This window comes from Mitsuaria sp. CC2 (genome assembly GCF_048957715.1).
In the GTDB taxonomy this organism is placed as follows: domain Bacteria; phylum Pseudomonadota; class Gammaproteobacteria; order Burkholderiales; family Burkholderiaceae_C; genus Roseateles.
The window spans coordinates 112,965-168,889 of the sequence record NZ_JARVXN010000041.1; the positions used below are offsets into that span (position 1 = coordinate 112,965).

General features: G+C 68.5%; 51 protein-coding genes (1 of these 51 only partly in view). 17 read left to right on the plus strand and 34 right to left on the minus strand.

The features are described from left to right. The 3 genes from dnaJ to PV762_RS26105 all read left to right on the plus strand — a co-directional run. Positions 1–843: the 3' portion of a molecular chaperone DnaJ gene (gene dnaJ / locus PV762_RS26095; protein ID WP_421037917.1), read on the plus strand. Its footprint begins 303 nt before the window's first position; only the last 843 of its 1,146 coding nucleotides appear in the window; the start codon falls outside the window, past its left edge; the stop codon is at positions 841–843. A 206-nt stretch (positions 844–1,049) separates the two neighbouring features. Further along, positions 1,050–2,663 carry a response regulator gene (locus PV762_RS26100; protein WP_421037918.1) on the plus strand — a complete coding sequence of 538 codons (1,614 nt, stop codon included), beginning with the start codon at positions 1,050–1,052 and terminating at the stop codon, positions 2,661–2,663. A 107-nt stretch (positions 2,664–2,770) separates the two neighbouring features. After that, the gene (locus PV762_RS26105; protein WP_421037919.1) at positions 2,771–4,471 is read left to right on the plus strand and encodes a phosphoethanolamine transferase; all 1,701 of its coding nucleotides are present in this window, start codon (positions 2,771–2,773) and stop codon (positions 4,469–4,471) included. A 403-nt stretch (positions 4,472–4,874) separates the two neighbouring features. Here PV762_RS26105 and PV762_RS26110 read toward each other — a convergent pair whose 3' ends face one another. The 5 genes from PV762_RS26110 to PV762_RS26130 all read right to left on the minus strand — a co-directional run bounded on the left by PV762_RS26110 (position 4,875) and on the right by PV762_RS26130 (position 10,156). Continuing rightward, on the minus strand, positions 4,875–5,441 hold the full coding sequence (locus PV762_RS26110) for a hypothetical protein (protein ID WP_421037920.1): 567 nt from the start codon (positions 5,439–5,441) through the stop codon (positions 4,875–4,877). Between the two features lie 221 nt (positions 5,442–5,662). Next, positions 5,663–6,781, minus strand: coding sequence for a PA0069 family radical SAM protein (locus PV762_RS26115; RefSeq protein WP_421037921.1), 1,119 nt, complete (start codon positions 6,779–6,781; stop codon positions 5,663–5,665). Between the two features lie 64 nt (positions 6,782–6,845). After that, the gene (locus PV762_RS26120; RefSeq protein WP_421037922.1) at positions 6,846–7,652 is read right to left on the minus strand and encodes an SDR family NAD(P)-dependent oxidoreductase; all 807 of its coding nucleotides are present in this window, start codon (positions 7,650–7,652) and stop codon (positions 6,846–6,848) included. A gap of 12 nt (positions 7,653–7,664) precedes the next feature. After that, positions 7,665–8,834 (minus strand): arabinose transporter, encoded by a 1,170-nt coding sequence (locus PV762_RS26125; protein WP_421037923.1) that lies wholly within the window; start codon positions 8,832–8,834, stop codon positions 7,665–7,667. After that, positions 8,831–10,156 (minus strand): amidohydrolase family protein, encoded by a 1,326-nt coding sequence (locus PV762_RS26130; RefSeq protein ID WP_421037924.1) that lies wholly within the window; start codon positions 10,154–10,156, stop codon positions 8,831–8,833. The genes PV762_RS26125 and PV762_RS26130 overlap by 4 nt, the downstream gene beginning before the upstream one ends. Before the next feature lie 245 nt (positions 10,157–10,401). Between PV762_RS26130 and PV762_RS26135 the strand changes: the two genes are divergently transcribed. After that, a complete protein-coding gene (locus PV762_RS26135; protein ID WP_421037925.1) occupies positions 10,402–11,331 on the plus strand; it encodes a LysR family transcriptional regulator in 930 nt (309 codons plus the stop codon). Positions 11,332–11,350: 19 nt separating this feature from the next. Further along, positions 11,351–12,988 carry a hypothetical protein gene (locus PV762_RS26140; protein ID WP_421037926.1) on the plus strand — a complete coding sequence of 546 codons (1,638 nt, stop codon included), beginning with the start codon at positions 11,351–11,353 and terminating at the stop codon, positions 12,986–12,988. A gap of 16 nt (positions 12,989–13,004) precedes the next feature. On the opposite strand, the gene PV762_RS26145 is transcribed toward PV762_RS26140, so the two are convergent. From PV762_RS26145 to PV762_RS26160, 4 genes are read right to left on the minus strand one after another with little or no spacing between them, the layout of a single operon-like run. Next, positions 13,005–13,805: an anti-sigma factor family protein gene (locus PV762_RS26145; protein WP_421037927.1), complete on the minus strand. Its 801-nt coding sequence runs from the start codon at positions 13,803–13,805 to the stop codon at positions 13,005–13,007. Between the two features lie 30 nt (positions 13,806–13,835). Next, on the minus strand, positions 13,836–14,399 hold the full coding sequence (locus tag PV762_RS26150) for an RNA polymerase sigma factor (RefSeq protein WP_421037928.1): 564 nt from the start codon (positions 14,397–14,399) through the stop codon (positions 13,836–13,838). Beyond that, positions 14,396–15,877, minus strand: a complete 1,482-nt coding sequence (locus tag PV762_RS26155; RefSeq protein WP_421037929.1) for a YncE family protein — start codon at positions 15,875–15,877, stop codon at positions 14,396–14,398. The genes PV762_RS26150 and PV762_RS26155 overlap by 4 nt, the downstream gene beginning before the upstream one ends. Positions 15,878–15,885: 8 nt before the next feature. Continuing rightward, complete coding sequence (locus PV762_RS26160; RefSeq protein WP_421037930.1) at positions 15,886–16,368, minus strand: DUF305 domain-containing protein; 483 nt, start codon at positions 16,366–16,368, stop codon at positions 15,886–15,888. Positions 16,369–16,554: 186 nt separating this feature from the next. Between PV762_RS26160 and PV762_RS26165 the strand changes: the two genes are divergently transcribed. Together PV762_RS26165 and PV762_RS26170 are read left to right on the plus strand one after the other, a co-directional pair. Further along, positions 16,555–17,463 (plus strand): class II glutamine amidotransferase, encoded by a 909-nt coding sequence (locus tag PV762_RS26165; protein ID WP_421037931.1) that lies wholly within the window; start codon positions 16,555–16,557, stop codon positions 17,461–17,463. Positions 17,464–17,582: 119 nt separating this feature from the next. Next, entirely contained in the window at positions 17,583–21,149 is a 3,567-nt protein-coding gene (locus tag PV762_RS26170; protein WP_421037932.1) for a hypothetical protein, read from the plus strand. Positions 21,150–21,194: 45 nt separating this feature from the next. On the opposite strand, the gene PV762_RS26175 is transcribed toward PV762_RS26170, so the two are convergent. Both PV762_RS26175 and PV762_RS26180 read right to left on the minus strand, forming a co-directional pair. Then, the gene (locus PV762_RS26175; RefSeq protein ID WP_421037933.1) at positions 21,195–21,782 is read right to left on the minus strand and encodes a DUF308 domain-containing protein; all 588 of its coding nucleotides are present in this window, start codon (positions 21,780–21,782) and stop codon (positions 21,195–21,197) included. Positions 21,783–21,921: 139 nt separating this feature from the next. After that, positions 21,922–22,332, minus strand: a complete 411-nt coding sequence (locus PV762_RS26180; RefSeq protein WP_421037934.1) for a Fur family transcriptional regulator — start codon at positions 22,330–22,332, stop codon at positions 21,922–21,924. A gap of 141 nt (positions 22,333–22,473) precedes the next feature. Here PV762_RS26180 and PV762_RS26185 point away from each other — a divergent pair, with 141 nt between their 5' ends. The 6 genes from PV762_RS26185 to PV762_RS26210 are packed head-to-tail and all read left to right on the plus strand — an operon-like array spanning position 22,474 to position 27,629. After that, positions 22,474–23,733, plus strand: a complete 1,260-nt coding sequence (locus tag PV762_RS26185; protein ID WP_421037935.1) for a GTP-binding protein — start codon at positions 22,474–22,476, stop codon at positions 23,731–23,733. Between the two features lies 1 nt (position 23,734). Then, positions 23,735–24,286: a DUF2796 domain-containing protein gene (locus PV762_RS26190; protein WP_421037936.1), complete on the plus strand. Its 552-nt coding sequence runs from the start codon at positions 23,735–23,737 to the stop codon at positions 24,284–24,286. A gap of 2 nt (positions 24,287–24,288) precedes the next feature. Next, entirely contained in the window at positions 24,289–25,026 is a 738-nt protein-coding gene (locus tag PV762_RS26195; RefSeq protein ID WP_421037937.1) for an ABC transporter ATP-binding protein, read from the plus strand. Further along, positions 25,023–26,363, plus strand: coding sequence for an ABC transporter permease (locus PV762_RS26200; RefSeq protein WP_421037938.1), 1,341 nt, complete (start codon positions 25,023–25,025; stop codon positions 26,361–26,363). The genes PV762_RS26195 and PV762_RS26200 overlap by 4 nt, the downstream gene beginning before the upstream one ends. 1 nt (position 26,364) lies before the next feature. Continuing rightward, on the plus strand, positions 26,365–26,964 hold the full coding sequence (locus PV762_RS26205) for a DUF3299 domain-containing protein (RefSeq protein WP_421037939.1): 600 nt from the start codon (positions 26,365–26,367) through the stop codon (positions 26,962–26,964). Next, entirely contained in the window at positions 26,964–27,629 is a 666-nt protein-coding gene (locus PV762_RS26210; protein WP_421037940.1) for a DUF3299 domain-containing protein, read from the plus strand. Before PV762_RS26205 ends, PV762_RS26210 begins: the two co-directional genes overlap by 1 nt. Before the next feature lie 46 nt (positions 27,630–27,675). Here the strand turns inward: PV762_RS26210 and dnaB are convergent, their stop codons facing one another. The 7 genes from dnaB to ppsA form a co-directional block, all read right to left on the minus strand. Next, positions 27,676–29,094, minus strand: coding sequence for a replicative DNA helicase (dnaB, locus tag PV762_RS26215; RefSeq protein ID WP_421037941.1), 1,419 nt, complete (start codon positions 29,092–29,094; stop codon positions 27,676–27,678). Between the two features lie 198 nt (positions 29,095–29,292). Beyond that, a complete protein-coding gene (rplI, locus tag PV762_RS26220) occupies positions 29,293–29,745 on the minus strand; it encodes a 50S ribosomal protein L9 (protein WP_421037942.1) in 453 nt (150 codons plus the stop codon). An 11-nt stretch (positions 29,746–29,756) separates the two neighbouring features. Then, the gene (gene rpsR, locus PV762_RS26225) at positions 29,757–30,047 is read right to left on the minus strand and encodes a 30S ribosomal protein S18 (protein WP_088403615.1); all 291 of its coding nucleotides are present in this window, start codon (positions 30,045–30,047) and stop codon (positions 29,757–29,759) included. Between the two features lie 66 nt (positions 30,048–30,113). Then, on the minus strand, positions 30,114–30,398 hold the full coding sequence (priB, locus tag PV762_RS26230) for a primosomal replication protein N (protein ID WP_088403614.1): 285 nt from the start codon (positions 30,396–30,398) through the stop codon (positions 30,114–30,116). 69 nt (positions 30,399–30,467) lie between these two features. Next, positions 30,468–30,830 carry a 30S ribosomal protein S6 gene (gene rpsF, locus PV762_RS26235; protein ID WP_421037943.1) on the minus strand — a complete coding sequence of 121 codons (363 nt, stop codon included), beginning with the start codon at positions 30,828–30,830 and terminating at the stop codon, positions 30,468–30,470. 184 nt (positions 30,831–31,014) lie between these two features. Then, a complete protein-coding gene (locus PV762_RS26240; RefSeq protein ID WP_421037944.1) occupies positions 31,015–33,093 on the minus strand; it encodes a sodium:solute symporter family protein in 2,079 nt (692 codons plus the stop codon). Between the two features lie 238 nt (positions 33,094–33,331). Beyond that, positions 33,332–35,743 carry a phosphoenolpyruvate synthase gene (ppsA, locus tag PV762_RS26245; protein ID WP_421037945.1) on the minus strand — a complete coding sequence of 804 codons (2,412 nt, stop codon included), beginning with the start codon at positions 35,741–35,743 and terminating at the stop codon, positions 33,332–33,334. Between the two features lie 351 nt (positions 35,744–36,094). Between ppsA and ppsR the strand changes: the two genes are divergently transcribed. After that, the gene (gene ppsR, locus PV762_RS26250) at positions 36,095–36,916 is read left to right on the plus strand and encodes a posphoenolpyruvate synthetase regulatory kinase/phosphorylase PpsR (protein WP_088403610.1); all 822 of its coding nucleotides are present in this window, start codon (positions 36,095–36,097) and stop codon (positions 36,914–36,916) included. A gap of 15 nt (positions 36,917–36,931) precedes the next feature. After that, entirely contained in the window at positions 36,932–37,822 is an 891-nt protein-coding gene (locus PV762_RS26255) for an EamA family transporter (protein ID WP_421037946.1), read from the plus strand. A gap of 45 nt (positions 37,823–37,867) precedes the next feature. On the opposite strand, the gene PV762_RS26260 is transcribed toward PV762_RS26255, so the two are convergent. The 16 genes from PV762_RS26260 to rpsB form a co-directional block, all read right to left on the minus strand. Then, a complete protein-coding gene (locus PV762_RS26260; protein ID WP_421037947.1) occupies positions 37,868–38,641 on the minus strand; it encodes a TrmH family RNA methyltransferase in 774 nt (257 codons plus the stop codon). After that, positions 38,638–39,282: a ribonuclease HII gene (gene rnhB / locus PV762_RS26265; protein ID WP_421037948.1), complete on the minus strand. Its 645-nt coding sequence runs from the start codon at positions 39,280–39,282 to the stop codon at positions 38,638–38,640. Before rnhB ends, PV762_RS26260 begins: the two co-directional genes overlap by 4 nt. After that, entirely contained in the window at positions 39,254–40,399 is a 1,146-nt protein-coding gene (gene lpxB, locus PV762_RS26270; protein WP_421037949.1) for a lipid-A-disaccharide synthase, read from the minus strand. Before lpxB ends, rnhB begins: the two co-directional genes overlap by 29 nt. A gap of 18 nt (positions 40,400–40,417) precedes the next feature. Further along, positions 40,418–41,209: an acyl-ACP--UDP-N-acetylglucosamine O-acyltransferase gene (lpxA, locus tag PV762_RS26275; protein WP_421037950.1), complete on the minus strand. Its 792-nt coding sequence runs from the start codon at positions 41,207–41,209 to the stop codon at positions 40,418–40,420. Positions 41,210–41,251: 42 nt separating this feature from the next. Continuing rightward, on the minus strand, positions 41,252–41,707 hold the full coding sequence (fabZ, locus tag PV762_RS26280; RefSeq protein ID WP_421037951.1) for a 3-hydroxyacyl-ACP dehydratase FabZ: 456 nt from the start codon (positions 41,705–41,707) through the stop codon (positions 41,252–41,254). Continuing rightward, complete coding sequence (lpxD, locus tag PV762_RS26285) at positions 41,704–42,774, minus strand: UDP-3-O-(3-hydroxymyristoyl)glucosamine N-acyltransferase (protein WP_421037952.1); 1,071 nt, start codon at positions 42,772–42,774, stop codon at positions 41,704–41,706. Before lpxD ends, fabZ begins: the two co-directional genes overlap by 4 nt. Before the next feature lie 16 nt (positions 42,775–42,790). Then, complete coding sequence (locus PV762_RS26290) at positions 42,791–43,300, minus strand: OmpH family outer membrane protein (RefSeq protein WP_421037953.1); 510 nt, start codon at positions 43,298–43,300, stop codon at positions 42,791–42,793. Further along, the gene (gene bamA, locus PV762_RS26295; RefSeq protein ID WP_421037987.1) at positions 43,300–45,579 is read right to left on the minus strand and encodes an outer membrane protein assembly factor BamA; all 2,280 of its coding nucleotides are present in this window, start codon (positions 45,577–45,579) and stop codon (positions 43,300–43,302) included. Before bamA ends, PV762_RS26290 begins: the two co-directional genes overlap by 1 nt. Positions 45,580–45,612: 33 nt before the next feature. After that, the gene (gene rseP / locus PV762_RS26300) at positions 45,613–46,983 is read right to left on the minus strand and encodes an RIP metalloprotease RseP (RefSeq protein WP_421037954.1); all 1,371 of its coding nucleotides are present in this window, start codon (positions 46,981–46,983) and stop codon (positions 45,613–45,615) included. Between the two features lie 60 nt (positions 46,984–47,043). Continuing rightward, positions 47,044–48,252 (minus strand): 1-deoxy-D-xylulose-5-phosphate reductoisomerase, encoded by a 1,209-nt coding sequence (gene ispC / locus PV762_RS26305; protein ID WP_421037955.1) that lies wholly within the window; start codon positions 48,250–48,252, stop codon positions 47,044–47,046. A gap of 53 nt (positions 48,253–48,305) precedes the next feature. Next, positions 48,306–49,139, minus strand: a complete 834-nt coding sequence (locus PV762_RS26310; RefSeq protein WP_421037956.1) for a phosphatidate cytidylyltransferase — start codon at positions 49,137–49,139, stop codon at positions 48,306–48,308. Position 49,140: 1 nt separating this feature from the next. After that, the gene (gene uppS / locus PV762_RS26315; RefSeq protein ID WP_421037957.1) at positions 49,141–49,872 is read right to left on the minus strand and encodes a polyprenyl diphosphate synthase; all 732 of its coding nucleotides are present in this window, start codon (positions 49,870–49,872) and stop codon (positions 49,141–49,143) included. Between the two features lie 13 nt (positions 49,873–49,885). After that, positions 49,886–50,446 carry a ribosome recycling factor gene (gene frr, locus PV762_RS26320; RefSeq protein WP_421037958.1) on the minus strand — a complete coding sequence of 187 codons (561 nt, stop codon included), beginning with the start codon at positions 50,444–50,446 and terminating at the stop codon, positions 49,886–49,888. A 48-nt stretch (positions 50,447–50,494) separates the two neighbouring features. Then, positions 50,495–51,205, minus strand: a complete 711-nt coding sequence (gene pyrH / locus PV762_RS26325; RefSeq protein WP_088403597.1) for a UMP kinase — start codon at positions 51,203–51,205, stop codon at positions 50,495–50,497. Between the two features lie 107 nt (positions 51,206–51,312). Next, positions 51,313–52,209, minus strand: a complete 897-nt coding sequence (gene tsf, locus PV762_RS26330) for a translation elongation factor Ts (protein ID WP_331614127.1) — start codon at positions 52,207–52,209, stop codon at positions 51,313–51,315. A 119-nt stretch (positions 52,210–52,328) separates the two neighbouring features. Further along, positions 52,329–53,075, minus strand: a complete 747-nt coding sequence (gene rpsB / locus PV762_RS26335) for a 30S ribosomal protein S2 (protein ID WP_421037959.1) — start codon at positions 53,073–53,075, stop codon at positions 52,329–52,331. A 212-nt stretch (positions 53,076–53,287) separates the two neighbouring features. Here rpsB and PV762_RS26340 point away from each other — a divergent pair, with 212 nt between their 5' ends. Continuing rightward, positions 53,288–54,679, plus strand: coding sequence for an amidase (locus tag PV762_RS26340; protein ID WP_421037960.1), 1,392 nt, complete (start codon positions 53,288–53,290; stop codon positions 54,677–54,679). A 1-nt stretch (position 54,680) separates the two neighbouring features. Further along, complete coding sequence (locus PV762_RS26345) at positions 54,681–55,886, plus strand: FAD-dependent oxidoreductase (protein WP_421037961.1); 1,206 nt, start codon at positions 54,681–54,683, stop codon at positions 55,884–55,886. The last annotated feature ends 39 nt before the right edge of the window (positions 55,887–55,925 follow it).

Sequence of the window (55,925 nt, forward strand, 5' to 3'; positions counted from 1 at the left end):
TTCGGCGACCTGTTCGGCCAGCAGGGCGGCGGCCGGCGCCAGGGCGGCGGCCAGCAGGTCTACCGCGGCAGCGACCTGAGCTACGCGATGGAGATCACGCTGGAGGAAGCCGCGCGCGGCAAGGAGACGCAGATCCGCATCCCGTCGTGGGAAGGCTGCGAGACCTGTCACGGCAGCGGCGCAAAACCCGGCACCAGCGCCAAGACCTGCGGCTCCTGCGGCGGCAGCGGCACGGTCCACATGCGCCAGGGCTTCTTCAGCATCCAGCAGACCTGCCCGCACTGCCACGGCACCGGCAAGATCATTCCTGAGCCCTGCACCACCTGCAACGGCGCCGGCAAGATCAAGAAGACCAAGACGCTGGAAGTCAAGATCCCGGCCGGCATCAACGAAGGCATGCGCATCCGCTCGGCCGGCAACGGCGAGCCGGGCGTGAACGGCGGCCCGTCGGGCGATCTCTACATCGAGATCCGCATCAAGCAGCACGACATCTTCGAGCGCGACGGCGACGACCTGCACTGCACGATGCCGGTGTCTATCACGACCTCGGCGCTGGGCGGCACGATCGAGGTGCCGACGCTGGGCGGCAAGGCCGAGATCGAGCTCCCCGAGGGCACGCAGCATGGCAAGACCTTCCGCCTGCGCGGCAAGGGCATCAAGGGCGTGCGATCGAGTTATCCGGGCGACCTGTACTGCCACATCAGCATCGAGACGCCGGTCAAGCTGACCGAACATCAGCGCAAGCTGCTGAAGGAACTCGACAAGAGCCTGAAAGACGGCGGCGAGCGCCACTCGCCCAACGCGAAGAGCTGGACCGACCGGGTCAAGGACCTCTTCAAGTAAATCGCCAACAGCGACACGCAAGCGCCCGCCACGACTCGTCACTCCGGTCGGCCACCCACGCAAACCCGGGGGATCGGCCGTCGTCGCCGGGCGGACAATCGGTCGGTGGTTGACGACATTCGCACGATTCGTTGGGGTGCTGCCGGCCCGCTCTCTTCGGAGGCGGGCCTTTTCATTGGCGCGCGCGCCGTGACGGGGCGGCGGCCATGACGCTCGCCGGCACCCTCGGCAAGACGCAGGCGCTGGTCATCGACAGCAACGCCAACTCGCGCAGCCTGATGACGGCGCAGCTGCGAGAACTCGGCGTCGGCCATGTGCGGCAGACCACGCGCGTGCGCGACGCCCGCGTCATCCTCGAGACGCAGCCCTACGACATCGTCATCTGCGACTACTACTTCGACGGCTCCGAGATGTCGGGGCAGGACCTGCTCGACGAGCTGCGGCGCGAGCAGTTGCTCCCCTACTCCACCGTCTTCGTGATGGTCACCGGCGAGGCCTCGTACGCGAAGGTCGCCGAGGCAGCCGAGGCGGCGTTGGACGCCTACCTCGTCAAACCCTACACGACCACGGCGCTGGCCGACCGGCTGGCCAATGCGCGGCATCGCAAGGTCGAGCTCAAAGGCATCTTCGACGCGATCGACGCGAAGGACTTCGGCCGCGCGGCGGACCTGTGCCTGGAACGTTTCCAGCGCAAGGCGACCTACTGGCTGTACGCCGCGCGCATCGGCGCGGAGCTGTTGTTGCGCCTGGAGCGCCATACGGAGGCGCGCGAGCTGTACGAAGCCATCATCGCCGCGCGGACCGTGCCGTGGGCGCGGCTGGGCGTGGCGCGGACCGAGGTCGCCGGCGGCAACCTGAGCGCCGCGCGGCGCACGCTGGAGACGCTGATCGGCGACATGCCCGACCAGGCCGACAGCTATGACCTCATGGGTCGCGTGCAGATGGAGCAAGGCGAGATCGATGCCGCGCTTGCGACCTATCGCACCGCCGCGACGCTGACGCCCGGTTGTCTGCTGCGACAGCAGCATTGCGGCACGCTGGCCTTCTACGCAGGTCAGCGCGACGAGGCGCTCAAGATGCTGGAGCGCAGCGTGGCGCAGGGCCTGCGCTCCAAGCTGTTCGATGCGCACAGCCTGGCCCTGATGGCGCTGATGCGCTTCGACGCCAAGGACAGCAAAGGCCTCAAGTACACGATGGACGCGCTGATGCAGGCCATGGAGCGCGCGCCGCGCGACCAGCGCCTGCAGGGTTTCGAGGTGCTGATGCAAGGCTTGCGGCTGCTGCTGGACCGCAAGCTGGCGGACGCGCTGATGCTGGCGCGCCAGTTCGCGCGACGCGCCGGCGACCCGGACTTCGACCTCGAGGCCGCCAGCCTGCTGGTCGCGTTGTGGGTGCGCATGGCGCGGCAGGATATCGAGCTCAGCGAGATGGAGACGCTGATGAATCAGCTCGGGTTGCGCTTCTGCAGTTCCAAGTCGGCGACCGAAGTGCTGATCAGCATGGCGGAGGCCCACGAGCCCAGCACGCAGCTGCTGCGCGACGCGAATGCGCGGGTGTTCGCGATCTCCGAGACGGCGATGCGCCACGCGATGCGCGGCGACGCGCAGACCGGCGTCCAGCTGCTGGTGGAGCAAGGCACGCAGACGCTGAACGCCAAGCTGATCGACATGGCGGCGCTGGTGCTCAAGCGCTACCGGGAACGGATGAGCGACCCGGCGGCGCTGGAGCCCAAGATCGAGGAACTGCAGCGCCGCTACGTGCAGGCCAGCGGCCAGGGGCTGAAGGCCGCCCGAGGGGGCGGCATGGCCTTGCGAGGATGAATGCGCATCCGGGGCCACGCGGCGGCGAGGCTCAGGAAGGCTTCAGGGGAGCTTCAGGTACGACAACTACAAGGGCAGGCTTTCTCTTGCCGGCCTGACACAACAAGATGCCGTTTTCCGATCCCTCGACCTCGCCGACCCGACAGGCCGCCACGGTGCGCCCCGCGCGCGCCCGTTCACCGCTGGCATTGACGTGGCTGACCGCACTGTGGGTCGGTGTGCTCGGCAACTGGCCGCTGTGGCAGCGGATGTGGGGCATGCCGGACTACGCCGGCACCTCGGGCAAGCTCTTCGTCGTCGTCTTCGCCGGCATCGTGATCATGGTGCTGGCCGCCGCCTTCAGCCTGCTGGCCTGGCGCGCGGCGGTGAAGCCGCTGCTGACGCTGATGCTGCTGATGACGGCGCCGCTGGCCTACTTCATCGGCAGCTATGGCGTGATCATCGACAGCACGATGATCACCAACGCGCTGCAGACCGACGTGCGCGAGACGCGCGATCTGATCGGCTGGGGACTGGCGGCGCATGTCGCGGTGATCGCGCTGATCCCGCTGGTCTGGATCTGGCGCCAGCGGCTGAGCGACACGCGTTGGTTCAAGCGGCTCGGATGGAACGTCGCGAGCGTCGCGCTGGCGCTGGCCCTGGGCGTCGGACTCGCGGCGACGCGGACGGCGGACCTGGCCTCCACGCTGCGCAACAACAAGGCGCTGACCAAGATGGTCAGCCCGATCAACGCGATCTGGGCGAGCGCCGCGCTGGCCGTGCAGAAGCAGAAGAAGCCCAAGGGGCCGCTGGAGGTCGTCGCCGCCGACGCGACGCTCACGCCGCGCGCCGCGGGCGCACGCCCGCCGCTCGTGCTGCTGGTGGTCGGCGAGACGGCGCGCTCCGAGAACTTCCAGCTCAACGGCTACGGCCAGCCGACCAATCCGGAGCTGTCGACGAAGCCGGTGCTCAGCTATCGCGAGGTCGCCTCCTGCGGCACGTCGACAGCGGCCTCGCTGCCCTGCATGTTCTCCCAGCTTGGCCGCGAGGTGTACGTCGACCATCCCGGCAACCAGCAGACGCTGATGGACGTGTTGCAGCGCGCCGGGCTCGCGGTGCTGTGGCTGGACAACCAGTCGGGCTGCAAGGGGATCTGCGACCGCGTGCCGAATGCGCAGGCGATCAATCCTGCCCGGCCGGATCACCCGATCCCCGCGGGCCTGTGCCGCGCGGATGGCGAATGCCTCGACGAGGTGATGCTGCACGATCTGGACGCACGCATCGCGGCGCTGGATCCGCAACGCGTCGCGCGCGGCGTCGTGCTGGTGCTGCACCAGATGGGCAGCCATGGTCCCGCCTATTACCTGCGCACGCCCGACGACCGCAAGCCCTTCCAGCCCGAGTGCCGCAGCAACGCGCTGCAGCAGTGCGAGCTGGAGCAGGTCCGCCATGCCTACGACAACACGATCACCTACACCGACCACGTGCTGGCGAAGGCGATCGACTGGCTGGGGACGCAGGAGCAACGCTTCGATCCCAGCCTGCTCTACGTGTCGGACCACGGCGAGTCGCTGGGCGAGAACAACCTCTTCCTGCACGGCATGCCTTACGCGCTGGCGCCCAAGCAGCAGAAGCATGTGCCGCTGATCCTGTGGCTGCCAGAACAGACGCGGCAGTCGCAGAAGCTCGACAGCGCCTGCCTGACGCAGCGGCGCGATACGCCGATGTCGCACGACGGGCTGTATCACACGGTGCTGAGCCTCAGCGGCGTGGAGACGTCGGTCTATCGCAAGGATTGGGATTGGGTGGGTGCTTGCCGGCGTGGGTGATCACAGTCGCTTTCCCCTGAAGGGCGTCGCAGGCAACGGTTCGTCGCAACGAGCCAGGACCTCCCGCACTTGATCCAACTGATTCCTGACAGCGTCGTCCGCGATCACGTCGTCCAAGGCATAGTCAGCTTGAACACGTCGTTGGCGTTGGACCTCCAACTGAGCGCCGCTCGCCCGTGATCGATCGCGAATGACGTCGCCACACTCCCAGGCTGGGTGTTTGAGCCGATTGATCAGTTCCTGATGCCGACCGCCCTCAGGCCCCTTGTTTGATCCCAAGAGAGGAATCGTCCTCTCCCAGCATCGACAACGATGATAGGCCGCGTAGCAGGCGCGACTGATTGCAGACCGTCGCCACACTTCGGCACGCTCCCGCCCAAGCACCTGCGCAAAGGCAAACAGATCATTCGTCGTGATCGGCATGGTCCTGCTCGGATTCTCCGTTTTGCCGGGCCACTGCACGCGGAGCGGGGATCTCGCCGATCTCGTCAGTGAACTGAATCAGGAAGTTCGGCTGCAGCAGATCCACGTAGTTCAGCTCATCCCAGAACGCCTTGGTCCAGGCAGAGGCCACATCCCGCGGCGCGCGCAAAGGGATGTCGTATCGCAGGCTGGTGTTGCCATCGCCCTCGAAGAGCGCCATCACCGCAGATCCTGCCCGGCGCAGCGAATGCCGATGCGCGAAATGCGCCGCCAGGTGAAGCAGATGCCGCACGTAAGTGACCGTGATGCCTCCGCGGTGGAGAATCTGCAAGGGGCGAAGGAGATCGTCCCAGGCGGTATATGCGCACCGAGCATCCGGCAGGTGTTGATCATGCGCGGACCCGAACAAGGTCGCGGGGCGCCTCAGCAGATCAATCACTGCATCGGTTTCCGTCATCCCTTCCGGGACCGGCATCGGCTGCACCATCACCGTGACCAGTCGGCCCGATGCATGGAAGACAGGGCCTTCGTTCATTTGAACAGTCATCACCACTCCTGCATTGCGAGTCCTCGACTCAATGGCAACCAGTCTCTGCGTGATGCGCTCGGAACACATTCCCTCCGAAGGGCGTTTCGACGGGGGATGTTGATCTCGGTAGGTCACTCCCCCTGCGCATACTGAGGAAGTTCATTGCGAGATCGGCTGGCGGCGGACCGGCTGGCGCGGGGTCAGGTCTTGCCGACGTTGAGCCGACGTTGCGCCTGCCTTCAGAACAACGACTGCTGCCCCACCACCTTGGACGGCGGCCGGAACTCGCTGAAGTCGAACTGGTGCCGCTCGCGACCCAAGCCCAAGCGCTTCGACGCCTTGCGCAAGCGCTGCTGGAGCAGCTCCGCCCAGATGCCCTCGCCGGTGAAGCGCGTGCCAAAGCGCGGATCGTTGTCCTTGCCGCCGCGCATGTCGCGCAGCCGCGCCATGATGCGCGCGGCCTTGTCCGGCTGATGCAGCCGCAGCCAATCGTGGAACAGCGGCGCCACTTCCCAGGGCAGCCGCAGCGGGATGCTGAATGCCTTGGTCGCCCCGGCCTCCGCCGCAGCTTCGAGGATGCGCTCCAGCTCCGGCTCGTTGAGGAAGGGAATCACCGGCGACACGCTCACCCCCACCGGCACGCCCGCCTCCGCCAGCGTCCTGATCGTCTGCAGCCGCCGCTGCGGCGACGCCGCCCGCGGCTCCAGGATGCGCGACAGCGCCGGATCCAGCGAGGTCACCGACAGGTAGACCGACACCTGCCGCTTCAGCGCCATCGGCACGATCAGGTCGAGGTCGCGTTCGATGCCGCTGGACTTGGTCACGACCGAGAACGGATGCCGCGCCTCCGTCAGCACCTCCACGACGGCGCGCGTGATGCCGAGCTTGCGCTCGATCGGCTGGTACGCATCAGTGGCCGTGCCCAGCACCAGCGGCGCGGGCTTGTACGCGGACGAGGCCAGCGTCTCCCGCAGCCGCTCCGCGGCGTTGACCTTCGCGATGATCTTGGTCTCGAAATCCAGGCCCGGCGACAGGTTCAGGTAGCTGTGCGTCGGCCGCGCGAAGCAGTAGATGCAGCCGTGCTCGCAACCGCGGTACGGATTGATCGACAGGTCGAAGCCGATGTCGGGCGACTGGTTGCCGCTGACGATCTTCTTCGCGTGTTCCTCGATGATCTCGGTCTTCGGGGCGATGTGCTCCTCCAGCGCCTCCTGGTCCAGCGTGCCCCAGCCGTCGTCGTACTGCTCGCGCTCGCGCGATTCGAAACGGTGCGGCATCGCCCACGCGCTGCCACGCCCCTTCAGCGCATCGGCCTGGAGGTACAGCGGCGGGGCAGCGATCTTGGTGTCTTGCGGCATACTGTCAATTTATACAGTATTGCCAGTTTTCGCCAGTGTCCATGGGCATGACCCGCTCGCCGCATCACGTCGGCATGACCACGCCCGAGATCTCCGCGCAGCGCGCCAGCAGCCGGTCCTGCAGCGCCGCCACCAGGGCCTGCGGGTTCGGCGCGAGCCGGCGCTGGTGGAACCAGTAGGCGCCGGAGCGTCGCGCCTGCGCGTCCTCGCTCACCGCCAGCCAGGCCTGCGTCCGGTGCGCGAGGTCCATGTCGTCGGGAGCACCGCGACCGCCCATGCGCGTGGACACCCAGCCGGGTTCCAGCGCGCTGCTGACGGTGTCCGGCCAGCGCCTCGCCATCGCGAAGGCCAGCATCGCGTCGTGCAGCTTGCTCTCGGCGTACGCGGTCGAGCCGTCCCAGCGGCGCGACGTCCACAGCAGGTCGTCGAGATTCGCGTCAACGTGGTGATGCATGCCGGAACTCAGATAGATCAGGCGCTTCGGCCGGCGCATCAGCGCGGTCAGCAGGTACGGCGCCAGCGTGTTGATCGCGAAGAGATGCGCAAGCCCGTCCGCCGTCGTGATCCGGCGCGGTTCGCGATAACCGACGGCGACGTTATGGATGACGGCGTCGAAGCCGGCGACATCCGGCTGCGCATCGGCGTGCGCGCCGATGTACGCGTCCGCCTGTGCGGCGACCTCACGCATGCCGGCGATCGTCGACACGTCGCCGACGACGACCTCGGCGACCTGCGGCAGTGCGTGCCGCGCGTCAGCCGCGCGCTTCGCATTGCGCGCGTGCAGCACGACCTCGTGGCCCTGCGACGCCAGCAGCTGACCGGCCATCAGGCCGAGGCCTTCCGAAGAGCCGGTGATGAAGATGCGGGACATGGTTCTTCTCCTTCAAGCGTCCTGCCGCCCGGTGGCGACCAGCGCCACGCCAAGCAATGCTGCCATCGCGCCGAGCGCATACACCGCCGCGTAGCCGAAACGCCCCGCGACCAGCCCCGCTGTCGGCCCGGCGAGGCCGTAGGCGATGTCGAGAAAGGCCGCGAACGCGCCGATCGCGCTGCCGCGGTTGGCCGGCGGCACGCGCTTGAGCGCCTCGACGCCGAGCGCCGGATAGATGAGCGCGCAACCCAGGCCGCTCACGAAGGCACCGGCCAACGCGACGACCTCGAGCGGCGCGCCCCAGACCAGTGCCTGCCCGATCGCTTCGACGACCAGCGACCCCAGCGCCACGCGCCGTCCGCCGATCTTGTCGGGCAGATGCCCGAGCAGCAGCCGCACCGCGATGAAGCCCACGCCGAAGCAGGTCATCACCACGCCGGCATGCGACCACCCGCGCGCCGCGAAGTACAGCGAGGCGAAGGCCGTGAGGCCGGCCAGCCCGACACCCTGCAGCGTCAGCCCGAGCCCCTGGCGCCAGATCTGGCCCACGACGCGCCGGAACGCCAGGCGCGGGCCGCCGACCATCCGATACGTCGCCGTCGCCCGCGCGACTGCCCAGGCGGCGAGGGGCGCGGCGATGCACGCGACCATCACGGCAGGTAGGCCGTGCCCGCGATACAGCCACATGCCCATCGGCGCGCCGATCGAGAGCGCCCCGAACATCGCGATGCCCGTCCACGACATCGACAGCCCCGCGCGCTGCGGCCCCACCGACGCGATGGACCACGACACGCAGCCCGTGACGAACTGGCTTTCGCCGAAGCCGGCCACCAGCCGTCCGGCAACGACGATGGCCAACGCGGCCGTCGGCGACCACTCGGGCAGCGCCGCGACGAGGTACAGCAGGCCCGCCAAGGCGCAGCCAATCGCGCCCTGCAGCGCCGAGCGCCGCCCGCCCTGCCCGTCGACGAGCCGACCCGCGTAGCCGCGCGTCAGCACCGTGGCGAGGAACTGCAGGCCGATGACGAGCCCAACCGTCAGCGCGTCGAAACCGAGGCGCTCGTGGATGAACAGTGGCAGCACCGGCAGCGGCAGGCCGACCGCCAGATAGCCGCAGAACAGCGCCGCAATGACGCCGGGCGCGGGTCGGCTCAGCGTCGCGGTGGAGGTCGGCGTGCTCATGCCGCGGTCTTGAACAGATCGACGCGGTGCCCGCTGGCGTCGAGCAGGAAGTCGCGCGACGACGCCGCGTCGTCGGCGAGCTTCGCCAGGTCGACGTCGATCAGCCGGCCGCCGCGCTTGCGCAGGCGCCCGCCGACCATGACCGTGTCGACGTCGGCGCGCTCCACCGCCTGCACGATGGTGGCGATCGCGTGGGTCACCGGGAACACCGCCGCGCCGTGGGTGCCGACCATGATCAGGTCTGCGGCCTTGCCCGGCGTCAGCGTGCCGACACGGTGCTCGATGCCGGCGGCGCGCGCCCCGTTAATGGTGGCGGCGCGCAGCACCTCCTCGACACCGATCGGCGCGGGCACGCCGGACTCGCCGCGGAAGCGGCGATAACGCATCGCCGCGCGCTGCTGATGGAACAGCGCGTGCATCTCGCCGAACAGGTCGCTGCCGAAGGCGGTGTCGAGGTCGATGCCCAGCGCCGGCGCCAGGCCGTGGTCGACGGCGACCTGGTAGGCGAAGGTCTCGTCGTCGAAACCGAACAGCGCGTCCGAGCGCGGATTCACCGTGATGTTCACGCCGGCGTCGGCGAACAGTTTCCACGTCGCTGCGGGCACCCGCGTGCAGTGGTTGAAGAGGTTGTGCGGGCCGAGCACGCCGGGCTTGGCGAACTCCGGGCCGAGCTGCGCGAGATCGCCGATGAACTCGGTCAGGATGCGCATGTCCAGGCCGCGCGCGACCTCCCACCAGTCCAGCTTCAACTGGCCGAACAGGCCGACCTGGACGCGGCTGTCGGAGCCGTTCCAGCGCGCGGCCAGCCGTGCCAGATCGCCCGGCAGATGCGCCGAGGAGGCGCCCTTGTCCATCGCCGGACCGACCATGTGCAGCGCGCGGATGCCGGAGGCATATAGCGCCTCCAGCGCGGCGTCGGTGTGCTCGGGACTGCGCGAGCTGTGGCAGGCGTCAACGAGGGTCGTGATGCCGGCGTCCAGCGACGCGGCCGCCGTCAGCATCGTGCTGGTGTACATGTCCCGCGGACGGAAGTGAGCGCCGAGCTTGCTGGCGACCACGTCGATGTAAGCGAAGAGGTCGTCGACGTCGGGCATCAGCCGGCGCATCACGCCGAGCCAGGCGTGGTGGTGGGCGTCGATCAGGCCGGGCATCAAGATGCTGCCGGCGGCGTCGATCACCTCGGCGTCGCCGGCGGACAGGTCCGCGCCGACGGCGGCGATGCGGCCGTCGCGCACCAGCACGTCGCCGACGGCAAGGTTGGGCAGCGCGGGATCCATCGTGACGACGGTGCCGGCCTTGAAGAGGGTGTCGCGATCGGTCATGGGGAACTCCGTTGGAGAGATCGTTGAAAGAATCGTTGGACGATTCGCTGGACGATTCGTTGGACGATGCGTTGAGGGAAATCGACTCGGGATTGAGGCAACGGACCGCATGATGCGAAGCGGACGATCTTTGATAAAGGTAGAGTCGCTCAAATGATCTTTGCTGAAATTCAAAGATAAGCACGAACGCCAATGGGCAGCATTCGAAAAGCGGCTTTCGAGGAGCAGCAGATGAGGAGCGGACGATGAGCATCGATGGACGCCTGCTGGCCGGCATGAGCGTGCTGGCGGCGGTGGTGGAAGCGGGCAGCTTCAGCAAGGCCGGCGAGGTGCTGGGCCTGTCGGCCTCAGGCGTCAGCCGCGCGGTGTCGCGGCTGGAGGAGCGCCTGGGCGTTCGGCTGCTCGACCGCACGACGCGCTCACTGCATCTCACGGGCGAGGGCGCGCGGCTGTACGAGCATGCGGTGCCGCATCTGGAGGGCATCGAGGAGGCGGCCAACCTCGTCTCCGGCGCGGCGGTCAGCGTGCGCGGCGCCCTGCGCGTGAGCCTGAACCCGCTGTTCGCGCGTTACGTGCTCGCGCCCGCCCTGCCCCGTCTGCAGGCGCTCTATCCGGACCTCACGCTGACGATGGTGCAGTTCCCGGGCAGCGGCGACCTGGTCGCGGAGGGCGTGGACGTGGCCGTGCGTTTCGGTCCGCAGCCGGCGTCGACGATGACCTCGCGCAAGCTGCTGGAGAACCGCGTGCTGACGGTCGCGGCGCCGTCCTACCTCGATCGTCGCGGACGCCCGCGCAAGCCGCCGGAGCTGGCGAGGCACGACTGCCTGCAGTACATCGATCCGCAGCGCGGCAAGCCCTTCGAATGGATCTTCCTGCGCGGCAAGGGCCGCGCGAAGGAGCAGTTGACGGTCGCCACCGCGGGCACGCTGACGATGACCGACGCCGACGCGATGGTGCAGGCCTGCGTCGCGGGCGCCGGCGTGGCGCAGGTGCTGGCGCTCAGCGTCGAGCACCTGATCGCCGACGGCACGCTGGTGGAGCTGTTCCCGGACTGGCCGGGCGAGACCTTCCCGCTGTACATCGTGCGGCCGTCGCGGCGCCTGCCGCCGGCTTCGGTGGAGGCCTTCATGGCGTTCTGCGTCGAGCTCTGCGCGCCGTCGGCCACGAGCGCCTGAGCTTCCATAATCGTCCCCCATGGATGCCCTGAAAGACCTGCTGCGCAACGCCCTCCACGAGATGGGCCGCGGCCGCTACGCCGAAGCCGTCGCGCTGCTGGAGCCGCACGCGCAGGTCGCCTCGAACGAGCTGCAGCGCTACCTCGGCGAATCGCTGCGGCGTTGCGGCCGGGCGCAGGACGCGATCGGTCCGCTGATGCAGGCGCTCGCGCTGAAGATCGACGATGTCGACGCGTATCTGCAGTTGGCCTTCGCGCTGCAGACGCTGCAGATGAAGGCCGAGGCGGCCGAGTGCTTCCGCACCGTCGCCGCGCTGCGGCCCGACAGCGTGATGGCGCTGGCCTACCAGGCCCATGGCGACCAGCAGTGCGCGCGCTGGTCGGACTTCGACGAGAACCTGCGGGCGCTGCACGCCGTCATCCGGGCCAAGCCCGACGACGCCGACGATGAATTCGGCGTGCCCTTCGCGCTGGCGACGCTGCCGCATGAAGCCTCGGATCTGCTGAAGGTCGCGCGACTGAGCACGCGTTTCCTGAGCCGCGGCATCGTGCCCCTGCCGGCGGTGAAGGCCGTCGCCAAGCCCAAGCTGCGCATCGGTTACCTGTCTTCCGATTTCCACGCTCATGCGACCGCCGCGTTGATGGTCGAGGTCCTGGAGCACCGCGATCGCGGGCGCTTCGAGGTGCTGCTGTTCTCGCACGGACCGGACGACGGCTCCGCGCTGCAGCAGCGCATCCGCGCGGCCTGCGAGCGCTTCGTTGACGTCGGCGATCTCGATCCCGCCGCCATCGCCGCGCGCATGCGCGCGGAGGGCGTCGACATCGCCGTCGACCTGAAGGGTCACACCGCCGGCAGCCGCTTCACCGCGCTCGCCGCGCAGCCGGCACCGGTGCAGGTCGCGTGGCTCGGCTTCCCCGGCACCTGCGGGGCGGATTTCATCGATTACGTCATCGGCGATGCGATCGTCACGCCGTTGCCCGATGCGCCGTTCTATTCAGAACGCATCGCGCAGCTACCGCGCTGCTACCAGCCCGGCGATGCGACGCGCTGCATCGAACCCACGCCGCGCGCCGAGCTCGGCCTGCCGGACGACGCGATCGTGCTGCTCTCGGCGAACACGGTGCTGAAGATCACGCCCGCCGTCTTCGACACGTGGATGGCCATCCTGCGCCGCCTGCCGCACGCGCTGTTATGGCAGCTCAGCGGCGGCGAGCAGGCTGATGCGCAGCTGCGCGCCGAGGCCGCGTCACGCGGCATCGCGCCGGAGCGGCTCGTCTTCATGCCGCCGGTGGACATGGCGGCACACTGGAACCGCCTCGCCGCCGCGGACGTCGCGCTCGACACATGGCCGTGCAACGGACACACGACGACCAGCGATGCGCTCGCCGCCGGCGTGCCGGTCGTGACGCTGCGGGGCGACGGCTTCGCGTCGCGCGTGGCGGAAAGCCTGCTCGTCCAGGCCGGGCTGCACGCGCTGGTCTGCGACACGCCCGAGGCGTATGTCGAACAGGTCTGCGCACGCGCCACGGCGTCGAAACCGGCGATCCCGACGTGGATCGATTCACGGGCGTTCGCGCGCGACCTGGAGGCGCTCTACGAGCGGATGTGGGCGCGTGCGGAGGCGGGTCTGTCGCCCGATGCGCTGCCCGCCGCATGACGGGGAGGACCGCGGGTCAGGTGGACGATGTCTCGCGCGCCTGCCGGCGCACCTCGTCGGCGACCGGATGCAGCGTCGTCGGGCTCTCGGTGCCCACGACGCTGTAGCCCAGCCCGCGCATGGCCCAGCTGTAGCCGCCGATGGCCCCCGAGGCCTGCACCAGCATCGGCGCCTCCTTCTCGATGGTCATCGGCCGCAGCATCACGGCCATCCGCGTGCCGTCCGCCCGGTCGTAGAAGAACATGCCCGCGGGACCATGGGCCGTGGCGACCAGACGGCCGCCTGCAAACCGATAACCGGCCGCGCTGAGGTCCGGGATCTCCACCGGCCGACGGAGCTTGTCCGAGACCACGCGCAGCAGCCGCTCGCGGTCCAGGTCCTCCGGCGTTTCGGACGCATAGGCGAGGTAGCTGCTGCGCGCTTCGCCGGCGAGCGCCGCGACACCGTTCGCGGCACCACCTGCCGCACCGTTCGCCGCCACATCCACCGGCTCCCACCGGTCGCGGACCTGCCACCCGCCGACGCTGCCGGCGCCGAGCGCGACGAGCACCGCCGCGGCCCAGCGCCAATGACGCGTCGGCGGCTCCTGCCGTTGCGCGAGCAGTGTCCCGAGCTGCAGCCGCTGCGGTACCGGTTCATCGGCGATCGGCGCGAGCGTGGACCTCAACAACTGCCGCTGGGCCATCAGCCGGCTCACGGCCTCCGCCGCGTCCGGATTCCTGTCCAGGTGGTCCTGCACCTCCTTGCGACGGGCAGCATCGAGCGCACCGTCGACGAAAGCGTGGAGATCGTGTTCAACGACAGGTGACGATTTCATGGGGCCGGTAGGCCCGGCGGGTCTGTCCATTCACTTCATCCTTCGCAGATGCGAGCCCGCGCCGTGCGCCGGCGACGCTCCGCGCAACTCACCGTCGAGCGCGCGCTGCAATCGCTCACGTCCTCGCGCCAGTCGCGACATCACCGTCCCGATCGGGATGCCGAGCGCCTTCGCCGCCTCGGCATACGACAGATCTTCGACGGACACCAGCAGCACGACGCTGCGCTGTTCCTCCGGCAAGGCGTCCAGGGCCGTCATCAGCTCGCCGAGCTGCACCCGATGCTCCTGCGGCGCCGGTACCGTCAGAGCGGATTCGGTGGCCGGCGCGAGGTCCGCGATGTCCACATGCTCGCCGCGCCGGTCCTGCTGCCGGAAGCGGTTGACCATCAGGTTGTGCGCGATCGCGAAGAGCCATTGCCGGGTGTTCTCCTTCTGCCGGAGCGTCCCCCACTGGCTGATCGCGCGTTCCAGGCAATCCTGGACCAGATCATCCGCCAGATCGCGATCGCGCAGCATGGCGCTGGCATAGCGGCGCAGGGCCGGGATCAGTGACTCGATCGCCTCGATCATCGCCATGCCGGCGCCGCGGGTCATCGCGCAGGGGCCTTCACGGGAGCTGTCATCGCGGCCTGCACCTGCACAGGCGAGCCGGGCCTGCCGTCGGCCACTGGCGCGATGACCAGGTAGCGCCGGGTCGCCGCCACCTCGGCCTGCACGATCTGGCGGATCGGTCCGATGGCGTTGACGATCGCCGAGCCGGCCGGATTCGTCATGAAGTTGGCCAACGGCTGCAGCGGGCCGGAGCCGTCCGCCTGCTCGGCCAGCGCCACGACATACGGCTGCTTCGGCTTCAGCCCGGTCACGGACGCCTGGAACACCTGCAGCAGGCCCTGATCGAAGAGCGCTACGCTGGTGGGCGCGGTGTCCGGAGGTCCTGCGACCGCGCGCAGCGTCAGCGAGGCCACCTGCCCCGCGATCCCGAGCGGCTGCAACCCCTGCAGGCCATCGCCGTCGGGCACGGCGTCGGGCACATACGCGATGGCCTGCGGCGCCTGTCCGATGGGGACGTGGCCGACGACGGTGTTCGACGCCGTGTCGATCACCGCGAGCGCGTCGGCGTTCTCCAGTCCCACGTAGATCCGGCTGCCGTCACCCGACGGCCAGACGCCGTGCGGCAGCGGGCCCACCGCGATGGTGGTCACAGCGGAGAAGTCGTCGGTGCGGAACACCTTCACCTGGTTCAGCCCGCCCACGGTCACGTAGGCGAAGGTGCCCTTGGCGGTCTTGGCGAAGTTCACGTGGTTGGTGATCGGGCCGGTGTCGAAGGAGGTGACGACCCCGAACGGCGGACGCGCGTCGAAGACGGTGGTACGTCCGATGTCCTTCAGCGTGAACCACACCTGCCGGCCGTCTGGCGACGCGGCGATGTTCGGACAGAACGGGCTGTCCTGCTTCACCGTCGCGACGATCTTGTGGCTCGCGACCTCGACGACCGCCGTCTCCGGATTGAAGGACGAGCAGACGTAGCCGTACTTGCCGTCCGGCGAGAAGATCTGCATGCCCGGTCCGGCCGCGGTGACGATGCGGGTCTTCTCCTGGAAGGTCGCGGCGTCGATCACCGACACGTAGTTCTCGCCGCGGACGGTGACCCAGACTTCCTTGCCGTCCGGCGTGAAGAAGGCTTCATGCGGGGAGCGGCCGACGTAGGTCGTGTGCTTGATCGCGTTGGTGCGCGTGTCGATGAAGGTGACCGAGTTCGAGCCGATCGACACCACCGCCAGCGTGCGGTGGTCCGGCGAGAAGCCGAGGCCGTGCACCAGCACCTGGCCGCGGTAGAGCGGGCTGAAATTGCCCGGCGACGGGTCGCCCAGGCGGATGACGCCGAGCAGGCGGTTGTCCACGGGGTCGGTGACGGAGAGCGTGTTGGAGAACTGCTCGGCGGCGTAGATGCGGTCGCGGTGGCTGACGGGGATGTCGGCATCCGTCGCGCGGCCCGGCGCCTGGCCTGCCGTGGCGGCGCCGCCGCAGACGGCGAGGAACAGCAGCGAGGAGCGCAAGAGAGGCTTCAGCATGGGAGCTCCTACTTCGAATGATGATGGGTGGAGGCCGGCGCCGATGCCGCCGGTGCCGATGTCGCGCGCCCGACCTGCGTCGGTGCGGGCGCAGGGCGCGGCAACGCGTCGCCGACCGCGAGCCGCATCGCCGCGATCTCCTGCTGCTGCTCGACGATGATCTCCTGCGCGATGCGTCGCAGCTGCTCATTGGAGCCGTGGCGCAACTCCGCCAGCGCCATGTCGATGGCGCCCTGATGGTGGGGGATCATCATGGCCGCGAAGTCACGGTCGATGTCGCCCGAAGGGGTGATCTCCATCGCGGCCATCATGCGGTCCATCGCCGCGGCGTTCTCCGCATGAAAGGCGTCCGCCGACGTGGCGGCGCCGGCCCAAGCGGCGGCCGCAATGGCCGCGGTCGCCGCAGTCGCCGCGGTGGCCGCGATCCACCGCGACACCCGCGGGCGTCTGCGCGAACGCGGCCGGGAAGGCTGCGTGCTGTTTGAGGTCATGTCCGGCTCCAGGTTGAAAGGCAACGGCCTTCCCTGCTGTAGACACCCGGCGACGGCGCTTATTCCCAATGCGTGGGCGACGTCCGCCCATCGACATCCTCGGCACGCGCATCGCCCCCGAAACCGCATGAGCGCATGCGGGTTCCGCATTTGTCCGCCCTGCCCCCGCGCGGGATAGTCGCCGCCATGTGCCAACTGCTGGGAATGAACTGCAACAGCGATGCAGCGATCACCTTCTCCTTCACCGGGTTCGCTGCCCGCGGCGGTCGCACGGCGGAGCACATCGACGGCTGGGGCATGGCGTTCTACGAGCGCTCCGGCTGCCGCGTCTTCCACGACGACCAGCCGGCCAGCGCATCGCCGCTCGCGGAGTTCCTGAGCCGCTACCCCATCAAGTCGCGCATCGTGATCGCGCATCTGCGACGCGCGACGCAAGGCAGCGTCTCCTTGTCCAACTGTCATCCGTTCCAGCGCGAATGGCTGGGCCAGACCTGGGTGTTCGCCAACAACGGCGACCTGAAGGATTTCCAGCCCATGCTCGACGGCCCGTACCGGCCCGTCGGCAGCACCGACAGCGAGCGCGCCTTCTGCTGGCTGCTGCAGGAGCTGCGCAAGCGCTTCGCGGACCGGGACCTCGAGCGGGATCAGCCGCCGAGCTGGCGCGAGCTCGCGCCCCACGTCGCGCAGCTCAGCGAAGTCATCGCCCGCCACGGCAACTTCAACTTCCTGCTCACCAACGGCGCGGCGCTGTACACCCACTGCTCCAGCCGGCTGCAGGTGCTGCAGCGGCGCCATCCGTTCCCGATGGCGCGGCTGGTCGACTGCGACATGTCGCTGGACCTGAGCGCGATGAACGGCGCGGACGATCGCATCGTCCTCGTCGCCACCGATCCGCTCACCGCCGACGAGGCGTGGCAGCCGCTGACCACCGGCGAGTGCCGCGTGTTCGTCGACGGCGAGGAGGTCTGGCGCGACGTGAATCCGGTCACGCGCGCGTTCCCGATCGCCACGGCCACCGTAGGCCGCCCCTGGCAGAAGCCACGATGGGCAGGCAGCTCGGCCTGGCCGATGCTGCTGCGCGACATCGCGGTATGAGCCGCATGTCGTCGAGGCTCATGTCGTTGAGTCGCATGACCTAACGCGTTTCGGTTCGTTGGGCGCCGGGAGGCGCGCTTCTAGAGTGACTCGATCGCACTCAGGAGTCCGCGCCGACGATGGTTTCTTCCAAGCTCACGACGACCGGTGGACCGGTCGTGCCCACGGATTCAAGCAGTGCCGGCGCATCGACCAACACATCGACCGGCGCACCGACCGGTGCAACGACATCGACGCCATCGACGCTGACGCCCACCGCTGGCGTCACGACGCCCTCGCCCTCCGGCGCTTTGCAGGGCCTGCCGGCACGCGCGAAGCGCGCGGTGTTCGGTCGCGAAGTGGCCTTCAACGCCATCGTGCCCGGCGTCGGCGGCACCGTGGAGCGTCCGGTGCGCGCGTCGCTGCCCACGCCGCAGTCCGCAGCGCCGACCGACGCGACCAGCCAGCTCGCGGCCCTGTCCGCCCAGGCGCAAGGCCTGAACGCGCGCCTGCCGCCGCACACGCCGTCTCCGTGGAATGCGCCGACGCGCTCGACGGGGAACCGGCTCGCGACCATCGTGGTGCCTTGGCTCAAGCCGCGCCCGCTGACCGAGGAGGCCAGCACACACGCGGACAAGCCGCAACCCGGAAACGCCACGCCCGTGCTGGAGGCCCGCAGCCCGATCACGCAGGCTGTCGCCGGCGGCCTGCAGCCGCTGGCCGCCGAGGTCCAGACCCGGCAGCAGGTGGTCGACAAGGATCGCTTCGTCCGGCAGCGGCTGGACGACACCAAGGACGCGCTCTACGGCGCGCGATCGGAAGCGATCGCACAGTTGCGCCAACCCGGCGGCGCAAACGACGCAGCGGCGCGCGCCACGCTGCATGCGACCGACGCGGGCGTGTCGGCGGTACTGCAGGCGTCGATGACCTTGGCGTCGAGGGTCGACACACCGCCCGACCCGGCCGTCGCCAAGGCGGCGTTCGACGCGCGGGAGGCGCAGGCCTTGCAGGCCCAGGCGACACGACCGCGCGGTTTCGCTCCGGCCGTCGAGAACGCACGCTTCGGCGCGCTGCTGCTCAAGGCGGTGAACGGCCGCCCCGCCAATCCATCTGCGGATGCGCTGCCCTCGATCGGGGTCATGGAGATCGCCTCCGAGCTGCTGTCGGTGGTCTGCAAAGGCGACGCCACGCGTGCGCGGGAGGCCCTGGCGGCGCTGCAATCGCGTCCGACACGCCACTGGATGCAGGGCGTGCCCGATCTGCCCGATCATGGTCCCGATCACGTCTCCGAGAGCGGCGCCGGCCACACGCCCACGCAGGCGGAATCGGACGTCCGCAACCTGCTGCGCCAGGCGAGCGTGCTGCCGCGCGGCGCGGAGGTCGTGCATCTGCTCGGCGATCCGCAAGGCAGCATGCCGGACAGCGAGACGCTGCAGGCGATGCGCAGCTTCTGGTCGGCCGACGCGGCGCAGCGCGTGGAGACGGACGCCGCCGTCCGCCAATGGCTGGCGGGCGCGAAGCGCGTCGCGCGACAGCTGCCGGCGGAGGTCGGCACGGACATCACCGGCGCCGGGCGCGCGGCGTATCACGCCGTGCGCAACGGCTGCCTCTCCAATTCCGCCGGCTCGCCCTACGCCCGTCACGATGCCCGCATGAACAAGGCCATCGGCGAGTGGCTGTCGCGGGAAGATCCGTCGGCATCGTGGTTGCAGCGCGTGGTGACGCCGCACCGGCACAAGACGCCGTTCACGCCCGCGGGCCTCCAGCGCGCCACGGCGATCGCCGAGAGCTTCGGCATGACAACCCACCGCAGTCAGGCCGACAGCGGCGTGCGCAAGACGGCCGGGGAGCTCGGCGACTGGGCGCGATCGGACCTCGCGCGCGACCTGACTGCGGCCGGTGTTCCCGCGCCTGAAGCGCGGGCGTTCGCCGCCGCAACGCAGGCGCTGGCCGAGCGGGCCACGCGTCAGGGCCAAGGGCATCCGGCGCAATGGCAGTTCAAGGGCAGCGAGGCCAGCGAGCTGCGCGCGGCGGTCTACGCGCTGGAGAACCCGGTGAGCGCGAACAAGCCCGCTCGCCTGCACAAGCCCAATCGCGAGCACCCGCTGCCGACGCTGTTCGAGGAACTCGCCAAGGACGGCGCGTCGGCGCCGGACGCGCTGCGTGCCGTCATCGATCATGTGAAGCTGACGCTCGCGGAGTCCGCGCCCGCGGAGCGCCAGGGCGCGCTCACGCACGACGTGGCCATGCACGAAGCAGCCGACGCCGCGCGCCAGAAGCGCTTCCAGAGCAAGGAGGCCGTGGTCCGCTACTTCGAGCCCATCCTGCTGTCGATGCAGCTGCGCGACAAGGTGAAGCTCTCCGGCGGCGGCGTGGTCGGCGGCGGTCTGCCCTCGCTGCCCTACAGCGTGCCGTTGCCGGTCGTGTCGCCGATCGTCTCGGCCGGCTGGTCGCGCAAGGAGGAGGCCTTCTTCCAGGCCTTCATGCCGATCCTGGGCATGGAGATCTCGCTCGGCAGCACGCGCGCGAGCGGCCCGGAAGCGACCGTCGGCGTGGCCGTCGGACCGGACCTGCCCGGCGTGGTGAAGGCGCAGGTCAGCGCCACCGAGAAGATGAGCCGCACACACCAGGAGACCGAGGGAACGATCCTGCGGCTGTTCCGTCAGCGCGGCAAGGACGACGAGCTGCGCAAGGAGATGCTGGGCGTGCTCGACAGCTGGGTGCGCTGGGACCAGGTGCATGCGAAGGGCGCGCCGCCCTACGCCGGTCCGCTGGAAGCGGTGCTGGACCGCCACCCCAAGGTCAGCCTGGGCAAAATCCACGGCCAGAGCCTGACGCGCAGCTTCGTCACCAAGGTCAGCGCCGGCGCCAATGTGAAGATGACGGGCGGCGACGGCAACACCTACCGCGTCGGCGTCAGCGCGGGTGCGGCGCTCAAGGCCGAGCGCATCGCCGAATCACGCACCGAGCGCGGCGGCCACATCCAGGTGACGGCGGACAAGGGCGACACCGCGCAGCAGAAGCTGTCGGTCGGCGTCCAGGTCAACACGCTGACGCCCGCCAACCCGTCGGAGGTGAAGCTCGGCCCGGACGGAAAGGACGGCTCGATCAGCGGCGGCGGCCTGCCGAGCCTGCTCGACGTCAACCGCGACCTGTTCTGGAACCTGGAGAAGAACGCGGTCTCGCCGTTCACCATCGGCGGGAAGCAGGATGCCGACCTCGATCGTCACTTCAGCACGCCCAAGCAGATGCTGGAGAAGATCGGCGAACAGCGGGACGACTGGATTGCGCGCTGCGTGGAGACGCTGGAACCCGATGCGAGCGGCGAGAAGAACACGCGCGCCAACCGCGACAAGGCGGAGTCGCTGCTGAGCGATTTCGAGGCCAAGCTGAAGGGGCTGCCGAAGGACAGCCTCTGCCAGTACAACATCAACTTCTCGATGCGCCCGCAGGCGTCGGCGTGGATCGACACCTTCCGCGCGCTGGAGGGACTGGCGCAACTGCGCGGCGACGCGTCAGGCGCCGCCGAGGCGCGCGCGAATGCGGACCGCACGATGGCGCAGGACTCGACATGGCGTCCGCTGATGCTGATCGTGCGCGAGAAGGGCAAGGACCAGCGCACGCTGGGATGGAACTTCGGCGTGCGGCTGCAGCGCAGCGTCGGCGTGGAGGGACAGCGCACGGCGGCACAGTATCCGCCGCCGTGACCGGCCGTGACCGACCGTGATCGGCCATGAACAGCCGTGATCGGGTCAGGCAGTGGCCTGCTTCCCGCGGCGCGACAGGCTCACACTCAGCCAGATGCCGGAGATGAGGAAGTACAGCGCGCCGACGCCGGCATAACCCGCGACGTTCACGATCGAGGGAACGTCGGGCTTCTGCGCCTGCGCGATGAAGAAGCCGCCGGCCAGCGCGGACTGGGCGCCGCTCAGCACCATGACCCACTGCCCGCCCTGCGACTTCCAGCGGCGCAGCGCCGTGCCGAGCTGCATGAGTCCCGACGCGATGGCCCAGACGCCGAAGACCCCGAGCACGGCGTTCATGCCGACGGTCAGCGCCAGGCACACGGCGAGCGTCGTCAGGCCGCTTGCCCACACGTTGATGCGCTGCGTGCGGTTGGCCTGCAGGCCGCCGCTGGCGTTCGCGTCCACCCAGTTGGCGGCGGCGTCCCAGGCCGGATAGAGCACCAGCAGCACCGCGGCAATCGCGGACGACTTGCCGCCGATCACGATCGCAGCGGCGACCCAGACGATGGAGAACAGCGCGCGCACCAGGGTGTAGCGCCTGAGCCAGAGGTCTTGCTGGAGGCTGGTGGCGACGGATGTGGAGGAGGAGGCCATGATGAATTCGGTTCCGCTCAGTTCGATGTCGTTCAGTCTACCAACTAGTTGATTGAATTCAATCCCGAAACTTAGGCCGGCCTGAAACGGCCATGCTTTCTGGACGTCGGGAACGTGGAGAGGCGCTTGAGGACGCGCTTCAGGACGCACTGACGGCGCGCCTGCGCCCCGCCCGCTTCGGCGTCGCGCAATCGGCGCAGCGCCCGTACAGCGTCAGCTCATGCCGCGCCACGGTGAAGCCTTCGGGCACCAGTTGCGCCATGTCGCCGGGACACGCGTGCACGTCGAAGACGCGGCCGCAGTCCGTGCACTGGAAGTGGTGGTGGTGGTCGTGATGCGCCGATTCGTAGCGGGGGCTGTCCCCGGGCAGCGACACCGACTGAATCTCGCCCGCCTCCAGCAGCTGCTTCAGGTTGCGGTAGACCGTCGCCAGCGACAACCCCGGCACCTCGCCCTGAGCGGCGTCCAGCACTTCCTGCGGCGACAGCGGACGTCCCGCGTCGTCGATGACCGTACGGATGGCACTGCGCTGTCGGGTCGAACGTTCCATAAGTGTCAAGGCGCGGGCGATCAGGGCACCGCAAAAGCAGATCGGGTGGGCTCGCGCATTCTGTCACGCTGCTATATTGCGAATGAGTTCGCATTAGCATCAAAGCCAGGCGAACGGACCTGCTTCGCCCCGGAGACGCTCATGTCCAATGCCGCCGCCCTCGACACGACCACCACGATCGACGCCCCCGACGTCGATGACGCCTTTGCGGAGACGGCCTTCGCCGATACCGCTTTCTCCGATACCGCCACCCCGCCCCATCGCCTGCCCGCCACGGTGCTGTCCGGCTTCCTCGGCGCCGGCAAGACGACGCTGCTCAACCAGGTGCTGCGCCACCGCGGTCCGCTGCGTGTCGCGGTGATCGTCAACGACATGAGCGAGCTCAACATCGATGCCGAACTCGTCCGCGAAGGCGCCGAGCGCGCCGGCGTGGGCCTGTCGCGCACCGACGAGGCGATGGTCGAGATGAGCAACGGCTGCATCTGCTGCACGCTGCGCGACGATCTGCTGAAGGAGGTCGGCCGCCTCGCCCGAGAAGGGCGCTTCGACTACCTGCTGATCGAATCCACCGGCATCTCGGAGCCGATGCCGATCGCGGCGACCTTCGATTTCGTCGACGAACACGGCCAGGGACTGCGCGACCTGGCGTGCATCGACACGATGGTGACCGTCGTCGATGCGCTCAATCTGCTGAACGACTACGCGAGCGAGGACTTTCTCGCGCAGCGCGACAGCGGCGTCGATGCGCAGGACAGCCGCCGGCTTGTCGAACTGCTGGTGGAGCAGATCGAATTCGCCAACGTCGTCGTCGTGAGCAAGACCGATCTGGTCGACGCGGCGCGGCTCGCGCAGGTCCACGCCGTGATCCGGGCGCTCAACCCTGCCGCGCGCATCATCGACGCCCGCCGCGGCGACGTGCCGATCGGCGAGCTGCTCGGCACCGGCCTCTTCAAGATGGAGCAGGCCGAATCACAACCCCGATGGATCCGGGCCCTGGAAGGGCACGACCATTCCGAGGCCGATGAATACGGCCTCTCCAGCTTCGTCTATCGCGCCGACCGCCCGTTCGATGCCGCCCGACTGCATGCGCTGATCGCGCAGCCCTGGCCCGGGCTGCTGCGCTTCAAGGGGTATGTGTGGCTCGCGAGCCGGCTGGACTGGCTCGCCTGTCTGTCCGGCGCGGGGCGCGGCCATCAGCTCGATCCGGTCGGCCGATGGAGCGTGCCGCTGGGGGAACGCGGCCAGGAGTTCGTGCTCATCGGCCAGGACCTCGACCTCCCCGCCCTCACCCGCGCGCTCGACGCCTGCCTCATCTCACCCGTCGCGCCGCTCGCCACCTCGCCCGTCGCCGATCCCTGGCCGAGGTGGGACCTCGACTCTCCGCAAGAAGGAATCCACTGAGATGATCCCGAAGAAGAACTCCCGCCGCTCCCACGCCGTCGCGCTCGTGGCCGGCCTGATGATGCTGGGCGCCGCGCAGGCGCACGGCGACAAGCACGAGCACGGCGTCGTGCACCTGGACGTCGCGATCGAGGGCGACACCCTGGCGATCCAGCTGGAATCGCCGCTGGACAGCGTGCTCGGCTTCGAGCGCCAGCCGCGCACGCCGGCGGAACGCCAGTCCGTCGAACGGATGCTCGCCACGCTGCGGGGCGGCGCGGTGCTCTTCACGCCGGATGCGCGCGGACAGTGCCGATTCGAAGCGGCCCAGCTCGAATCCGGCCTGATCGCCAAGCCGTCCACCGACAGCGCCGCGAACAAGTTGGAACACCTCGACGTCGACGTCAGCTATCGCTTCCGCTGCGCCGCGGCGACCGATCTGAAGACGCTGTCGCATCAGCTGTTCGCGCTTTTCCCGCGCATCCAGCGCATCGACGCGCAGGTCGCGACGCCGAAGGGACAGTCCCGCCAGGTGCTGCAACGCCCGGCCGCGACGCTGACGCTCGGCGGCTGACGATGACCGTGCCTGCGATGACCGTGCCCGCGATGACCGTGCCCGTTCTGGAAGCCCGGGACCTGACCTTCCGCTGGCCGCGCTCCACGCGGGACTGCCTGGATATCACCGCGCTGCGCGTCGAACCCGGCGAGGCCGTCTTCCTGCGCGGGCCCAGCGGCTCGGGCAAAAGCACGCTGCTGGCGCTGATCGCGGGCGTCCTCACGCCGCGCGCGGGGCGGCTGAAGCTGCTCGGCCATGAGTTGTCGGAATGCGCCGGCCGCCAGCGCGACCGGCTGCGCGCCGACCATGTCGGCTTCATCTTCCAGCAGTTCAACCTGCTGCCCTACCGCTCGGCGCTGGACAACGTGCTGCTGAGCTGCGAGTTCTCGCGCCGCCGCGCCGCGCGGGCCGGAGAGCCGCGGGAACGCGCGCGGGAGCTGCTCCAGCGCATGGGCCTGGGCGCCGAGCTGATCGCACGGCGGGCCAGCGAGCTGTCCGTCGGCCAGCAGCAGCGCGTGGCCGCGGCGCGCGCGCTCATCGGGCATCCGGACCTGGTGATCGCCGACGAGCCGACCTCCGCGCTCGACGACGCGCATCGCGACGCCTTCATGGCCATCCTGCGCGAGGTCTGCGCCGAGTCCGGCAGCGCGCTCCTCTTCGTCAGCCACGACACGCGGCTCGCCGCGCGCTTTCCGCGTTGCCTGGACCTGCCGGCGCTGCAGCGCGGCTCCGCACGCGTCGAGGGAGTCCTCGCATGAGAGCGCTCATCCGACTCGCCGCACAGAGCGCGTGGAACCGCCGCTTCGTGCTATCGCTCGTGGCGCTGTCGATCACGCTGTCGACGCTGCTGCTGCTCGGCATCGCGCGGCTGCGCGACGACGTCCGAAAGAACTTCGCGCAGTCGGTCTCCGGCACCGACCTGATCGTCGGCGCCCGCACGGGCTCGGTCCAGTTGCTGCTGTATTCGGTCTTCCGCATCGGCGGCGCGACCAACAACATCCAATGGTCCAGCGTGCAGTCGCTGGCCAAACTCCCCGGCGTGGACTGGGTCGTGCCGATCTCGCTCGGCGACTCGCACCGGGGCTTCCCGGTCGTCGCGACGACGGACGACTACTTCCGCCGCTTCCGGTACGGGGATGCCCAACCCCTGGCGCTGGCAGAGGGCCGCGCGTTCGACGACGCGCCCGCCGATTCGAAGGGATCGAATGGATCGAGCAGACCGGATGGATCGAAAGAAGCGAAGGGATTGCCGCCCGATCTCTTCGGCGTCGTGCTCGGCGCCGACGTCGCGGCGTCCCTGGGCTATCGGATCGGCGACAAGGTCGTCCTCAGTCATGGCGACGGCGCACTCGCCGCCAATGACCATGCCGACAAGCCCTTCCACGTCATCGGCGTGATGCAGCGTACCGGCACGCCGGTGGACCGTTCGCTGCACATCAGCCTCGCGGCGATGGAAGCCATCCACCTCGACTGGGTCGCCGGCGCGCCCATCCCCGGCCAGGCGGTCAGTCTCGACGCCTTGGCCGGGCAGGACCTGACACCGCATCAGGTGACGGCCGCGCTGGTCGGGTTGAAGCGGCGCACGGCGGTGTTCTCGACGCAGCGGCGCATCAACGACTTTCCCGGCGAGCCGCTGATGGCCATCCTGCCCGGCGTCGCGCTGGACGAGCTGTGGGACGTGGTCGCGCTCGGCGAGCGCAGCCTGACGCTGATGAGCGCGATGGTCGCCGCGGTGAGTCTGTGCGGGCTGGTCGCGGTCATCCTCGCCGGCCTCAACGAGCGCCGCCGCGAGCTCGCCATCCTGCGCGCCGTCGGCGCCAACCCGGCGCGCATCTTCAGCCTGCTGGCAGTCGAGGGCATGCTGGTCACCGTCTGCGGCGTCGCGCTCGGCGCCGCGCTGTGCCTGCTGCTGATCGCGGCGCTGGGGCCTTGGGTGCAATTGCGCTTCGGCATCGGCCTCAGCGCCGGTCTGCCGTCGGCGGCCGAGTGGCAACTGCTGGGCCTCGTCACCGCGCTCGGCTGGGCCGCCAGCCTGCTGCCCGGCTTGCGCGCCTACGCGCTGTCGCTCAGCGACGGTCTCTCTCCGAAGGTCTGACATGACATCCCTTCCCCTTCGTGCTGCCGCTCTCGCCGTCGCGCTCCCGGCTTCGCTCGCGATCGTGCTGGCAACCTCCTCAGCCCGCGCTGCGCCGACCGCACCGCCTGCCGCCCAGGCTGCCAGTGCGCCGACATCCGCTTACCGCGACCTCACCTGGATCCAGCTCGTTCCGCCGGGCTGGGATCCGATGAAGCGCTTCCGCGACGTCGGCATCGGGCGTCTGAGCGACAACAGCCCGCGCACCGCCGCGCTGATGGCGGATCTGCGCGACGAGCTGGACAACGCGCCGCTCGTCGAGTCGCTGCAGGACGCGCCGGTGCGTCTGCCTGGCTATGTGGTGCCGCTGCAGACCGATCGCGACGGCGTGCGGGAGTTCCTGCTCGTGCCCTACTTCGGCGCCTGCATCCACATGCCGCCTCCGCCGGCGAACCAGATCATCCTGGTGAAGCTCGCCCAGCCTTCGAAGCAGCTGCGGTCCATGGACACGGTCTGGGCCAGCGGCGTGATGCGTCTGGACCGGCAGCCCAGCGACATGGGCGTCAGCGGATATCGCCTGGACGCGGCGAACGTCGAGCCCTACCGGAACAAGCCGCGTTGATGGCGCGACACATGCGGTCCTGGCCGTCCTGGCGTTCCTGGGATCATCTGCGGATCCTGTTCGCGGTGATCGCGGTCCTCGCCGTCGGCGTTCCCGCGGGCATCCTGCTGAATCGGACCGATCCGTCGCAGGCCATCGCCTCCGCGCCACTCGCGAGCGATCCACCCGCCGACGTGACGGCGATCGAATGGTCGGAGCTCATGCCGCCGGGCTGGGATCCGCGGGCCAAGGTGGGAAACGCTCGAAGGGCTGGAAAGGCTGGAGAGGCGGGAGAGGCGGGAGGACCCGACATCGCCCAGCTCTCGGACGACGATCCCATCGCGCGCCAGATGCTGAAGGACCTGCGGGACGCCTTCGACAACGCCCCCGTGCGTCCGGAGCTCGACGGCCGCCGCGTGCGGCTGCGCGGCTACGCGGTGCCCATCGGCGTCGGCTGGGGCGGCACCGACGAGTTCCTGCTGGTGCCCACCTTCGGTGCGTGCATCCACAGCCCGCCGCCGCCGCCCAACCAGATCGTCCATGTGAAAACGCCCTCGAAGATCGAGGGCGTTCGCGCCATGTCCATCGTGACGGTCACCGGCAAGCTCCAGGTCCATGCGCTCAACTCGGCGCTCGCGACCAGCGGCTATCGGCTCTTGCCGGAGACGGTGCGGGTGGAGCGTTGAGGGCGCAGTACCGAGCGCCGCACGGAACGACCGATCCGACCGTCGGTCAATACTCGTCGCCCGGGCCGACGTAGCCTGGCGCGAGGTTCTCGAACTTGGTGTTCTGTCTCGCGAAGGCCAGCTTCACCGTGCCCACCGGGCCGTTACGCTGCTTGGCGATGATGATTTCCGCCACGCCCGGCTCCTTGCACTCGTCCTTGGTGTAGTACTCGTCGCGGTAGATGAACATGATGATGTCCGCATCCTGCTCGATGGCACCCGACTCGCGCAGGTCGGACATCATCGGTCGCTTGTCCGGCCTCGTTTCCACCGACCGGTTCAGCTGCGACAGCGCGATCACCGGGCAGCGCAGCTCCTTGGCCAGCGCCTTCAGGCCCCGCGAGATCTCGCCGACGACGGTCGCGCGGTTCTCCTCGCTGCCGCCGCCGTTGCCGCTCATCAGCTGCAGGTAGTCGATGATGATCAGGCCGATCTGGCCCGAGATGCGCGCCTGGCGTCGCGCTCTGGAGCGCACCTCGCTGGGCGACAGGCCCGGGCTTTCGTCGATGTAGATCGGCGCGTTGCCGAGCTTGTCGACGGCCTCGGCCAGCCGGCCCCATTCATCGTCCTTCAGGCGTCCGGTGCGCAGCCCGCTCTGGTCGATGCGGCCGATCGAGCCGACCATCCGCAAGGCCAGCTGCGCGGCGCCCATTTCCATCGAGTAGATGATGACCGGCAGGCCCTCGTTGATCGCCACGGCCTCGCCGATGTTGATCGCGAACGCGGTCTTGCCCATCGACGGCCGTGCCGCCAGGATGATCAGGTCGCCGCGCTGCAGGCCGGCCGTCATGCGGTCCAGGTCGTAGAAGCCGGTGCGAACGCCGGTGACGTCCTCGGCGCCCTGCTCCGCGAGCTCGTTGACGCGGTCCATCAGCTCGACCATCAGCCGGTCCATGCTCTGGAAACCGGTGCCGCCGCGCGAGCCTTCCTCGTTGATGCGGAAGATCTTGCCTTCGGCCTCGTCCAGGATCTCATTGACCGCTCGGCCGGCGGGATTCAGCGCGGCGGTCGCGATCTCGTCCGAGGTCGCCACCAGCTTGCGCAGGATGGCGCGCTCACGGACGATTTCGGCGTAGCGCCGCAGGTTGGCCGCGCTGGGCACGCCCTGCGCCAGCGCGTTCAGATAGGCCAGCCCACCGCACTCCTCGGCCTTGCCGAGCGAGGTCAATTCCTCGAACACCGTCACCACGTCCGCCGGCTTGCCGCCGTTGATGAGCTTGCCGATCGCGGCGTAGACCTGCTTGTGCTCGTAGCGGTAGAAGTCGGTGTCGCTGAGCGTGTCCGCCGCCTTGTCCCAGGCGGTGTTGTCGATCAGCAGGCCGCCGAGCACGCTCTGCTCGGCTTCCACCGAGTTGGGCGGCACGCGCAGTCGCGCGATGTCGCTGTCGCTGGCACTGGATCCTGGCGGGGTGAAGATCGCGGACATTGTGGACAAGCCTGTGGATGGACGTTTGATAGCTTGTGGAGCGAGCGGGATAACTCAAGCCCCTGAAAAGCAGAAAGCCGACCGCTTTGCAGCTGTCGGCTTTCTTGATGTTGCCCCGTTCTTGGCCGGCCGTGTGACCCGCGAATCCCGTGACAACCCCGATGGACGCGCAGAGCGCCCAACGGGTGTTTCGAGCAATTACTCGACCTCGGCGACGACCTTCACGGTCACTTCCACCACCACGTCGGTGTGCGGAGCGACGTTGATCGGGAACTCGCCGACGGTCTTCAGCGGACCGTTGGGCAGACGCACTTGCGACTTGACGATGGCCGTGCCGGCCTTCGTCAGCGCTTCAGCGATGTCGGCGTTGGTCACGGAACCGAACAGACGACCGTCGACACCGGCCTTCTGCGAGATGGTCACGGTGATACCGCTGATCTTCTCGCCCAGGGCCTGCGCAGCGGCAAACTTCTCGGCGGCGACCTTTTCCAGTTCGGCGCGCTTGGCTTCGAATTCCTTGATCGCGGCTTCCGTGGCGCGGCGCGCCTGGCGGGTCGGGATCAGGAAGTTGCGGGCATAGCCGTCCTTGACCTTGACGACGTCGCCGAGGTTACCCAGGTTGGCCACTTTTTCCAGCAGGATGACTTGCATGGGTGGACTCCTTAGACCTTGTGCTGGTCGCTGTACGGCAGCAGGGCCAGGAAGCGGGCGCGCTTGATGCACACCGACAGCTGACGCTGGAAGAAGGCGCGCGTGCCGGTCAGGCGGGCGGGCACGATCTTGCCGTTTTCACCGATGAAGTCGCGCAGGACGTCGACGTCCTTGTAGTCGATCTGCTCAACACCGGCGACGGTGAAGCGGCAGAAACGCTTGCGGCGGAACAGCAGCGATTGTTGGTTGCGCTTGGGCTTGCGGTCCTTCGAGAACCGACCTTTACCACGTGGCGGGGGCATAGTGAACTCCTGCTATCTATCCAGATTGAAACGATCTGCGCGACCTGTTGTCCTGCTCATTCCCGTTCAGTCCGCGAAGCCGGTGATGTGAAACACCGTGCCTCGCCCCTGTCGCTGTGCCGAGAGAAATCCGGTGAACACCGTCTTCTCCGTCAGGCTCAACGCCTGGATCCGCTTCACGATGTCACCGAGGGCCACCGCCTTGATCTCCATCGCGACTTTGCGCGGGGAGCCGGCTTCGTCGACCATGGACTCGTGCTTGAGCATCAAGTCCAGGGCGGGGAGCCCGGCGGGGGTGTATCGGATCGCCGCGATGTCGAGGATCTGCGCCTGCAGGACCAGTCGGTTCATGCGTGCGGGCAGGCTCGGCGGATCAGGATTCGGGAACGCTCAGAAACGTCAGCGGTCGCGCTTGTCAGCTCAGGCGGTCGCTTCTTGCGGGGCCTTGCGGGCTTCTTCGCGTTCGACGGCCTTCATCATCACCGACGGGTTCGTCTCGGCCTTGTCCTTGACGACGGTCAGGTGACGCAGCACGGCGTCGTTGAAGCGGAAACCGGTCTCGATTTCAGCCAGGATTTCCTTGCTGCACTCGATGTTCAGGCACAGGTAATGCGCCTTGGCCAGCTTCTGGATCTGATAGGCCAGTTGACGGCGGCCCCAGTCTTCCACGCGATGCACCTTGCCACCACCGTTGGTGACCAGGCCCTTGTAGCGCTCCAGCATCGCCGGAACTTGTTCGCTTTGATCCGGATGGATCAGCAGAACGATTTCGTAATGACGCATTCGAACTCCTTATGGATTTCGGCGACCTCCGGCACGGCGCACAAACCACAGTGTGTGAACACCAGCCCTCGGCCTGAAAGCCGGACCCCAGCGTCTACTCGTGGGCCCGGCAAGGGGAATCGAACATTCTAGACGAGTTCGGACGTCGCGTCCATCCGACGTGCAGTTCCCCGCTCCGACGACCTCAGGGCGTGGCACCGGTGAGCCGGGCCTGCAGCGCGCGGGCCGTCGGCGACGGCGGCGGCGTCAGCAGGCTCACGACGACCAGGGCCGAGATGCCCGCCGGTAGCCCGTACAGCGCCGCCGCCATCGGCTGGATGCCCCACCACAACTGCGGGTCGCCGCCGATCCCGAGCGCCTGGCGCAGGCCCGCATGCGCGGTCACCATGTAGTAGAGCGTCATGCCCAGACCCGCAAGCATGCCGGCCGCGGCACCCTGCTTGTTGGCCCGCTTCCAGAAGATGCCCGCGACCAGCACCGGCACCAGCGTCGAGCCCGACAGCGAGAACGCCGCCGACACCAGCAGCAGGATGTCGGCCGGTTTCTGCGCGGCGACCGCCGCGGCGGTGAGCGCCGTCGCCAGCAGCAGCGCCTTGGAGATGGTCACGCGCTGCGTCATCGAGGCGCGCGGGTTCATCACACGGTAGTAGACGTCGTGGGAAAGCGCGCTGGAGATGGTCAGCAACAGCCCGTCGGCCGTGGACAGCGCCGCGGCGAGCGCGCCGGCCGCCACCATGGCGGAGAGCACGTACGGCAGGCCGGCGAGTTCGGGCGTCATCAGCATGACGATGTCGCCGCCCAGGCGCAGCTCGCCGAGCTGAAGAATCCCGTCGTGATTGATGTCCTGGATGTTCAACAGGCTCGGGTCGACGCGCATCCACTGCTTCATCCACCCCGGCAATTCCGCGATCGGCGAACCGACCAGGTGATGCAGCACCTCGTGCTTGAGCATCACCGCCAGCGCCGGCGCGAACAGGTAGAGCAGCGCGATGAAGAACAGCGTCCACGCGACCGAGGTGCGCGCCTCCGCGACCGTCGGGACCGTGTAGTACCGTGTGAGGATGTGCGGCAGCCCGGCGGTGCCCACCATCAGCACCAGCACCAGCGCCAGGAAGTTGCGGCGCGCCAGCGTGTAGGCCTCCTGCTCGGCGGGCGTGCCGTCGGGGTCGCCGGCGAAGGGCCGCGCATGCAGCGGCATGCCGGCCAGCGGCTCGGCGCGCTGGCGATTCGCGGCGACGGCGCGCTGCCAGAGATCGCGCGCCTCGGCCTCGGTGCGGGGCAGCGCGGCGCGGACCTTCTCCGCCGCCTGGATCTGCGCGAGCGGCGCCTCTTCGAACTTCAGTTTCGCGATCACCTGAGACACACGCTGACGCTCGGCGTCGAGCGAATGTGGCAGTTCGGCCAGCAGGTGCTCGAAGTCCCTGGCCCGCTGTTCGTAGAGACCGCGGACCTGGATTTCCTTGGGATCGTGCAGCAGCTGCTGCTCGCGGACGGTGATCTCCTGGACCTCCGTCCCCGCGGTGAACTGCGGCAGCGGAGAACCGGTCTGCATCGTCGACAGCCACATCACCGGCACCACGTAGGCCACGATCATGATGATGTACTGCGCGACCTGGGTCCAGGTCACCGCCCGCATGCCGCCGAGGAAGGAACAGACCAGCACGCCGCCGAGTCCGACGAACAGGCCGATCTCGAAGGTCAGTCCCGTCAGGCGCGTCGTGATGAGGCCGATGGCATAGATCTGCGCGACCAGATAGATGAAGGACACCATCACCGCCGCCGCCGCACCCATCACGCGCAGGCCGCGGCTCTCGAAACGCGCGCCGAGGAAGTCCGGCACCGTGAAGCCGCCGAAGCGGCGCAGGTACGGCGCCAGCAGCAGCGCCACCAGGCAGAAGCCGCCCGTCCATCCAAGCACGAACGCCAGGCCGCCATAACCCGCCAGGTACAGGCTCCCCGCCATGCCGAGGAAACTCGCCGCGCTCATCCAGTCGGCGCCCGCAGCCATGCCGTTGTAGAACGCCGGCACGCGGCGCCCAGCCACGTAATACTCGATCGGGTCCGTGGTACGGCTGAACACACCAATGCCAGCGTAGATCAGCACTGTCAGCAGCAGGAACGAGAACCCCAGCCACTGCTTGGGCATGCCCATCCGCTCCAGGACACCGAGCACGCCGACCAGCGCCACAAAGCCGATCGTGTAGGCACCGTAGATGCGGTGAAGCCGGCGACGGAAGGCGGCGTCTGGTGGTGGAGTCGACATGGGGACGGATCATCGCCCGCTTGCGGTGCAGGCGCATCCACAACTTCCCCCGGAGAAACTCAGGGACCGCCCACCTGCATTCGTCCGGGCGCTGGCCGCCATGGCGTGGGCCCCGGCGGCAAGCTCCGAAACCCCACGCCATGCCGTCCCCCACCACTGGCGTCGTTCCACGGTGTTGGGACCGATGACCATGAAAAACGGCCCCGCAGGGCCGTTGGGCGAGTGAGGTGAGAAAAGCTCAGCGCTTGGCGAGACGCTGCCAGGTCTCGACCACCGTGTCAGGGTTCAGCGACAGGGAGGCGATGCCCTCGGCGGCCAGCCACTCGGCGAAATCGGCATGGTCGCTGGGACCCTGGCCGCAGATGCCGATGTACTTGCCCGTGGCACGGCAGGCCGCGATGGCGCGGGAAATCATCGCCTTCACCGCCGGATCGCGTTCGTCGAAGTCGCCGGAGAGCAGCTCCAGACCCGAGTCGCGGTCCAGTCCCAGCGTCAGCTGCGTCAGGTCGTTGGAGCCGATCGACATGCCGTCGAAATGCTCCAGGAACTGCTCGGCCAGGATGGCATTGCTCGGCACTTCGCACATCATGATGACGCGCAGGCCGTCCTGGCCGCCGTTGGCCGCTCGCTTGAGACCACGCTCCGCCAGCATCTCCACGACCTTCTGCGCCTGCTTCACCGTGCGCACGAAGGGCACCATGATCTCGACGTTGGTCAGACCCATGTCGTTGCGCACGCGCTTGAGCGCCTCGCACTCCATCGCGAACGCGTCCTGGAACTCGCCCGAGATGTAGCGCGACGCGCCGCGGAAGCCCAGCATCGGATTCTCTTCGTCCGGCTCGTAGCGCGAGCCGCCGATCAGCTTGCGGTACTCGTTGCTCTTGAAGTCGGACAGGCGCACGATGACCGGCTGCGGCCAGAAGGCCGCAGCGATGGTGGCGATGCCTTCGGCCAGCTTGTCGACGTAGAAGGCGCGGGGCGAAGCGTGGCCGCGGGCCACCGACTCGACCGCCTTCTTCAGGTCGTTGTCGATGTTCGGGTAGTCCAGGATCGCCTTCGGGTGGACGCCGATGTTGTTGTTGATGATGAACTCGAGCCGCGCCAGGCCGACGCCGCTGTTGGGCATCTGCGCGAAGTTGAAGGCCAGCTGCGGATTGCCGACGTTCATCATGATCTTCACCGGGCTGTAAGGCATCTCGCCGCGGTGGACTTCGCTGACTTCGGTCTCGAGCAGGCCGTCGTAGATGAAGCCGGTATCGCCCTCGGAGCAGACCACCGTCACCAGCTGGCCGTCCTTGAGCTTGTCGGTCGCGTCGCCGCAGCCGACCACCGCCGGGATGCCCAGTTCACGCGCGATGATGGCCGCGTGGCAGGTGCGGCCGCCGCGGTTGGTCACGATGGCGCTGGCGCGCTTCATGACCGGCTCCCAGTTGGGATCGGTCATGTCGGTGACCAGCACGTCGCCGGGCTGCACACGTTCCATCTCGGCCACGCTGTCGACCAGGCGCACCGGGCCTGTGCCGATCTTCTGGCCGATCGCGCGGCCTTCGGCGACGACGGTGCCCGAACCCTTGAGCTTGAAGCGCTGCTCGACCTGGCCCTCGGCCTGGCTCTTCACCGTCTCCGGACGCGCCTGCAGGATGTAGAGCTGGCCGTCGTTGCCGTCCTTGCCCCACTCGATGTCCATCGGGCGGCCGTAATGCTGCTCGATGATCACGGCGTACTTGGCGAGCTGCACGACGTCGTCGTCGGTCAGCGAGTAACGGTTGCGCTGCTCGACCTCGACGTCGACGGTCTTGACCAGCTTGCCGCTGGCGGCCTTCTCTTCCGGCGTCGAGAAGGTCATCTGGATCAGCTTGGAACCCAGGTTGCGGCGGATCAGCGCGAACTTGCCGCGCTGCAGCGCCGGCTTGTGGACGTAGAACTCGTCGGGATTGACGGCGCCCTGCACCACCGTCTCGCCCAGGCCGTAGCTGGAGGTGATGAAGACGACGTCCTTGAAACCGGACTCGGTGTCGATGGTGAACATGACGCCGGCGGCGCCGAGGTCGGAGCGCACCATGCGCTGGACACCCGCCGACAGCGCGACGTCGCTGTGCGCGAAACCCTTGTGGACGCGGTAGCTGATCGCGCGGTCGTTGTAGAGCGACGCGAAGACTTCCTTCATCTTGTGCAGCACGTCCTCGATGCCGACGACGTTCAGGAAGGTCTCCTGCTGGCCGGCGAAGGAGGCGTCGGGCAGGTCTTCCGCGGTGGCGGAGGAGCGCACGGCGAAGGACGCGTCAGGGTTGTCCGCGGTCAGGCCGGCGAACGAGTCGCGGATGGCCGCCTCGAGGTCGGCGGGGAACGGCTGCGCTTCCAGCCAGCCGCGGATCTCGGCGCCGGCCGCGGCCAGCGCGCGGACGTCGTCGGTGTTGAGGTCGGCCAGGCGCTTCTGGATGCGCACGTCCAGGCCTTCATGCTTGAGGAACTGGCGGAAGGCGTGGGCCGTGGTGGCAAAGCCGCCGGGCACGCGCACGCCGGTTTCGGCCAGCTGCGAGATCATTTCGCCGAGCGAGGCGTTCTTGCCGCCCACCGACTCGACGTCGGTCATCCTCAGTTTTTCGAAGGGTACGACCAGGGCGGTCGCCTCGAAGCGCGCATCAGACATGGGAAAACTCCGTGATGTTGAGAAACCGGGGCTCCCCGCGCGCTCCCGAGCAGGCCGATCGCATCGGCGGCTTCGAGGGAGGCAGGCATGACGCGGCGCACGACAGGTCTTGTCGATTCTTGTGGGCGTCGCGAGGCAGCGTTCATGCGATGGACAGGGGCAAGTTGCGGACGATTCTAGTGGGTCGCCGATCTATGATGTAAGCCCCCGTTCGGGGCCGGGCCGAGGCAGCACGAGGGCTGAACAATGGCCGAACTTCCCGCTTCGGCATGTGGCATGCCCGATCCGGGCCGGCCTCGGCCCGGCGAGGACGCCCGCCCCCCCCCGACGAGCACGAACCAAAGGCTTCCCATGACCCAGCACACCGTCTACTTCGTCTCGGATGGCACCGGCATCACCGCCGAAACCTTCGGCAACTCCATCCTGGCGCAGTTCTCGGTCAAGGCGCGTCATGTGCGCCGCCCCTTCATCGACAGCGGCGAAAAGGCCCAGCAGCTCGTCCAGGAGATCAACGAGACCGGCGAGCGCGAAGGCGTGCGCCCCATCGTGTTCGCGACGCTGGTGAACCGGGAGGTGCTCAACGTCGTGCGCCAGGAGTGCCGGGGCCTCGTCATGGACATGTTCGGCACCTTCATCGCGCCGCTGGAGGACGAGTTCCGCATCAAGTCTAGCCACCGCGTGGGTCGCTTCTCCGACGTCGCGAAAAGCCAGGAGTACCACGACCGGATCGAGGCGATCAATTTCTCGCTGGCCCATGACGACGGACAGTCGGCCCGCAATCTCGACTCGGCCGACGTGATCCTGGTGGGGGTGAGTCGTTGCGGCAAGACGCCGACCTCCCTCTACCTGGCGATGCAGCACGGCATCAAGGCCGCCAACTACCCGCTGATCCCCGAGGACTTCGACCGCGGCCACCTGCCCTCACTGCTGATCCCGCACAAGAAGAAGTGCTTCGGGCTGACGATCGATCCGGAGCGCCTGGCGCAGGTCCGCAACGAGCGCCGTCCCGGCAGCAAGTACGCCGACCTGATGAACTGCCACTACGAGGTCCGCGAGGCCGAGACGATGATGAAGAAGGCCGGCATCAACTGGCTGTCGTCGACGCACAAGTCGATCGAGGAAATCGCGACCACCATCCTCCGCGACATCCGTCCTGACCGCCTCATGTACTGAGGCCGTCCGCGACCGATGCCGGCGAGCGCGCTGGCCCTGGTCATCGCGGCCGCGCTGATCCACGCGCTGTGGAACTTCGCCGCCAAGAAGGCCCAGGGCAACCATCATTTCTCCTGCATGACCGCGCTGGGCATCAGCCTGCTGTGGCTGCCGGCGGCGCTCGTCGCCGGCTTCGACGAGCTGCCCGATTGGGGCTGGCAGGCCTGGGCCGCCGTGATCGCCAGCGCGATCGTCCATCTGGCCTACTTCAACGCGCTGCTGGCCGGCTACCGCGCGGCAGACATGACGGTGGTCTATCCGGTCGCGCGCGGCAGCGGGCCGCTGCTGTCGTCGCTGGTCGCGGTGGTGGTGCTGGGCGAACACCTCGGACTGGGCGGCGGGCTCGGACTTGCGGGCGTGGTCGGCGGGATCCTGCTGATGACGGCGGGACCGACGTTCTTTGCCAAGGGCGCGAACCGCGATCCCGACCTGCATCGCAAGCGCAAGCTCGGCATCGCCTGGGGCGCACTGACCGGCGCCACGATCGCGACCTACAGCGTGATCGACGGCTATGCGGTGAAAGTGCTGGCGCTGTCGCCGATCCTCTACGAGTACCTGTGCAACGCGCTGCGCCTGCCGTTGATCCTGCCGGCGGTGCTGCGCGATCGCAGCGGTTTCGCGGACGCCCTGCGCCGGCAGTGGAAACACGCACTGATCGTCATCGTCGGCGCGCCGACGGCCTACATCCTGGTGCTGTACGCGATGAAGCTGGCGCCGCTGTCGCGCGTCGCGCCGGCGCGGGAACTGTCGATGCTGTTCGCCGCGCTGATCGGCGGACAGTTGCTCGGTGAAGGCGAGCGCGGGTGGCGCATCGCGGGCGCGGTGTTCATCGCGCTGGGCGTCGCAGCGCTCGCGATGGCGCGTTGAACTCGTCTCTGATGCTCCGGCCTTCTGGCCGTTCCAAGCGCGCCGTCAGACCAGTCTTCGACGCGCGCTTTCGTACAAGCAGATCGATGCGGCGCTCGCCACGTTCAGCGACTCCTCGCCGCCCGGCTGCGGAATGCCGACGCGCAGCGCGCAGCGCTGCATCAGCGCCTCGGCGACGCCCTGCCCTTCGTGGCCCATGACCCAGGCGCAGGGGTTCGGGAGATCGGCTTCGTGCAGCAGCGCGTCGGCGTGCGAGCTCGTCGCCAGCAGCGGGACCTTCAACGCGTCGAGATCCTCGACGCTGAGGCCTTCCACCAGATTCAGTCCGAAGTGCGCACCCATGCCGGCGCGCAGCACCTTCGGCGACCACAGCGCCGCCGTGCCCTTCAAGGCCAGCACCTGACGGAAGCCCAGCGCCCCGGCGCTGCGCAGGATCGTGCCGACGTTGCCTGCATCCTGGAGGCGGTCCAGCACGACGGAATCGGCCTTCGCCTCGATGCGCGGCTGCGTGGGCAGCGGCAGCTCGAAACCGATCTGCGCCGGCGATTCCAGGCCGGACACCGTCTTGAACAACGCCGGCGACACGACCAGCACCTTCGGCGCCACGTCGGCGAGCGCATGCAGCGCCTCGTCCGCCGCGGCCACGTCCGTGATCAGCGCGAGCGAAGGCTTCACGCCGCGTTGCACCGCCGCGCGCGCGAGGTGGTCACCTTCCAGCCAGACGCCGCCCAGCTTGCGGTAGGCGCCGCCGTCCTGCGCCAGCTTGCGCAGGCGCTGCAGGTTCGGGTTGTCACGCGCGGTGATGGACTGCCAGCTCATGCGATGCGTTGTTCAGAAAGGTCCAGCGAGCGCACCGGCGCGAAGCTCTGGCGATGCCACACCGTCGCACCGTGCACGCGCAACGCGTCCAGGTGCTCGCGCGTGCCGTAGCCCTTGTGGTTGTCGAAGCCGTACTGCGGGTGCTGCTCGTGCATCTGCAGGCAGAAGCGGTCGCGGTGCACCTTGGCCAGGATGGACGCGGCCGAGATCGCCGGCACCAGCGCATCGCCCTTGACGATGGCCTCGGCCGGGATGCGCAGCACCGGCAGCCGGTTGCCGTCGACCTGCACGTGCGCGGGCTTGAGTCGCAGGCCCTCGACCGCGCGGCGCATCGCCAGCATCGTGGCCTGCAGGATGTTGACGCGGTCGATCTCCTCGACCGTGGCTTCCGCGATGCAGAAGCACAGCGCCTTGGCGCGGATCTCGTCGAACAGCTGCTCGCGCTTCTTCTCGCTGAGCACCTTGGAATCGTTCAGCCCCTTGATCGGGTGCTGGTCGTCGAGGATCACCGCCGCGGCGACCACCGGTCCCGCGAGCGGTCCACGGCCCGCTTCGTCCACACCGCACAGCAGGCCCTCGCGGACCCATTCGAGGCCCAGTTGCGTCGGGAGTTCAAGCGCCGAGGATTTTCGCGATCGCATCGCCGGCCCTTTGCGCGGTGTTGCAGCGCAGCTGTTGGTGGATCTCGAGGAAGCGCTCGCGCAGCCGCTCCCGACGCGGCGCGTCGTCCAGCCAGGCCAGGCCCTCGCGGGCGATGCGCTCGCCGGTGCATTCGTCCTGCAGGCACTCGGGCACCAGCGTCTCGCGGGCGAGCACGTTGGGCAGGCCCACCCAGGGCAACAGCGCCTTGCCCTTCATCCGCCACGCGTTGAACCAGTGCAGCTTGTAGGCGATCACCATCGGCCGCTTCAGCAGTGCCGCTTCCAGCGTCGCGGTGCCGCTGGCGACCAGCGTCAGGTCGCAGGCGGCCAGCGCGTCCTGCGCGCGACCGTCGATCAGCGTCATCGGCAGGCCCTGGCCGTGCTGCGCCATCAGCGCCTCGACCATGGGCCGCAGCCCCGGCGCGATCGGGATGACGAAGCGCAGCGCGGGCCGCGCCTGATGCATGCGCCGGGCACCGTCCAGCAAGGGCGGTCCGATGTAGTCCAGCTCGCTGCGACGGCTGCCCGGCAGGATCGCGACGAGGGTGTCGTCCTCCGCGATGCCGAGGTCGCGTCGCGCTTCCTCGCGCGGCGGCTCGAACGGGATCTGGTCGGCCAGCGGATGGCCGACGTAGGTCGACGGGATGCCCGCCTTCTCCAGGATCGCGGGCTCGAACGGGAACAGGCACAGCACGTGGTCCGCGCTGCGCTTGATCGTCTGCACGCGTTCCGCGCGCCAGGCCCAGATCGACGGGCAGACGAAGTGGACCGTCTTGATGCCGGCCTCGCGCAGGCGGTGCTCCAGGCCGAAGTTGAAGTCGGGCGCGTCGACGCCGACGAAGACCGTCGGCCGCTCGGCGATGAGGCGGTCGCCGAGCTGGCGCCGGATCGCGAGCAGCTCGCGGATGTTCTTGATCGCGTCCCAGTAGCCGAAGATCGACAGCTTGTGGCTGGGCCACCAGGCGTCGAAGCCCTGCGCCTGCATCTTCGGGCCGCCGATGCCGGCCGAGCTCAGCTCAGGCCAGCGCGCCCTCAGCCCCTGCAGCAGCAGGCTGGCGAGCAGGTCTCCGGAGGCCTCGCCGGCCACCAGGCCCAGTCGAGGATCCGTGGAACTCATGTCGGTCGTCCGGGGCTGTCAGCGGACCAGGCCGCGCTTGGCGCCCGCCAGGAAGTCCAGCATCGCCTGGATGTCGCGGATGGACTCGGCGTCCTGGCCCTGCTTGAGCGCCTCGATGTTGGCGACGGACTGCTCCAGCGTCGTGCCGTCGCGGAACAGCAGCTTGTGGATCTCCCGGATCACGCCGATGCGATCGTTGCTGAAGCCGCGGCGGCGCAGGCCGGTGAGGTTGACCGCGCGCACCGTCAGCGGATTGCCGTCGACCGTCATGTAGGGCGCGACATCCTGCGCCACATGGCCCTGGAAACCGATCATCGCGTGCGCGCCGACGTGCACGAACTGATGGACGCCGGTCAGGCCGCCGATCGTCGCCCAGTCGCCGACGTGCACGTGACCCGCCAGGGTCGCGTTGTTGGCCAGCACGCAGTGGTCGCCGACGATCACGTCATGCGCCAGGTGCACGTAGGCCATGATCCAGTTGTCGGAGCCGACGCGCGTGACGCCCTGCTCCTTGAACGTGCCGGTGTTGAAGGTGCAGAACTCGCGGATCGTGTTGCGGTCGCCGATGACCAGCTCCGTCACCTCGCCGCCGTGGCTCATGTCCTGCGGCATCGCGCCGATCGACGCGAACTGGAAGATGACGTTGTCGCGACCGATGGTGGTCTTGCCTTCGATCACGGTGTGCGGACCGACGCGGGTCCCCGCGCCGATGCGGACCTCGGGGCCGATCACCGCGTACGGGCCGACCTGGACGGTCTCGTCGAGCTGCGCCTGCGGGTCGATGATCGCGGTGGGATGGATGCGGGCCATGGGCGTCCGGAGTCAGCGAAGGTCTGCGAGGGTCGGCGAAGCTCAGCAGTCGAGCTTGCGCATCGTGCACATCAGGCCGGCTTCGGCCACGACGTCGGTGCCGACCAGCGCCTTGGCGCCGAACTTGTAGATGCCGGCCTTGGCACGGTCCAGCGTGACCTCGAGGATCAGCTGATCGCCCGGTTCCACCGGACGCTTGAAGCGCGCGCCGTCGATGCCGGCGAAGTACACGACATGGTTCTCGTCCAGCGTGAAGTCGTAGCTCTCGACCGCCAGCAGCGTCGCGGCCTGCGCCAGCGCTTCCAGGATCAGCACGCCCGGCATCACCGGACGGTGCGGGAAGTGGCCCTGGAAGAAGGGCTCGTTGATGCTGACGTTCTTGATCGCGCGGATGCGCACACCCTTCTCCACCTCCAGGACGCGGTCGACCAGGAGGATGGGATAGCGGTGCGGCAGCTTCTCGAGGATGCCGTGGATGTCGATGCGGGTCTCAGTCATGTCGTCTTCTTTTCCAGGGCGCGCACGCGCTGGCGCAGCTCGTAGAGCCCGCGCAGGGCGGCGGCGTTCTTCTGCCACGATGCGGCGTCCTCGAAGGGCCACATGCCGGCGTAGGCGCCGGGCTTGTCGATGCTGTTGCTGATGTTGGCCGTGGGGCCGATCTGCACGCCGTCGGTGATGCGGATGTGTCCGTTGATCCGCGCCGCGCCGGCCACGATGCAGTTGGCGCCGATCTCGGCGCTGCCGGCGATCGCCGTCGCGCCGGCGATCGCCGTGCCCTTGCCGATCTTCACGTTGTGCGCGATCTGGACCAGGTTGTCGATGATGACGCCGTCGGCGATCACCGTGTCGCCCAGCGCGCCGCGGTCCACGCAGGTGTTGGCGCCGATCTCGACGTCGTCGCCGATGCGCACCGCGCCAAGCTGCTCGATCTTCACCCACGCCACCCCGGGCTCGCCGTCCGGACGCCTGGTCGGCGCGAAGCCGAAGCCGTCCGCCCCGATCACCACGCCACTGTGCAGCATCGAGCGCTCGCCGATCACGCAGTCATGGCCGAACACCACCTGCGGCGCCAGCCGCGTGTGCGCGCCGATGCGCGCGTCCTGTTCGACGATGGTGAACGCGCCGATGCGCACGCCGTCCCCCAGCACCGCGCCGGACTCGATCACCGCATGCGGGCCGACCTCGACGTCCTGGCCGATCACGGCGTCCGCCGAGACCGTCGCGGTCGCATGGATGGCGGGCGCGGCGCGTGGCTTGCGCATGTTCGCGGCCCACCACTGGGTCAGGCGCGCGAAATAGAGGTAGGGATCCGGCGCCACGATGCAGCACGCGCTCGTCCCGTCGCCGCGACGGGCCGCGGCGGCCTCCGCCAGCTTGGGCGCCACGATGACGCAGGCGGCCTGCGTCGTCGCGAGCTGCGCTTCGTACTTCGGATTGGAGAGGAAGGAGATCGCGTCCGCGCCCGCATCCTCCAACGGGGCCATCGCGCGGATCGCCGTATCAGAGGCACCAACAAGATCGCCGCCCAAGGCGGCGATCAGATCGGAGACCAGAACCTGCTTCACGGTCACTGCGGGTCTCTCACTTCTGATTGTTGAGCGCGTCGATCACCTTCTTCGTGATGTCCACGCGGGGGCTGGCATGAATCGCGTCCTGAACGATCAGATCGTACTTCTCCTGCTCGAAGATCTGCTTGATGACCTTGTTGGCCCGCTCGATCACGGCGGAGAGCTCTTCATTCTTGCGCTGGGCAACGTCTTCGTTGAATTCGCGGCGCTTGCGCTGCAGGTCGCGGTCCTGCTCGATCAGCTCGCGCTGGCGGCGGCTGCGTTCGGCTTCGCCCAGCGCGGGACTGTCCTTGTCGAGCTTCTCGGCGGCGCCGCGCAGCTTGCTCTCCTGGTCGACCAGGCCCTTTTCGCGCTTGCTGAACTCGGCCTGCAGCTTGGTCTCCGCCGCCTTGGCCAGATTCGTTTCGCGCAGGATCCGCTCGCTGTTGACGTAGCCGATCTTGACTTCCTGGGCTTGCGCGCCCAGCGTCGCCACGCCCGCCAGGAGGACGGTCGCGACGATCTGCGACAGCTTGCTCTTCATCAGAATGATGTCCCGATCTGGAATTGGAATCGCTCGATTCTATCCGTGGGCTTCTTGCGGATCGGCGAACCGTAGCTGAGCCGCAGCGGACCCATCGGCGACAGCCAGCTGATGCCCGCGCCAGCCGACGCGCGCACCTCGCTGAAACTGAGCTTCTCGTCCTGGCCCCACACGTTGCCGGCGTCCACGAACGCGAACAGACGGAAGCTCTTGTCGTTGCCCGACCCCGGCACCGGCACGTAGAACTCGGTGTTCAGGTTGAACTTGCGGTTGCCGCCGGTGTACGAGCCGGTGACGTCGACCGGGCCCAGCGTGCCGGGCTCGAACACCCGCACCGAGCCCAGACCGCCGCCGTAGAAGTTCTTGAAGATCGGATACGGACGGCCGCCCAGGCCCTTCCCGTATGCGAACTCGCCGTTGATCATCAGCGAGAACTTGCGGCCCAGCGGGAAGAACTCCATGTACTGCGCGTTGGCGATCGTGTAGCGCGAATCGCCGACCGGGCTCATTTCCAGGTTGACCCGCTTCATCGAGCCGGCGGTCGGCGTGATCACGGAGTCGCGGTTGTCCTTCTTCCAGCCGATGGTCAGCGGGATGGACATCGCCGACGCGCCGAACTGCTCGCGGAACAGCCAGTAGCTGTTGGGCAGGCCGGTGCGGGTCGTGATGCGCGTGGTTTCGTAGCCGATGCCGAAGAAGACGGTGTCGTCCTCGGAGAACGGCACGCCGAACTTCACCGAGCCGCCGTACGAGGCGAACTCGTATTCCTCGCCCAGGTTGTTGATCGGCTTGACGGTCCGGTAGAACACGTCGATCGCGCGGGACACGCCGTCGACGGTGAAGTACGGGTCCACCGTCGTCACGCCCAGCGAGCGGCCGGTGCTGGCGGTGTTCACCTGGATGCCCAGGTAGTTGCCGGAACCGAACACGTTCTCCTGCGAGATCGAGCCCGACAGCGAGAGCTTGCTGGCGCTGGAATAACCGGCGCCGATCTGGATGTTGCCGGTCGGACGTTCGGTCACGGTCAGCGTCACGTCGACCTGGTCGGGCGAGCCCGGGACCTCGGTCGTGTCGATGGTGACGTCCTTGAAGTATCCCAGGCGCTCGACGCGGTCGCGCGAGGCCTTGATGCGGGCACCGTCGTACCAGGACGATTCGAACTGGCGGAACTCGCGGCGGATCACTTCGTCCCGCGTGCGGGTGTTGCCGGAGATCAGCACGCGGCGCACGTAGACGCGGCGCTGCGGTTCGCCGACCAGCGTCACCGTCACCTGGCCGGTCGCCCGGTCGATCTCCGGGCGGCTCTCGACGCGCGCGAAGGCGTAGCCGAAGGTGCCGTAGAGGTCCTGGAAGTTGCGCGTGGTCTGCGCGACCGCCTCGCCGTTGTAGGGCTGGCCGGGCTTGAGCGCGACCAGGCGCTTGAACTCCTCGTCGCGACCCATGAAGTCGCCTTCGAGCTTCACGCCGTTGACCGTGTAGGGCTGGCCTTCGTTCACCGTGATCGCGATGCTGATGCTCTGCTTGTCCGGCGAGATCGTGACCTGCGTCGACTCGACGTTGAACTCGAGGTAGCCGCGGTTCAGGTAGTACGAGCGGATCGTTTCCAGGTCCGCGTTCAGCTTGGCGCGGGAGTAGCGGTCGGTCTTCGTGTACCAGGTCAGCCAGCCGGACGTGGTCTGCTCCAGCAGCCCCGTCAGCGTGCCTTCGCTGAAGACCTTGTTGCCCAGGATGCGGATCTCCGCGATCTTGGCGGGCTCGCCTTCCGTCACCGAGAAGCTGACGTTGACGCGGTTGCGCTCGATCGGGGTGATGGTCGTCGTGACCTCGGCGCCGTACAGCGAACGGGTCAGGTATTGACGCTTGAGCTCCTGCTCGGCGCGGTCGGCCAGGGCCTTGTCGAACGGCTTGCCTTCACCGATGCCGACGTCCTTCAGCGACTTGGTCAGCGCCTCGGTGTCGAACTCCTTGAGGCCCACGAAACCGACATTGGCGATGATCGGACGTTCCTCGATCACGATGACGACGGCGTCGGTGTCGAGGTTGATGCGCACGTCCTTGAACAGGCCGGTCGCGAACAGCGCGCGCAGCGCGGCGGCGCCCTTCTCGTCGTTGTAGGTGTCGCCGATGCGGAACGGCAGTGCCGCGAACACTGTGCCCGGGTCGGTCCGTTGCAGGCCTTCGACGCGGATGTCCTTGAGGACGAAGGGTTCGGCCGCCCAGGCGGAACCGGCTTGCAGCGCGGTGGCCAGCACCGCCAGTTGGATCACGTGGGGGCGCAAGGCGTCGGGCAGGAATCGGGGCATGCGGAAGCTTCAGTGCAGACCCAGCGTGCGGGTCAGATCGTTGAAAAGGGCCAGGCTCATCATCAGCAGCACGACGGCGATGCCTGCGCGTTGCAGCTGCTTGTGCCACCACTCAGAGACAGGGCGGCCGCTCAAACCCTCGAAAAGATAATACATCAGGTGTCCGCCATCGAGCATCGGCAGCGGCAGCAGGTTCAGCACGCCCAGGCTCACGCTGACCGCGGCGAGGAAGCTCAGGAACGCGGTCAATCCGAGGCTCGCCGACTGGTCCGCCGCCTTGGCGATGGTGATGGGTCCGCTGAGGTTCTTTACCGAGGCTTCACCGATCAACATGCGCCCCAGCGTCTTCACCGTCAGCGCGCTCAGCTCCCAGGTGCGGGTCAGGCCTTGCCGCACCGATTCGACGGGGCCGTAATGCACCTGGACGGTCGTCGGCCTGGACACGAAATAGGCGCCGATGCGCGCGATCCGATCGTCGCCGTTGATCTCCACGCGCGGCGTGATCACGCGTTCCAGCTGCTGGCCGTCGCGCTGCACGACGACGCGCAGCGGCTGGCCCTGTCCGTCGACGACGGCGCGACGCACGCGCTGGATGAACCAGGAGAAGTCCGGGACGGGCTCGTCGTTGACGCGCAGCACGCGGTCGCCGGGCAGCAGTCCGGCGGACTGCGCCGGCTCGCCGTCGCTCAGGCGATCGATCACCGGTTCGACGAACACGCCGCCCAGCCCGATGCGGGCCATCGTCTTCTCGTCGAAGTCGCGGCTCTCGAGCGTGTCCGTCTGCAGGCGCACGGTGCGGCGGCCATGGCCACCCGCGTCGCTGACGCTGATCAGGAGCGCCTGCTTGTCCGCCACGGCCTGCGCGAGCTGCCAGGCGAAGTCCGGCATCGAGCGGACGTCCTCCCACTCCTGCCCGTCGTGGGACCAGGCCTGCACCCAGTCGCCGGCGCGCAGGCCGGCGCGTTCGGCGAGGCCGCCCGCCACCGGCGAGCCGAGCACGGCCTTGGGCTCGTCGCGGCCGATCCAGCCGACCACGGCGAACAGCACCACCGCCAGGATCAGGTTGGCCGCCGGTCCGGCGGCGACGATCGCCGCGCGCTGCCACAAGGTCTTGCGGTTGAAGGCCTGCGACTGCTGCTCGGGCGCGACCGGGCCATCGCTCTCGTCGAGCATGCGGACGTAGCCGCCGAGCGGGATCGCGCTGAGCGTGAACTCGGTGCTGTCCGGCGACTTGCGCCGACGCAGCAGCACGCGGCCGAAGCCGACCGAGAAGCGCAGCACCTTGACGCCGCAGGCGCGTGCCACGCGGTAGTGGCCCCATTCGTGGATGACGATGAGGATGCCCAGCGTGACGAGGAAATAGAGGACTTGGGAGAGCATCGCGGGCGTCCTGGATCGAAGTCTGGGGCTGGGGCTGGGCGTCGGTCTGCGACCGGAGGATCAGACCGCCGCGGCGAGCGCCGCGATCTGCTGTCGCGCGTGCCGGCGGGCGCGGCCGTCGAGCGCCAGCAGGCCCTCGACGCTGTCGATCTCGCCGGCCTCGGGATTCACGGATTCGAGCACCGCGCGGTTGACACGGCAGATGTGGTCGAAGCGCAATTGGCGATCGAGGAAGGCGGCCACCGCCTCCTCGTTGGCGGCGTTGAGCACCGCGGTGCTGCCTTCGGCCGAACGCAGGGCCTGCCAGGACAGGTGCAGGCCGGGGAAACGCTGCGCGTCGGCCTCTTCGAACGTGAGGCTGGGCGTCTTCAGCAGGTCCAGCACGCCGGCGCCAGAGGTGACGCGCTCCGGGAAGGCCAGTGCGTAGGCGATGGGGACGCGCATGTCGGGCGTGCCGAGCTGGGCCAGCACGGAGTGGTCGCGGCAGACGACCATCGAATGGACGATGCTCTGCGGGTGGATCAGCACCTTGATCTGCTCGGGCGTCAGGTCGAAGAGCCATCGCGCCTCGATGACCTCGAGCGCCTTGTTCATCATCGTGGCCGAGTCGACCGAGATCTTGCGGCCCATCACCCAGTTCGGATGGGCGCAGGCCTGCTCCGGGGTGACGTCGGCGAGCGAGCCCGGATCGCGCTGGCGGAACGGTCCGCCGGAGGCCGTCAGCACGATGTGATCGATGCGCTGCGACCAGGTCGAGCGGTCCTCGGGGAGGCACTGGAAGATCGCCGAGTGCTCCGAATCGACCGGGAGCAGCGTGGCGCCGCCCTCGGCCACCGCGCGCATGAACAGCGCGCCGCCGAGCACGATCGCTTCCTTGTTGGCGAGCAGCAGACGCTTGCCCGCGCGCGCCGCGGCCATCGCGGGCGGCAGGCCGACGGCACCGACGACCGCGGCCATGACCGCGTCGACGTCGGGATGCGCAGCGACCTCGCTCAGCGCGGCCATGCCGTCCAGCACCTCGGTGCGGGAGCCCGCTTCTCGCAACTTCGCGCGCAGTTGGGCGGCCAGCGCCGCATCGGGCAGCACGGCGAATCTCGGCTGGAACTGCACGCACTGCGCGGCCAGCTCGTCGACACGGCTCATCGCCGACAGGGCGAAGGCGCGATAACGATCCGGGTGACGGGCGATCACGTCCAGCGTGCTGGTGCCGATGGAGCCGGTGGAACCCAGCACGCACACTTGCTGCGGGCGGTGGAGGTGAGCGGTCATCGCTGAAGGTCTCGCGGAAGTCCCGTGGATCAGGGGATCAGGGGTTCAAGGACTCAGAGGGAAGTCAGCGCCAGCGCCAGCGGCAGCACCGGCAGCAGCGCGTCGACACGGTCGAGCACGCCGCCGTGGCCGGGCAACAGCTGGCTGCTGTCCTTGGCGCCGGCGGCGCGCTTGACCAGGGATTCGAAGAGATCGCCAACGACGCTCATCGCCGACAGGAACACCAGCGCCAGCAGCGACACGATGCCCAGGCGCTGGACCAGCACCGTGTACATCGAGGCCGAGTCGACGGGCACGCGCACGTCGATGACGTGGACCCAGACGAAGCCCAGGACGATCACGCCGACCAGGCCGCCGATCGCGCCTTCCCAGCTCTTGCCCGGGCTGATCGCCGGCGCGAGCTTGCGCTGGCCGAAGGCCTTGCCGGAGAAGTACGCGGCGATGTCCGCCATCCAGACCAGGCACATCGCTGACAGCAGGAAGTTGATGCCGCGCTGGCGCGCGACGATCAGCGCCAGCCAGGCGGCCCACAGCAGCACCGCGCCGAGCACGAGTCTCAGCACCGGCGACAGCCTGGGCCAGCCGGCGACGCCGGCCGCGAGCGCGCGCACCCCGCCGAGCACCCAGATGCCGCCGGCCAGCCACCAGCACCAGGCCGGCACCGCGAAGCCGACGGTGTACAGCGTTGCCGCGCAGACCGCGCCGAGCGCCCCGCCGAAGACCAGCGCGGCCGCCCCCGGCCTGCCGTTCAGCCGGGACCATTCCCAGCCGGCCGCGGCGATCATCACCAGCGTCAGCAGCGCGAACCAGATCGGGTTCGAAGCAAACAGCGCCGGCAGCAGGATCGCCAGCAGCACCAGGGCCGTGATCACGCGCTGAAGCAGCATCTCAAGCCTCCTGGGCGACGCCCGGAACGTTGACCCCGCCGAAACGGCGGTCGCGCGCCCGGAACGCGGCGATCGCCTCGTCCAGTTGCGCCTCGCCGAACTCGGGCCACAGGCAGTCGGAGAACACGAATTCGGTGTACGCGGTCTGCCACAGCATGAAGTTGCTGATGCGCAGCTCGCCGCCGGTGCGGATGAAGAGGTCCGGATCCGGCGCATAACTCATCGCCATGAACTCGGACAAGCGGGCCTCGGTCAGCTCGGCAGGCGGCACGCCCGCTTCCATCGCCTGGCGGCACGCCTGGACGATGTCCCAGCGGCCGCCGTAGTTGAAGGCGACGTTCAGCGTCAGCTTGCTGTTGTGGGCGGTGGAGCCCTCGGCTTCGGCCCAGGCGGCGCGCAGCTTGTCCGACACCGCCTCGCGGTCGCCGACGATGCGGATGCGCACACCCATCGCGCCCATGCGGGCCAGATAGCGCGACACCGCCGCCAGCACCAGGCCCATCAGGCCGGACACCTCGTCGCTGGGACGCTTCCAGTTCTCGCTGGAGAAGGCGAAGACGGTGAGGTACTCGATCTCGCGATCGATGCAGGCCTGGACCACCCGCACCAGGGCGTCGACGCCCTGCTTGTGGCCGAAGAAGCGCGGGAGGAAGCGCTTCTTCGCCCAACGACCGTTGCCATCCATGACGATGGCCACATGGCGGGGCACTCCCGCCTTGCTGTCGGCGCTCACGAGGATGCGACGATCAGACGGCCATGATCTCGGCTTCCTTGGCCGAGAGCAGCTTGTCGATGTCCGAGACGACGCGGTCGGTCAGCTTCTGGACCTCGTCCTGGCTGCGACGCTCGTCGTCCTCGGTGATGACCTTGTCCTTGGCCATCTTCTTCGCCTGTTCGTTGGCGTCGCGGCGCAGGTTGCGCACGGCCACCTTGGCGTCCTCGGCGGCGCCCTTGGAGACCTTGACCAGGTCGCGGCGGCGCTCTTCGGACAGCGGCGGCATCGGCACGCGGATCAGGTCGCCCATGGACGACGGGTTCAGGCCCAGGTCCGATTCGCGGATGGCCTTCTCGATCTTCTGGCTCATGCCCTTTTCCCAGGGCTGCACGCTCACCGTGCGGGCGTCCAGCAGCGTGACGTTGGCCACCTGGGAAATGGGGACCATCGAGCCGTAGTAGTCCACATGCACCTGGTCCAGCAGGCCCGGGTGGGCGCGGCCGGTGCGGATCTTCTGCAGTTCGTTCTTGAACGCCTCGACGGACTTGGCCATCTTGGCTTCGACGTTCTTCTTGATGTCGGCGATGCTCATGTTCTTTTCCTCGATCAGGGGCGGCGGGTGTCTAACGCGCCAGCCCGGTCAGACGTGCACCAGCGTGCCCTCGTCCTCACCCATCACGACGCGCTTGAGCGCGCCCGGCTTGAAGATCGAGAACACCTTGATGGGCAGCTTCTGGTCGCGGCACAGCGCGAACGCGGTCGCGTCCAGGACCTGCAGGTTCTTGCCGATGGCCTCGTCGAAGCTGATGCGCGAGTAGCGCGTGGCCGTCGGATCCTTCTTGGGGTCGGCGGTGTAGACGCCGTCGACCTTGGTGGCCTTCAGCACGATCTCGGCGCCGATCTCGGCACCGCGCAGCGCGGCGGCCGTGTCGGTCGTGAAGAAGGGATTGCCGGTGCCGGCGGCGAAGACGACGACCTTGCCCTCTTCCAGGTACTGCAGCGCCTTGGGACGCACATAGGGCTCGACGACCTGCTCGATCGCGATGGCCGACATGACGCGCGCGGTCATGCCTTCCTGGCGCATCGTGTCGGCCAGGGCCAGCGAGTTCATCACCGTCGCCAGCATGCCCATGTAGTCCGCCGTGGCGCGGTCCATGCCGACCGCGCCGCCCGCCACGCCGCGGAAGATGTTGCCGCCGCCGATGACGACCGCGACCTCCACGCCGAGCTTCGTCACTTCCTGGATCTCTTGGACCATGCGCACGATGGTGGCGCGGTTGATGCCGTAGGAGTCGTCGCCCATGAGGGCTTCACCGGAAAGCTTGAGCAGGATGCGTTTGTGGGCGGGCATTGTTACCTCGTCAGTACAGCCGATGGAGGGAGTGTCGTGCGTGCGCCTGCATGCGCAAGCGGACAAGTGTAAAGGGCGCCAGAGGCGCCCTTTTCGAGTCGTGACGCTTATTGCTGCTTGCTCGCAGCCGCCACCTGGGCGGCCACTTCGGCGGCGAAGTCGTCGACCTTCTTCTCGATGCCCTCGCCGACCACGTACAGGGTGAAGGACTTCACCGTGGTGGCCTTGTCCTTCAGCATCTGCGCGACGGTCTGCTTGCCGTCGGCGGCCTTCACGAAGACCTGGTCCTGCAGCGAGACTTCCTTCAGGAACTTCTGCACCGAGCCTTCGACCATCTTGGCGACGATCTCGGCGGGCTTGCCGGACTCGGCAGCCTTCTCGGCGGCGATCTTGCGCTCCTTCTCGACCAGTTCGGCCGGGACTTCGGCGGACGACAGCGCGGCCGGCTTCATCGCGGCGACGTGCATGGCGACGTCCTTGGCGGCGACTTCGTCACCGTCGAACTCGACCATCACGCCGATGCGGGTGCCGTGCAGGTACGAGGCCAGCTTGGCGCCTTCATAACGCTTGAAGCGGCGGATCGTCATGTTCTCGCCGATCTTGCCGATCAGGCCGGCGCGCACGTCCTCGACGGTCGGGCCGAAACCTTCCTGCGACAGCGGCAGGGCGGACAGGGCGGCGATGTCGGCGGGGTTGCTGTCGACGATCAGGCCGGCCAGCGCATTCACGAAAGCCAGGAAAGCGTCGTTCTTGGAGACGAAGTCGGTTTCGCAGTTGACTTCGATCAGCGCGCCGGCATTGCCCTTCACGGCCGCGGCGACGACGCCTTCGGCGGTGACGCGCGAGGCGGCCTTGCCGGCCTTGCTGCCCAGCTTGACGCGCAGGATCTCTTCAGCGCGGGTCATGTCGCCGTCGGCTTCGGTCAGCGCCTTCTTGCACTCCATCATCGGGGAGTCGGTGCGGGCGCGCAGCTCGGCGACCATGCTTGCGGTAATTGCTGCCATTTCAATCTCCGTGTGTCGCGGCCCGGAACGCTCCGGCACCGCTGAAAATCTGAATCTGCTTGGACGAAGGGGGCTGAATCAGCCCCCTTGTCAGAACCCGTCGAGGGTCTGGGCCTGGATCAGGCGCCTTCGTTCACTTCGACGAATTCGTCGCCTTCAGCGGCGACGGCCGTGACGACTTCGTTCGACGCGTTGGCGCGGCCTTCCAGCACGGCGTCGGCGACCGCCTTGGCGTACAGGGCGACAGCCTTGGCCGAGTCGTCGTTGCCAGGGATGACGTAATCGATGCCGATGGGCGAGTGGTTGGTGTCCACGACGCCGATGACCGGGATGCCCAGCTTCTTGGCTTCCTGGACGGCGATCTTGTGGTAGCCGACGTCGATGACGAACAGGGCGTCCGGCAGCGCGACCATGTCCTGGATGCCGCCGATGTTCTTGTCCAGCTTGTTGATGTCGCGCGTGAACATCAGGGCTTCCTTCTTGATCGCGGGCTGCGTGCCGGCGTCGATCTGGGCCTGCATGTCCTTGAGCTTCTTCAGCGAGGTCTTGACCGTCTTGAAGTTGGTCAGCGTGCCGCCCAGCCAACGCTGGTTGACGCTCGGGACGCCGGCGCGCTCAGCTTCGGCGGCGACGATGTCGCGCGCCTGGCGCTTGGTGCCGACCATCAGGATCGTGCCGCGCTTGGCGGACAGCTGGCGCACGAACTTCAGGGCTTCCTCGAACGCGGGCAGCGTCTTCTCGAGGTTGATGATGTGGATCTTGTTGCGATGGCCGTAGATATACGGGGCCATCTTGGGATTCCAGAAGCGGGTTTGGTGACCGAAATGGACGCCGGCTTCCAGCATCTCACGCATCGTGACGGACATAAGTAACTCCGAAGGTTGGTTCTAGAATCCGGCACGAATTGCGACGTCTGAAAGACCTCGCAACACCTCGATTAGCCGGACTCGCGAATTTGCGATGTGTGGCACAGCCTGAGACTTCACGTCAGCCCGCCACCAACCGCGTCTCTCACCGGACTCCAGCCCCAACGGCTGGCTTATCCGGGAAAAACCCAACGAGTATAACCCGTTTTTGCATGCCGATCGACCTGACCGAGGCGCTCGCCTCTCTGCGCCTGGGCCGGCAATCGGCGCGTGCCCTGCTGTCCGACAACCTCGCCCACGCCGACAGGCCGGCGTGCGCGCACGCCTTCCTGCGCCGCTTCGACGATGCTGCCCGCGCAACGGCCGAGGCCTCGGATGCGGCCGCGGCACGCGGTGAAGCCCGCTTGGCGCTCGGCGGCCTGGCGATTTCCGTCAAGGACCTGTTCGACGTCGCCGGCCAGCCGACGACCGCCGCTTCCGCTGCGATGGACGATGCACCGCTCGCCGTGCGCGACGCCCCCGCCGTCGCCCGGCTGCGCGCCGCGGGCGCAGCGCTGATGGCCCACACCAACCTCAGCGAGTTCGCCTTCTCCGGCGTCGGCATCAATCCGCATCACGGCACGCCCCGGAATCCGGTGACACGCGCCATCGACGGCCTGGAACGCATCCCCGGCGGATCGACCTCCGGCGGCGCGGTCAGCGTGTCGGCCGGCGCCGCCTGGGCGGCGCTCGGCTCGGACACCGGCGGGTCGCTGCGCATCCCGGCCGCGCTGCAGGGACTGGTCGGCTTCAAGAGCACGGCGCGGCTGGTGCCGCTCGAGGGCTGCGTGCCCCTGGCGCCGTCGCTGGATACCGCCGGCGCCATCACGCGCTCGGTACGCGACGCCGCACTGCTGCACGCGGTGCTGAGCGGGGCTCCGGCCAAGCTGGACGAGCGCCCCTTGTCCGCATGGCGCCTCGCGATCACGCCGACCTTCATGCAGGACGAACTGGAGCCCGCCGTGGCCGTCTTGTTCGAACGCGCGCTCGCCACGCTGCGCGCCGCCGGCGCCCGCATCGAGGAGCGCACGCTGCCCGCCCTGCCGCGTGTGGCGGAACTGCAAACGCAGGGCGGGATCACCGCGTCAGAGGCTTGGGCATGGCACCATGCGCGCCTCGCCGAACGCGGCGACCGCTACGACCCGCGCGTCGCCGTGCGCATCCGCCGCGGCGAAGCCATCCTTCCCGAGGCGTACCAGGCCTTGCTCGATGCCCGCCGCCGCTGGATCGTCGACATGACCGCGGCGATGTCGGGCATCGACGCCTTCCTCAGCCCCACCGTTCCCCTCCAAGCCCCGGAGATCGCCCCCTTGCTGTCCAGCGACGACCTGTTTCTCGCCACCAACACGCGCCTGCTGCGCAACACCGCCGTCGTGAACCTGCTCGACGGCTGCGCGATCTCGATCCCCTGCGAGCACCCCGGCGAGCTGCCGGTCGGCCTGATGCTGTGGGCACCCGCGATGCACGACCGCGCGGTGCTGGGCGCCGCATCGCGCGTGGAGTCGGCACTCCAGGCGGCACGCCGGGGGACGCGCGCACCGGCGGCCGCCGCGGGGGACCGCTGAGATGCGGGTCGCCATCATCGGAGCCGGCCTGGCCGGCGTCACCAGCGCCTACGAGCTTGCGCTGCAGGGCCATGACGTCCATGTCTTCGAACGCGACACCAGCGTCGCCACCGGCGCGAGCTTCGCGCCGCCGGGACTGATCGCGCCGGGCCTGATGGCCGCCCGACCGGACACGCCCATGGCGTGGCGCGGCAAGCCCGGTCAGCTCGGCTGGAAATTCGCGCATTGGCGCGCCGGCCGGGCGCGCGGCGCGCACGCGATGCCGGAAGCGCTGCATGCGCTGGCGCTGCGAGGACAGGCCGTGATGGCGGTGTGGCGGCGCGAACTGAAGATGGAGGTCGAGCGAGAAGCCGGCATCCTGCTGCTGTGGCGCACCGCCAAGGACTACAAGGCGGCGGCGCCGGTGCTGGCCCGGCTGCAGGCACGGCAGGTGCCGCATCGCGAGCTCGACGCCGACGGCTGCCGCGCGCAGGAACCCGGGCTCAACGCCGAGACCGGGCTGCACGGCGGCATCCTGCTGTCGCAGGACGAGGCCGCCAACGCGCGCCAGTTCAGCCAGGCGCTGAAGCTGGAAGCGCAACGGCTCGGCGTGCAATGGAACTTCAACACCGATGTGCTGCGCATCGAGCCCGGCAACCAGCCGGCCGTGCACGTCGCGGCGGGCGAGCCGCTGCGCGTCGACGCCGTGCTCGTCTGCGCCGGCAAGGGCGCCGCCTCGCTGCTTGCCGCCCAGGGGCTGAAGCTGCCGTGGGGCACGGTCCACACCCACACGCTGACGGCGCCCCTGCGCATGCTGGAGGCGCATCCGGACCTGGGTCCGCGCGCCACCGTCATCGACATGAACCTGGGCGTCAGCCTGACGCGGCTCGGACAGCGCGTGCGCGTCGGCGGCGCGAACGAACTGGGCGGCTCGTCGTCGCAGCCGGACGGCCAGTCGATGGGCACGCTGCATCAGGCCGCGCACGACTGGTTCCCGGGTGCGCTGCTCGCCGGCGGGCAGCAGCGGTGGAAGACCTCGCGGCTGCTGCTGCCCGACGAGCTGCCGCTGATCGGCGAGTCCGGCCTGCCCGGCGTGTGGCTGAACATCGGCCACGGCGAGCACGGCTGGACGATGGCCGGTGCCGCGGCGCAATTGCTCGCCGCCCGGCTCGCGAAGAAGGATCCCGGCATCGACGCGGCGTTGTTGGAGCCGGGACGGCTCAAGTGAAGCGAGACCGGCAGCACCGACACCAGCAGAACTGAGACC

What these genes read in the sequence shown, in the direction of transcription:
- PV762_RS26165 (WP_421037931.1), top strand. Translation starts at nt 16,555, where the DNA reads ATGTGCCAACTGCTGGGAATGAACTGCAACAGCGATGCAGCGATCACC.
- PV762_RS26240 (WP_421037944.1), bottom strand. Translation starts at nt 33,093, where the DNA reads ATGTCGACTCCACCACCAGACGCCGCCTTCCGTCGCCGGCTTCACCGC.
- PV762_RS26345 (WP_421037961.1), top strand. Translation starts at nt 54,681, where the DNA reads ATGCGGGTCGCCATCATCGGAGCCGGCCTGGCCGGCGTCACCAGCGCC.
- dnaB (WP_421037941.1), bottom strand. Translation starts at nt 29,094, where the DNA reads ATGTCCGCGATCTTCACCCCGCCAGGATCCAGTGCCAGCGACAGCGAC.
- rplI (WP_421037942.1), bottom strand. Translation starts at nt 29,745, where the DNA reads ATGCAAGTCATCCTGCTGGAAAAAGTGGCCAACCTGGGTAACCTCGGC.
- PV762_RS26120 (WP_421037922.1), bottom strand. Translation starts at nt 7,652, where the DNA reads ATGTCCCGCATCTTCATCACCGGCTCTTCGGAAGGCCTCGGCCTGATG.
- PV762_RS26105 (WP_421037919.1), top strand. Translation starts at nt 2,771, where the DNA reads ATGCCGTTTTCCGATCCCTCGACCTCGCCGACCCGACAGGCCGCCACG.
- rseP (WP_421037954.1), bottom strand. Translation starts at nt 46,983, where the DNA reads ATGCTCTCCCAAGTCCTCTATTTCCTCGTCACGCTGGGCATCCTCATC.
- PV762_RS26255 (WP_421037946.1), top strand. Translation starts at nt 36,932, where the DNA reads ATGCCGGCGAGCGCGCTGGCCCTGGTCATCGCGGCCGCGCTGATCCAC.
- rpsR (WP_088403615.1), bottom strand. Translation starts at nt 30,047, where the DNA reads ATGCCCCCGCCACGTGGTAAAGGTCGGTTCTCGAAGGACCGCAAGCCC.
- PV762_RS26290 (WP_421037953.1), bottom strand. Translation starts at nt 43,300, where the DNA reads ATGAAGAGCAAGCTGTCGCAGATCGTCGCGACCGTCCTCCTGGCGGGC.
- rpsB (WP_421037959.1), bottom strand. Translation starts at nt 53,075, where the DNA reads ATGTCCGTCACGATGCGTGAGATGCTGGAAGCCGGCGTCCATTTCGGT.
- rpsF (WP_421037943.1), bottom strand. Translation starts at nt 30,830, where the DNA reads ATGCGTCATTACGAAATCGTTCTGCTGATCCATCCGGATCAAAGCGAA.
- lpxB (WP_421037949.1), bottom strand. Translation starts at nt 40,399, where the DNA reads ATGAGTTCCACGGATCCTCGACTGGGCCTGGTGGCCGGCGAGGCCTCC.
- lpxA (WP_421037950.1), bottom strand. Translation starts at nt 41,209, where the DNA reads ATGGCCCGCATCCATCCCACCGCGATCATCGACCCGCAGGCGCAGCTC.
- ispC (WP_421037955.1), bottom strand. Translation starts at nt 48,252, where the DNA reads ATGACCGCTCACCTCCACCGCCCGCAGCAAGTGTGCGTGCTGGGTTCC.
- PV762_RS26340 (WP_421037960.1), top strand. Translation starts at nt 53,288, where the DNA reads ATGCCGATCGACCTGACCGAGGCGCTCGCCTCTCTGCGCCTGGGCCGG.
- PV762_RS26145 (WP_421037927.1), bottom strand. Translation starts at nt 13,805, where the DNA reads ATGAAATCGTCACCTGTCGTTGAACACGATCTCCACGCTTTCGTCGAC.
- PV762_RS26100 (WP_421037918.1), top strand. Translation starts at nt 1,050, where the DNA reads ATGACGCTCGCCGGCACCCTCGGCAAGACGCAGGCGCTGGTCATCGAC.
- PV762_RS26310 (WP_421037956.1), bottom strand. Translation starts at nt 49,139, where the DNA reads ATGCTGCTTCAGCGCGTGATCACGGCCCTGGTGCTGCTGGCGATCCTG.
- ppsR (WP_088403610.1), top strand. Translation starts at nt 36,095, where the DNA reads ATGACCCAGCACACCGTCTACTTCGTCTCGGATGGCACCGGCATCACC.
- pyrH (WP_088403597.1), bottom strand. Translation starts at nt 51,205, where the DNA reads ATGCCCGCCCACAAACGCATCCTGCTCAAGCTTTCCGGTGAAGCCCTC.
- rnhB (WP_421037948.1), bottom strand. Translation starts at nt 39,282, where the DNA reads ATGCGATCGCGAAAATCCTCGGCGCTTGAACTCCCGACGCAACTGGGC.
- PV762_RS26125 (WP_421037923.1), bottom strand. Translation starts at nt 8,834, where the DNA reads ATGAGCACGCCGACCTCCACCGCGACGCTGAGCCGACCCGCGCCCGGC.
- frr (WP_421037958.1), bottom strand. Translation starts at nt 50,446, where the DNA reads ATGAGCATCGCCGACATCAAGAAGAACGTCGAAGCCAAGATGGCCAAG.
- PV762_RS26260 (WP_421037947.1), bottom strand. Translation starts at nt 38,641, where the DNA reads ATGAGCTGGCAGTCCATCACCGCGCGTGACAACCCGAACCTGCAGCGC.
- PV762_RS26195 (WP_421037937.1), top strand. Translation starts at nt 24,289, where the DNA reads ATGACCGTGCCTGCGATGACCGTGCCCGCGATGACCGTGCCCGTTCTG.
- PV762_RS26115 (WP_421037921.1), bottom strand. Translation starts at nt 6,781, where the DNA reads ATGCCGCAAGACACCAAGATCGCTGCCCCGCCGCTGTACCTCCAGGCC.
- PV762_RS26160 (WP_421037930.1), bottom strand. Translation starts at nt 16,368, where the DNA reads ATGACCTCAAACAGCACGCAGCCTTCCCGGCCGCGTTCGCGCAGACGC.
- ppsA (WP_421037945.1), bottom strand. Translation starts at nt 35,743, where the DNA reads ATGTCTGATGCGCGCTTCGAGGCGACCGCCCTGGTCGTACCCTTCGAA.
- PV762_RS26200 (WP_421037938.1), top strand. Translation starts at nt 25,023, where the DNA reads ATGAGAGCGCTCATCCGACTCGCCGCACAGAGCGCGTGGAACCGCCGC.
- priB (WP_088403614.1), bottom strand. Translation starts at nt 30,398, where the DNA reads ATGAACCGACTGGTCCTGCAGGCGCAGATCCTCGACATCGCGGCGATC.
- PV762_RS26190 (WP_421037936.1), top strand. Translation starts at nt 23,735, where the DNA reads ATGATCCCGAAGAAGAACTCCCGCCGCTCCCACGCCGTCGCGCTCGTG.
- PV762_RS26150 (WP_421037928.1), bottom strand. Translation starts at nt 14,399, where the DNA reads ATGACCCGCGGCGCCGGCATGGCGATGATCGAGGCGATCGAGTCACTG.
- PV762_RS26205 (WP_421037939.1), top strand. Translation starts at nt 26,365, where the DNA reads ATGACATCCCTTCCCCTTCGTGCTGCCGCTCTCGCCGTCGCGCTCCCG.
- PV762_RS26140 (WP_421037926.1), top strand. Translation starts at nt 11,351, where the DNA reads ATGGATGCCCTGAAAGACCTGCTGCGCAACGCCCTCCACGAGATGGGC.
- PV762_RS26130 (WP_421037924.1), bottom strand. Translation starts at nt 10,156, where the DNA reads ATGACCGATCGCGACACCCTCTTCAAGGCCGGCACCGTCGTCACGATG.
- PV762_RS26175 (WP_421037933.1), bottom strand. Translation starts at nt 21,782, where the DNA reads ATGGCCTCCTCCTCCACATCCGTCGCCACCAGCCTCCAGCAAGACCTC.
- tsf (WP_331614127.1), bottom strand. Translation starts at nt 52,209, where the DNA reads ATGGCAGCAATTACCGCAAGCATGGTCGCCGAGCTGCGCGCCCGCACC.
- PV762_RS26170 (WP_421037932.1), top strand. Translation starts at nt 17,583, where the DNA reads ATGGTTTCTTCCAAGCTCACGACGACCGGTGGACCGGTCGTGCCCACG.
- PV762_RS26185 (WP_421037935.1), top strand. Translation starts at nt 22,474, where the DNA reads ATGTCCAATGCCGCCGCCCTCGACACGACCACCACGATCGACGCCCCC.
- fabZ (WP_421037951.1), bottom strand. Translation starts at nt 41,707, where the DNA reads ATGACTGAGACCCGCATCGACATCCACGGCATCCTCGAGAAGCTGCCG.
- PV762_RS26155 (WP_421037929.1), bottom strand. Translation starts at nt 15,877, where the DNA reads ATGCTGAAGCCTCTCTTGCGCTCCTCGCTGCTGTTCCTCGCCGTCTGC.
- PV762_RS26110 (WP_421037920.1), bottom strand. Translation starts at nt 5,441, where the DNA reads ATGACTGTTCAAATGAACGAAGGCCCTGTCTTCCATGCATCGGGCCGA.
- PV762_RS26135 (WP_421037925.1), top strand. Translation starts at nt 10,402, where the DNA reads ATGAGCATCGATGGACGCCTGCTGGCCGGCATGAGCGTGCTGGCGGCG.
- PV762_RS26210 (WP_421037940.1), top strand. Translation starts at nt 26,964, where the DNA reads ATGGCGCGACACATGCGGTCCTGGCCGTCCTGGCGTTCCTGGGATCAT.
- PV762_RS26180 (WP_421037934.1), bottom strand. Translation starts at nt 22,332, where the DNA reads ATGGAACGTTCGACCCGACAGCGCAGTGCCATCCGTACGGTCATCGAC.